The sequence below is a fragment of the Streptomyces sp. NPDC058812 genome, from assembly GCF_042744565.1.
GTDB lineage: Bacteria > Actinomycetota > Actinomycetes > Streptomycetales > Streptomycetaceae > Streptomyces > Streptomyces thinghirensis.
Map to the genome: position 1 here is coordinate 1 of NZ_JBHYOB010000023.1, position 54912 is coordinate 54912.

Annotated in this window: 53 protein-coding genes and 1 tRNA gene (1 of these 54 only partly in view); 26 read left to right on the forward strand and 28 right to left on the reverse strand. The window is 72.5% G+C overall.

The features are described from left to right. Positions 1 to 143 precede the first annotated feature (143 nt). Both chpH and ACFW48_RS33295 read right to left on the reverse strand, forming a co-directional pair. Positions 144 to 377 carry a chaplin ChpH gene (chpH, locus tag ACFW48_RS33290; RefSeq protein WP_386321504.1) on the reverse strand — a complete coding sequence of 78 codons (234 nt, stop codon included), beginning with the start codon at positions 375 to 377 and terminating at the stop codon, positions 144 to 146. Positions 378 to 597: 220 nt separating this feature from the next. Further along, positions 598 to 1923 carry a M20/M25/M40 family metallo-hydrolase gene (locus ACFW48_RS33295; protein ID WP_386321507.1) on the reverse strand — a complete coding sequence of 442 codons (1326 nt, stop codon included), beginning with the start codon at positions 1921 to 1923 and terminating at the stop codon, positions 598 to 600. 173 nt (positions 1924 to 2096) lie between these two features. Between ACFW48_RS33295 and ACFW48_RS33300 the strand changes: the two genes are divergently transcribed. Both ACFW48_RS33300 and ACFW48_RS33305 read left to right on the forward strand, forming a co-directional pair. Next, a tRNA-Leu gene (locus tag ACFW48_RS33300) sits at positions 2097 to 2184 on the forward strand. A gap of 62 nt (positions 2185 to 2246) precedes the next feature. Then, positions 2247 to 2630 carry a YchJ family protein gene (locus ACFW48_RS33305; RefSeq protein ID WP_386321510.1) on the forward strand — a complete coding sequence of 128 codons (384 nt, stop codon included), beginning with the start codon at positions 2247 to 2249 and terminating at the stop codon, positions 2628 to 2630. Positions 2631 to 2671: 41 nt separating this feature from the next. Here ACFW48_RS33305 and ACFW48_RS33310 read toward each other — a convergent pair whose 3' ends face one another. Then, the gene (locus tag ACFW48_RS33310) at positions 2672 to 3373 is read right to left on the reverse strand and encodes a FadR/GntR family transcriptional regulator (RefSeq protein ID WP_386321512.1); all 702 of its coding nucleotides are present in this window, start codon (positions 3371 to 3373) and stop codon (positions 2672 to 2674) included. Positions 3374 to 3510: 137 nt separating this feature from the next. On the opposite strand from ACFW48_RS33310, the gene ACFW48_RS33315 reads away from it, so the two are divergent. The 5 genes from ACFW48_RS33315 (at position 3511) to ACFW48_RS33335 (ending at position 8292) form a co-directional block, all read left to right on the forward strand. Next, a complete protein-coding gene (locus tag ACFW48_RS33315; RefSeq protein ID WP_386321515.1) occupies positions 3511 to 4038 on the forward strand; it encodes a gluconokinase in 528 nt (175 codons plus the stop codon). 89 nt (positions 4039 to 4127) lie between these two features. Next, entirely contained in the window at positions 4128 to 5525 is a 1398-nt protein-coding gene (locus ACFW48_RS33320; RefSeq protein WP_386321518.1) for a GntP family permease, read from the forward strand. Between the two features lie 33 nt (positions 5526 to 5558). After that, on the forward strand, positions 5559 to 6320 hold the full coding sequence (locus ACFW48_RS33325) for an SDR family oxidoreductase (RefSeq protein WP_386321521.1): 762 nt from the start codon (positions 5559 to 5561) through the stop codon (positions 6318 to 6320). A gap of 59 nt (positions 6321 to 6379) precedes the next feature. Then, entirely contained in the window at positions 6380 to 7432 is a 1053-nt protein-coding gene (locus ACFW48_RS33330; RefSeq protein ID WP_386321749.1) for an L-idonate 5-dehydrogenase, read from the forward strand. A gap of 413 nt (positions 7433 to 7845) precedes the next feature. Next, on the forward strand, positions 7846 to 8292 hold the full coding sequence (locus ACFW48_RS33335) for a hypothetical protein (RefSeq protein ID WP_386321524.1): 447 nt from the start codon (positions 7846 to 7848) through the stop codon (positions 8290 to 8292). 3 nt (positions 8293 to 8295) lie between these two features. On the opposite strand, the gene ACFW48_RS33340 is transcribed toward ACFW48_RS33335, so the two are convergent. Together ACFW48_RS33340 and ACFW48_RS33345 are read right to left on the reverse strand one after the other, a co-directional pair. Further along, positions 8296 to 9834, reverse strand: a complete 1539-nt coding sequence (locus ACFW48_RS33340; protein WP_386321527.1) for an APC family permease — start codon at positions 9832 to 9834, stop codon at positions 8296 to 8298. A 33-nt stretch (positions 9835 to 9867) separates the two neighbouring features. Further along, on the reverse strand, positions 9868 to 10818 hold the full coding sequence (locus ACFW48_RS33345) for a hypothetical protein (protein WP_386321530.1): 951 nt from the start codon (positions 10816 to 10818) through the stop codon (positions 9868 to 9870). 228 nt (positions 10819 to 11046) lie between these two features. On the opposite strand from ACFW48_RS33345, the gene ACFW48_RS33350 reads away from it, so the two are divergent. From ACFW48_RS33350 to ACFW48_RS33360, 3 genes are all read left to right on the forward strand, one after another. Continuing rightward, positions 11047 to 11556 carry an NUDIX hydrolase gene (locus ACFW48_RS33350; protein WP_386321533.1) on the forward strand — a complete coding sequence of 170 codons (510 nt, stop codon included), beginning with the start codon at positions 11047 to 11049 and terminating at the stop codon, positions 11554 to 11556. Positions 11557 to 11812: 256 nt separating this feature from the next. After that, positions 11813 to 12205, forward strand: a complete 393-nt coding sequence (locus ACFW48_RS33355; RefSeq protein ID WP_386321535.1) for a YidH family protein — start codon at positions 11813 to 11815, stop codon at positions 12203 to 12205. A gap of 2 nt (positions 12206 to 12207) precedes the next feature. Further along, positions 12208 to 12546, forward strand: coding sequence for a DUF202 domain-containing protein (locus ACFW48_RS33360; protein ID WP_386321538.1), 339 nt, complete (start codon positions 12208 to 12210; stop codon positions 12544 to 12546). 24 nt (positions 12547 to 12570) lie between these two features. On the opposite strand, the gene ACFW48_RS33365 is transcribed toward ACFW48_RS33360, so the two are convergent. Next, entirely contained in the window at positions 12571 to 13503 is a 933-nt protein-coding gene (locus tag ACFW48_RS33365) for an NADP-dependent oxidoreductase (RefSeq protein ID WP_386321541.1), read from the reverse strand. Between the two features lie 73 nt (positions 13504 to 13576). On the opposite strand from ACFW48_RS33365, the gene ACFW48_RS33370 reads away from it, so the two are divergent. The 3 genes from ACFW48_RS33370 (at position 13577) to ACFW48_RS33380 (ending at position 16343) form a co-directional block, all read left to right on the forward strand. Continuing rightward, complete coding sequence (locus ACFW48_RS33370; RefSeq protein WP_386321543.1) at positions 13577 to 13879, forward strand: hypothetical protein; 303 nt, start codon at positions 13577 to 13579, stop codon at positions 13877 to 13879. A 217-nt stretch (positions 13880 to 14096) separates the two neighbouring features. Then, on the forward strand, positions 14097 to 15122 hold the full coding sequence (locus tag ACFW48_RS33375) for a phosphotransferase family protein (RefSeq protein WP_386321545.1): 1026 nt from the start codon (positions 14097 to 14099) through the stop codon (positions 15120 to 15122). A 6-nt stretch (positions 15123 to 15128) separates the two neighbouring features. Next, a complete protein-coding gene (locus tag ACFW48_RS33380; protein ID WP_386321548.1) occupies positions 15129 to 16343 on the forward strand; it encodes an acyl-CoA dehydrogenase family protein in 1215 nt (404 codons plus the stop codon). Between the two features lie 37 nt (positions 16344 to 16380). On the opposite strand, the gene ACFW48_RS33385 is transcribed toward ACFW48_RS33380, so the two are convergent. Genes ACFW48_RS33385 through ACFW48_RS33395 form a run of 3 tightly spaced genes read right to left on the reverse strand, consistent with a single transcriptional unit; the run spans position 16381 to position 19454 of the window. Next, on the reverse strand, positions 16381 to 16974 hold the full coding sequence (locus tag ACFW48_RS33385) for a TetR/AcrR family transcriptional regulator (protein WP_375909461.1): 594 nt from the start codon (positions 16972 to 16974) through the stop codon (positions 16381 to 16383). Positions 16975 to 16995: 21 nt separating this feature from the next. Beyond that, positions 16996 to 18687 carry a class I adenylate-forming enzyme family protein gene (locus ACFW48_RS33390; protein ID WP_386321550.1) on the reverse strand — a complete coding sequence of 564 codons (1692 nt, stop codon included), beginning with the start codon at positions 18685 to 18687 and terminating at the stop codon, positions 16996 to 16998. Continuing rightward, positions 18684 to 19454, reverse strand: coding sequence for an SDR family oxidoreductase (locus tag ACFW48_RS33395; protein ID WP_386321552.1), 771 nt, complete (start codon positions 19452 to 19454; stop codon positions 18684 to 18686). The genes ACFW48_RS33390 and ACFW48_RS33395 overlap by 4 nt, the downstream gene beginning before the upstream one ends. A gap of 174 nt (positions 19455 to 19628) precedes the next feature. On the opposite strand from ACFW48_RS33395, the gene ACFW48_RS33400 reads away from it, so the two are divergent. Continuing rightward, positions 19629 to 20885, forward strand: a complete 1257-nt coding sequence (locus tag ACFW48_RS33400; RefSeq protein WP_386321555.1) for an exo-beta-N-acetylmuramidase NamZ domain-containing protein — start codon at positions 19629 to 19631, stop codon at positions 20883 to 20885. 16 nt (positions 20886 to 20901) lie between these two features. Here ACFW48_RS33400 and ACFW48_RS33405 read toward each other — a convergent pair whose 3' ends face one another. Continuing rightward, the gene (locus tag ACFW48_RS33405) at positions 20902 to 23733 is read right to left on the reverse strand and encodes a penicillin acylase family protein (RefSeq protein WP_386321557.1); all 2832 of its coding nucleotides are present in this window, start codon (positions 23731 to 23733) and stop codon (positions 20902 to 20904) included. A 222-nt stretch (positions 23734 to 23955) separates the two neighbouring features. On the opposite strand from ACFW48_RS33405, the gene ACFW48_RS33410 reads away from it, so the two are divergent. Continuing rightward, entirely contained in the window at positions 23956 to 24558 is a 603-nt protein-coding gene (locus tag ACFW48_RS33410; RefSeq protein WP_386321560.1) for a hypothetical protein, read from the forward strand. A 280-nt stretch (positions 24559 to 24838) separates the two neighbouring features. Then, positions 24839 to 25576, forward strand: coding sequence for a 3-keto-5-aminohexanoate cleavage protein (locus ACFW48_RS33415; RefSeq protein ID WP_386321562.1), 738 nt, complete (start codon positions 24839 to 24841; stop codon positions 25574 to 25576). A gap of 23 nt (positions 25577 to 25599) precedes the next feature. Here the strand turns inward: ACFW48_RS33415 and soxR are convergent, their stop codons facing one another. Then, positions 25600 to 26127 carry a redox-sensitive transcriptional activator SoxR gene (gene soxR, locus ACFW48_RS33420; RefSeq protein WP_386321565.1) on the reverse strand — a complete coding sequence of 176 codons (528 nt, stop codon included), beginning with the start codon at positions 26125 to 26127 and terminating at the stop codon, positions 25600 to 25602. A gap of 130 nt (positions 26128 to 26257) precedes the next feature. Between soxR and ACFW48_RS33425 the strand changes: the two genes are divergently transcribed. Then, a complete protein-coding gene (locus ACFW48_RS33425) occupies positions 26258 to 26719 on the forward strand; it encodes a MaoC family dehydratase (RefSeq protein ID WP_386321568.1) in 462 nt (153 codons plus the stop codon). On the opposite strand, the gene ACFW48_RS33430 is transcribed toward ACFW48_RS33425, so the two are convergent. From ACFW48_RS33430 to ACFW48_RS33440, 3 genes are all read right to left on the reverse strand, one after another. After that, entirely contained in the window at positions 26710 to 27354 is a 645-nt protein-coding gene (locus tag ACFW48_RS33430; RefSeq protein ID WP_386321571.1) for a TetR family transcriptional regulator, read from the reverse strand. The two genes, ACFW48_RS33425 and ACFW48_RS33430, sit on opposite strands and share 10 nt — an antisense overlap. Positions 27355 to 27439: 85 nt before the next feature. Then, on the reverse strand, positions 27440 to 27730 hold the full coding sequence (locus ACFW48_RS33435) for a YiaA/YiaB family inner membrane protein (protein ID WP_386321574.1): 291 nt from the start codon (positions 27728 to 27730) through the stop codon (positions 27440 to 27442). 61 nt (positions 27731 to 27791) lie between these two features. Further along, positions 27792 to 28943 carry an acyl-CoA dehydrogenase family protein gene (locus tag ACFW48_RS33440; protein ID WP_386321577.1) on the reverse strand — a complete coding sequence of 384 codons (1152 nt, stop codon included), beginning with the start codon at positions 28941 to 28943 and terminating at the stop codon, positions 27792 to 27794. Positions 28944 to 29032: 89 nt separating this feature from the next. Between ACFW48_RS33440 and ACFW48_RS33445 the strand changes: the two genes are divergently transcribed. The 3 genes from ACFW48_RS33445 to ACFW48_RS33455 all read left to right on the forward strand — a co-directional run bounded on the left by ACFW48_RS33445 (position 29033) and on the right by ACFW48_RS33455 (position 31457). After that, positions 29033 to 29674 (forward strand): TetR/AcrR family transcriptional regulator, encoded by a 642-nt coding sequence (locus tag ACFW48_RS33445; protein ID WP_386321580.1) that lies wholly within the window; start codon positions 29033 to 29035, stop codon positions 29672 to 29674. A gap of 46 nt (positions 29675 to 29720) precedes the next feature. Continuing rightward, a complete protein-coding gene (locus ACFW48_RS33450) occupies positions 29721 to 30434 on the forward strand; it encodes an ArsR/SmtB family transcription factor (RefSeq protein ID WP_386321583.1) in 714 nt (237 codons plus the stop codon). Between the two features lie 63 nt (positions 30435 to 30497). Then, on the forward strand, positions 30498 to 31457 hold the full coding sequence (locus tag ACFW48_RS33455; protein ID WP_386321586.1) for a DMT family transporter: 960 nt from the start codon (positions 30498 to 30500) through the stop codon (positions 31455 to 31457). Here the strand turns inward: ACFW48_RS33455 and ACFW48_RS33460 are convergent. From ACFW48_RS33460 to ACFW48_RS33500, 9 genes are all read right to left on the reverse strand, one after another. Beyond that, a complete protein-coding gene (locus ACFW48_RS33460; RefSeq protein WP_386321589.1) occupies positions 31449 to 32774 on the reverse strand; it encodes an MFS transporter in 1326 nt (441 codons plus the stop codon). The genes ACFW48_RS33455 and ACFW48_RS33460 overlap by 9 nt on opposite strands. Before the next feature lie 264 nt (positions 32775 to 33038). Then, positions 33039 to 34136 (reverse strand): Zn-dependent alcohol dehydrogenase, encoded by a 1098-nt coding sequence (locus ACFW48_RS33465; RefSeq protein WP_386321592.1) that lies wholly within the window; start codon positions 34134 to 34136, stop codon positions 33039 to 33041. 20 nt (positions 34137 to 34156) lie between these two features. After that, entirely contained in the window at positions 34157 to 35545 is a 1389-nt protein-coding gene (locus ACFW48_RS33470; protein ID WP_386321595.1) for an aldehyde dehydrogenase family protein, read from the reverse strand. A gap of 123 nt (positions 35546 to 35668) precedes the next feature. Further along, positions 35669 to 37015, reverse strand: coding sequence for an ABC transporter ATP-binding protein (locus tag ACFW48_RS33475; RefSeq protein WP_386321597.1), 1347 nt, complete (start codon positions 37013 to 37015; stop codon positions 35669 to 35671). A gap of 688 nt (positions 37016 to 37703) precedes the next feature. Then, positions 37704 to 38951 carry an MFS transporter gene (locus ACFW48_RS33480; protein ID WP_386321600.1) on the reverse strand — a complete coding sequence of 416 codons (1248 nt, stop codon included), beginning with the start codon at positions 38949 to 38951 and terminating at the stop codon, positions 37704 to 37706. A gap of 69 nt (positions 38952 to 39020) precedes the next feature. Further along, positions 39021 to 40490 (reverse strand): CitMHS family transporter, encoded by a 1470-nt coding sequence (locus ACFW48_RS33485; RefSeq protein WP_386321603.1) that lies wholly within the window; start codon positions 40488 to 40490, stop codon positions 39021 to 39023. 140 nt (positions 40491 to 40630) lie between these two features. Beyond that, positions 40631 to 42874: a molybdopterin oxidoreductase family protein gene (locus ACFW48_RS33490; RefSeq protein ID WP_386321606.1), complete on the reverse strand. Its 2244-nt coding sequence runs from the start codon at positions 42872 to 42874 to the stop codon at positions 40631 to 40633. 127 nt (positions 42875 to 43001) lie between these two features. After that, positions 43002 to 43619, reverse strand: a complete 618-nt coding sequence (locus tag ACFW48_RS33495) for a TetR family transcriptional regulator (RefSeq protein WP_386321607.1) — start codon at positions 43617 to 43619, stop codon at positions 43002 to 43004. Positions 43620 to 43688: 69 nt separating this feature from the next. Continuing rightward, entirely contained in the window at positions 43689 to 44258 is a 570-nt protein-coding gene (locus ACFW48_RS33500; protein ID WP_386321610.1) for a hypothetical protein, read from the reverse strand. A 180-nt stretch (positions 44259 to 44438) separates the two neighbouring features. Between ACFW48_RS33500 and hmgA the strand changes: the two genes are divergently transcribed. The 3 genes from hmgA to ACFW48_RS33515 are packed head-to-tail and all read left to right on the forward strand — an operon-like array spanning position 44439 to position 47747. Next, positions 44439 to 45788 (forward strand): homogentisate 1,2-dioxygenase, encoded by a 1350-nt coding sequence (hmgA, locus tag ACFW48_RS33505; protein ID WP_386321612.1) that lies wholly within the window; start codon positions 44439 to 44441, stop codon positions 45786 to 45788. A 26-nt stretch (positions 45789 to 45814) separates the two neighbouring features. Beyond that, positions 45815 to 46564, forward strand: coding sequence for a GntR family transcriptional regulator (locus tag ACFW48_RS33510; RefSeq protein WP_386321615.1), 750 nt, complete (start codon positions 45815 to 45817; stop codon positions 46562 to 46564). A 22-nt stretch (positions 46565 to 46586) separates the two neighbouring features. Then, a complete protein-coding gene (locus tag ACFW48_RS33515) occupies positions 46587 to 47747 on the forward strand; it encodes a type ISP restriction/modification enzyme (RefSeq protein WP_386321618.1) in 1161 nt (386 codons plus the stop codon). 29 nt (positions 47748 to 47776) lie between these two features. Here the strand turns inward: ACFW48_RS33515 and ACFW48_RS33520 are convergent, their stop codons facing one another. Then, positions 47777 to 48481: a TetR/AcrR family transcriptional regulator C-terminal domain-containing protein gene (locus tag ACFW48_RS33520; RefSeq protein ID WP_386321620.1), complete on the reverse strand. Its 705-nt coding sequence runs from the start codon at positions 48479 to 48481 to the stop codon at positions 47777 to 47779. A 63-nt stretch (positions 48482 to 48544) separates the two neighbouring features. Here ACFW48_RS33520 and ACFW48_RS33525 point away from each other — a divergent pair, with 63 nt between their 5' ends. Beyond that, positions 48545 to 49492 carry an ATP-binding cassette domain-containing protein gene (locus ACFW48_RS33525; protein ID WP_386321623.1) on the forward strand — a complete coding sequence of 316 codons (948 nt, stop codon included), beginning with the start codon at positions 48545 to 48547 and terminating at the stop codon, positions 49490 to 49492. Further along, the gene (locus ACFW48_RS33530; RefSeq protein ID WP_386321626.1) at positions 49489 to 50283 is read left to right on the forward strand and encodes an ABC transporter permease; all 795 of its coding nucleotides are present in this window, start codon (positions 49489 to 49491) and stop codon (positions 50281 to 50283) included. Before ACFW48_RS33525 ends, ACFW48_RS33530 begins: the two co-directional genes overlap by 4 nt. A 197-nt stretch (positions 50284 to 50480) precedes the next feature. Here the strand turns inward: ACFW48_RS33530 and ACFW48_RS33535 are convergent, their stop codons facing one another. The 3 genes from ACFW48_RS33535 to ACFW48_RS33545 form a co-directional block, all read right to left on the reverse strand. Further along, positions 50481 to 50750: a hypothetical protein gene (locus ACFW48_RS33535; RefSeq protein WP_055416136.1), complete on the reverse strand. Its 270-nt coding sequence runs from the start codon at positions 50748 to 50750 to the stop codon at positions 50481 to 50483. Positions 50751 to 50865: 115 nt separating this feature from the next. Continuing rightward, complete coding sequence (locus ACFW48_RS33540) at positions 50866 to 51684, reverse strand: anti-sigma factor domain-containing protein (protein ID WP_386321629.1); 819 nt, start codon at positions 51682 to 51684, stop codon at positions 50866 to 50868. Beyond that, positions 51681 to 52223 carry a sigma-70 family RNA polymerase sigma factor gene (locus tag ACFW48_RS33545; protein WP_386321632.1) on the reverse strand — a complete coding sequence of 181 codons (543 nt, stop codon included), beginning with the start codon at positions 52221 to 52223 and terminating at the stop codon, positions 51681 to 51683. The genes ACFW48_RS33540 and ACFW48_RS33545 overlap by 4 nt, the downstream gene beginning before the upstream one ends. A 458-nt stretch (positions 52224 to 52681) precedes the next feature. Between ACFW48_RS33545 and ACFW48_RS33550 the strand changes: the two genes are divergently transcribed. Next, complete coding sequence (locus ACFW48_RS33550) at positions 52682 to 54367, forward strand: serine/threonine-protein kinase (protein ID WP_386321637.1); 1686 nt, start codon at positions 52682 to 52684, stop codon at positions 54365 to 54367. Here ACFW48_RS33550 and ACFW48_RS33555 read toward each other — a convergent pair. Further along, on the reverse strand, positions 54337 to 54912 hold the 3' portion of the coding sequence (locus ACFW48_RS33555; protein ID WP_386321639.1) for an SGNH/GDSL hydrolase family protein. 231 nt of this gene lie beyond the right edge of the window; 576 of the gene's 807 nt are visible here — the last part of the coding sequence; its start codon lies beyond the right edge, outside the window — the gene reads right to left on this strand; the stop codon is at positions 54337 to 54339. The two genes, ACFW48_RS33550 and ACFW48_RS33555, sit on opposite strands and share 31 nt — an antisense overlap.

Sequence of the window (54912 nt, forward strand, 5' to 3'; positions counted from 1 at the left end):
CTGTATACAAACATTTACTGGTTGGGGGCTCGGGGATTTTGTTTATACCCCCCTGCCCGCCCCCCACCGCCCGCCCCCCCGGGCGGGGGGCCCCCCCCCCCGGGGGCCGGCGGACTCAGACCCTCACGGGGCGAGGCACAACGTCACTTGTTGATGCAGACGTTGCCGAAGGCGGGGTTCAGCAGACCGATCACGGAGACCGTGTTGCCGCAGACGTTCACCGGGACGTGCACGGGCACCTGAGTGACGTTGCCGGAAAGGACGCCGGGCGAGTGCACGGCGGCACCCTGGGCACCGGAGTCGGCGACGGCCATGCCCGCGCCCGCGAGAATCAGACCACCGGTGGCTGCCGCGGCGGCGACGACCTTCTTGAGCATTATTCCTCCTAGTTGGCAAACGCGATCCCAGCTTGCTGATCGCATTACCTGTAACGAGGAGGGAGTAATGAGGCTACGAGCTTATGAGCGCATTCACTCTTCCCGGTCGCCTCCCGCACAGGCGGCCGAATACCGTCGCGTGCGGGAGTCACGTTTCAGCGGGCGAATCCGGACGCGTCGGCGAATCAGAACCGCCGACGAATCAGGACGCGTCCATGAATCAGGACGCGTCGATGAAGCGGTCGAGCACCCGCACGCCGAACTGCAGCCCCTCCACCGGCACCCGCTCGTCCACCCCGTGGAACATGCCCGCGAAGTCCAGCTCCGGCGGCAGCTTGAGCGGCGCGAAGCCGAAGCAGCGGATGCCGAGGTCGTCGAAGGACTTGGCGTCGGTGCCGCCGGAGAGCATGTAGGGCACCGCCCGCGCGATCGGGTCCTCGGCGCGCAGGGCGGTCTGCATGGCGTCGACGAGCCGGCCGTCGAAGTCGGTCTCCAGCGCCTTGTCGGCGTGCACGTCCTCGCGCCGCACCCGCGGGCCGAGGATGCGGTCGAGGTCGGCGAGGAACTCCTCCTCGTAACCGGGCAGGAAGCGTCCGTCGACGTGCGCGGTGGCCTGGCCGGGGATGACGTTGACCTTGTAGCCGGCGCCGAGCTGGGTGGGCGCCGCCGAGTTGCGCAGGGTCGTGCCGATCATCCGGGCGATGCCGCCGAGCTTGGCGAGGGTCTCCTCCATGTTCTCGGGGTCGAGTTCGGTGCCGAGCGCGTCGGACAGCTCGTCCAGGAAGGCCCGTACGGTCTTGGTGACCCTGACCGGCCACTTGTGCCGGCCGAGCCGGGCCACGGCCTCGCACAGCTCGGTGATCGCGTTGTCGTCGTTGGTCATCGAGCCGTGCCCGGCCGTGCCGTCGACGGTGAGCCGCATCCAGTGCATGCCCTTCTCGGCGGTCTCGACGAGGTAGAGCCGCAGCTTCTCGTTGACCGTGAAGGAGAACCCGCCGACCTCGCCGATCGCCTCGCTGACGCCCTCGAACAGCCCGGGATGCTCGCGCACCAGGTGCTTGGCGCCGTACGTCCCGCCGGCCTCCTCGTCCGCGAGGAACGCCAGCACGATGTCGCGCGGGGGCTTGCGCCCGGTGCGCAGCCGGTCGCGGACGACCGCGAGGGTCATCGCGTCCATGTCCTTCATGTCGACCGCGCCACGCCCCCACACGCACCCGTCCGCGATCTCACCGGAGAAGGGGTGGTGGGTCCAGTCGTCCGCGTTGGCCGGGACCACGTCGGTGTGGCCGTGGATGAGGAGCGCGGGCCGGGACGGGTCCTCGCCCTCGATCCGGGCCACCGTGGAGGCGCGTCCGGGGTGGGACTCGAAGATCTGCGGTTCGAGCCCCACCTCGGCGAGCTTCTCGGCGACGTACTCGGCCGCCTTGCGCTCGCCCGGACCCGAGTGGTCGCCGTAGTTGCTGGTGTCGATCCGGATCAGCTCGCGGCAGAGGTCGACTACCTCGTCCTCGCCGGTGACGCTCCTGGCCGTGCCCGAGTCGCTCACGTGGTTCCTCCCGCTGTCACTGCTGACGTCACTGCTGATGTCACTGCTGGTGGGTCCCTCTCATCCTCCCCCTCCGGCCGTCCGCGCCCAAGGAGGGGGTGATCGGCCACCCCGGAAAGCCTGGTAATGTTTACGTCGTCGCCGCGGGCAACACCCCGCACGACAGACACCTTGTCCGGGTGGCGGAATGGCAGACGCGCTAGCTTGAGGTGCTAGTGCCCTTTATCGGGCGTGGGGGTTCAAGTCCCCCCTCGGACACCAGTCGAGACCCCTGTTGCGGCAGGGGTCTTGTGCTTTTCGGTACGTGTCCCGCACCAGGCACAATGGCCGCCATGACCACGCCTTCCTGCCCGTGCGGGCTGCCCGAGCCGTACGAGAAGTGCTGCGGCCGCTTCCACGCGGGAGCCGCCTCCGCGCCGACCGCCGAGGCCCTGATGCGTTCGCGCTACAGCGCCTTCGTACGCCTGGACGCGGGCTACCTGCTGCGGACGTGGCACCCGAGGACGCGTCCCGGACACCTCGACCTCGACCCGGGGACGCGGTGGACCGGTCTGGAGATCCTGGGCACGACCGACGGGTCCGCCTTCCACTCCACCGGGTCCGTGACCTTCCGGGCGTCCTACCGCGGCGGCTCGCTGCACGAGCGGAGCCGGTTCGAGCGCGTCGACGGGGCGTGGGCGTACGTCGACGGGGAGTTCCTGGCCTAGATCCGCCCGGCGAGGTTCAGGGCGCATCCGCCCGGCGAGGTTCAGGGCGCCAGGATGTCCAGTTCCTGAAGCGCCCCGACCGTGATCTCCCGGGTCAGCCGCTCGGCGCGCTCGGCGTCGCGTGCCCGCACCGCCTCGGCGACCTGGACGTGCAGGGTGACGGCGGCCGGGTCGGGGTCCTCGAACATCACGTCGTGGTGGGTGCGGCCGGCCAGGACCTCGGCCACGACGCCGCCGAGGCGGGCGAACATCTCGTTGCCGGAGGCGGTCAGGATGACGCGGTGGAAGGCCACGTCGTGGAAGAGGTACTGCTCCAGTTTGTGGCCGCGTGAGTTGGCGACCATGCCGAGCGCGCACTCGGTCAGCTCGACGCACTGCTCGGACGTGGCGTGCCGTGCCGCCAGGCCCGCCGCCACCGGTTCGACGGCCGACCGCAGCACGGTCAAGGAACGCAACTGGCGGGGGCGTTCGGAGCCGGCCAGGCGCCAGCGGATGACCTGCGGGTCGTAGACGTTCCACTCGCACTCGGGCAGGACGGTGACGCCCACGCGGCGGCGTGACTCGACCAGGTGCATGGACTCCAGCACCCGGACGGCCTCCCGCATGACGGAGCGCGACACCTCGAAACGCTGCGCCAGTTCGTCCGTGCGCAGAACGCTGCCCGCAGGGTACTCGCCCGCTGTGATCGCGGGGCCGAGGGTGTCCAGTACGCGGCCGTGCAGCCCCCGGCCCGGTGTGCTCATGCACTCAGCGTACGGGGCAGGTCACGGGGACAAAAAGTCAGACTTATATGTCACAGGCTCTTGAATTCGTCGTACCTAATGAGTTTCAGTTACGTCGACATCACGTGTCGACGAAGACAGCAGACAGCGAGAGTGCGATGCAGCGACTGCACACCCCCCATGTCGTCGTGGTCATGGGCGTAGCGGGCACCGGGAAGACCACCATCGGCCCCCTGCTCGCGGCCCGGCTCGGCGTTCCCTACGCCGAGGGCGACGACTTCCACCCGCCGGCCAACATCGCCAAGATGACGGCCGGCACCCCGCTCACCGACGAGGACCGCTGGCCCTGGCTGGACGCCATCGGCGGCTGGGCGCACGGGCGGGCGGGGCTCGGCGGGGTGGTGAGCAGTTCGGCGCTGAAGCGGTCGTACCGCGACCGGCTGCGGGCCGGCGCTCCCGGTGTCGTCTTCGTGCACCTCACGGGCAGCCGCGAGCTGATCGAGGACCGGATGTCGCACCGGCAGGGGCACTTCATGCCGACGGCCCTGCTCGACTCCCAGTTCGCCACGCTCCAGCCCCTGGAGCCGGACGAGGCGGGAGTCGCCGTGGACGTCGCCGGCAGCCCGGAGGAGATCGCCGAACGGGCGATGAACGCCCTGAAGGACCTCCCCGAGCCGGTCCAGTAACGCCCCACACCCTCCCCCGGGGTCGTGCCGCCAGCCGCGGGCACGACCCCGACCTTCCCCCGAATCCCCATCACCGCAAGGGAACCACCGTGACCAGACTCAGCGTCGAGATGCTGGCAGCGGACACCGTCGAGCCGATCACCTCGGCCGGCCACGCCCAGCTGGGCATCGCCGTGCTCCTGGGCATCGCCGTCATCGTCCTGCTGATCACCAAGTTCAAGCTGCATGCCTTCCTGTCGCTGACCATCGGGTCACTGGCGCTCGGCGCGTTCGCCGGGGCGCCGCTGGACAAGGTCATCACCAGCTTCACCGCCGGGCTCGGCTCCACCGTCGCGGGTGTCGGCGTCCTGATCGCCCTCGGCGCGATCCTCGGCAAGATGCTCGCCGACTCCGGTGGCGCCGACCAGATCGTGGACACCATCCTCACCAAGGCGAGCCCGCGTTCGATGCCGTGGACGATGGTGCTGATCGCGTCCGTCATCGGGCTGCCGCTGTTCTTCGAGGTCGGCATCGTCCTGCTGATCCCGGTCGTCCTGATGGTCGCCAAGCGCGGCAACTACTCCCTGATGCGCATCGGCATCCCGGCGCTGGCCGGTCTGTCCGTGATGCACGGTCTGGTTCCGCCGCACCCCGGCCCGCTGGTCGCGATCGACGCGCTCGGTGCCAACCTCGGTGTCACGCTCGCGCTGGGTGTCCTGATCGCCATCCCGACGGTGATCATCGCCGGTCCGCTGTTCTCGAAGTACGCGGCCCGCTGGGTGGACGTCCCGGCCCCCGACCGCATGATCCCGCAGCGCGCCTCGGAGGAGCTGGAGAAGCGCCCCGGCTTCGGCGCCACCCTGGCCACGATCCTGCTGCCGGTCGTGCTGATGCTGGCCAAGGCGCTCGTCGACATCATCGTCGACGACCCGGAGAACCTGGTGCAGCGCACCTTCGACGTGATCGGCAACCCGCTGATCGCCCTGCTCGCCTCCGTGATCGTCGGCATCTTCACGCTGCTGCGTCCGGCCGGTTTCGGCAAGGAACGCCTCTCGGGCCTGGTCGAGAAGGGGCTCGCGCCCATCGCGGGCATCCTGCTGATCGTCGGTGCGGGCGGCGGCTTCAAGCAGACGCTGATCGACTCCGGCGTGGGCCGGATGATCCTGGAGATCTCCGAGGACTGGTCGATCCCGGCCCTGCTGCTGGCCTGGCTGATCGCGGTGGCGATCCGGCTGGCGACCGGTTCGGCGACCGTGGCGACCGTCTCGGCGGCCGGTCTGGTCGCGCCGCTGGCGGCCGACATGTCGACGACGCACGCGGCCCTGCTGGTCCTGGCCATCGGCGCCGGTTCGCTCTTCTTCAGCCACGTCAACGACGCCGGTTTCTGGCTGGTGAAGGAGTACTTCGGCCTGAACGTCGGCCAGACCATCAAGACCTGGTCCGTCATGGAGACGATCATCTCGGTGGTCGCGGGCGCTCTCGTCCTGCTCCTGTCACTGGTCATATAGCCGCAGGACGCAACGTCATTCAGGAGTACGACGATGACGGCTCACCCCCTCTTCGACATCGGCGGGCGCACCGCCCTGGTGACCGGTTCCAGCCGGGGCATCGGGCTGGCCCTCGCCCGGGGCCTGGCGGAGGCCGGCTGCCGGGTGGTCCTCAACGGACGCGCCGCCGACCGCCTCACCAAGGCCGCCGCGGACCTTCCCGGCGACGTCCGCACGGCCGTGTTCGACGTGACCGACGGTCCGTCCGTGGCGGCCGGGATCGCGGAGGTCGAGGAGCGGGTGGGCCCGCTCGACATCCTGGTCAACAACGCCGGCATACAACTTCGGGCTCCCCTGCTGGAGTTCGCCGACGCCGACTGGCACCGCATCCTGGACACCAATCTCACCAGCGCCTTCCTGGTGGGCCGGGAGGCGGCGCGCCGGATGACGGCACGCGGCCACGGCAAGATCGTCAACATCTGCTCGCTGCAGAGCGAGGTGGTCCGTCCGGGCATCGCGCCCTACGCGGCCACCAAGGGCGCGCTGAAGATGCTCACCAAGGGCATGTGCGCGGACTGGGGCCCGTACGGCGTCCAGGTCAACGGTCTCGGTCCCGGCTACATCGAGACCGAACTGACCCGGCCCCTCGTCGAGGACGAGGAGTTCAGCGGCTGGGTCCGCCGGCGCACTCCGGCCGGCCGCTGGGGCCGTACGGAGGACCTGGTGGGCGGGCTGCTGTTCCTCGCCTCGCCCGCCGCGGACTTCGTCGGCGGACAGATCCTGTACGTCGACGGCGGCATGACGAGCGTCCTGTGAACCCCGCACGCGACCCGCTCGCGCCACTCGCCCCACTCGCCCCCGAGGAGGCGGCTCAGATGCTCGGCTGTGTCATCCACGGCGCCGGCGATCTGCGCGTCGAGGAACTGCCGGTCCCCCGCCCCGGCCCCGGCGAGGCGCTGGTCGCCGTCCGCTACGGCGGCGTGTGCGGCTCCGACCTGCACTACTGGCGGCACGGCGGTGTCGGCGACTTCCGCCTGAAGGAGCCGATGCTGCTCGGGCACGAGGTGGTCGGAACGGTGGTGGCGTACGGCTCCCCGGACACGGGCACGGACACGCCGGGCCCGGCCGCCGGTACGGCCGTCGCCGTGCACCCGGCGACCCCGTGCGGGGTGTGCCCGGAGTGCGCGGACGGGCGGCGCAACGTCTGCCGGGACACCCGCTACCTGGGCAGCGCTGCCCGCTTCCCGCACGTCCAGGGCGGCTTCGCGGCGCGGATCGTCGTTCCCGCCGAGCAGCTGCGCCCCCTGCCCGCCGGCCTCGACCCGCGCCGTGCCGCCCTCGCGGAGCCCCTCTCCGTCGCCCTGCACGCCGTACGCCGGGCCGGGGACCTGACCGGGCGGCACCTGCTGGTCACCGGGGCCGGTCCGGTCGGCTGCCTGGTGGTCGCGGCGGCCAAGGCGGCGGGCGCGGCCCACGTGACGGTGACGGACCTGCTGCCCGCCGCCCTGGAGTACGCGCGTGCCGCCGGCGCCGACACCCTCGTACGGGCCGACGCCCCCGACGACGCCGGGTGGCCGGCCGAGGTGGACACGGCGATCGAGGCCTCGGGGGTGGCCGCGGGGCTGGACGCCTGCCTGCGGCTGGTCCGGCGCGGCGGTGTCGTCGTGCAGCTCGGCATGCTGCCGCCGGGGCAGAGCCCCTTCGCCGGCAACCTGGTGGTGAGCCGGGAGATCGAGCTGCGCGGGGCGTTCCGCTTCGACGGCGAGTTCGACGAGGCGCTGGAACTGCTCGCCGCCGAGCCCGCGTTCGACGCGCTGGTCAGCACGGTGGTGCCGGTACGGGACGCGGAGTCGGCGTTCGTGCTGGCCGCGGACCGGAGCCGGTCCTGCAAGGTGCTGCTGGACTTCGGCGCGGTCTCCGCCTCCTGAGCCACTCTCCCGGTACTTCCCCGGCCGCCAGGACGGTGGCGGTGGTCGCGGCCTCCTGCGTCGCCGGTGAAGCAGGGCCACCCAATGGCGGCCGGAACGTGAGCGTGGCGGGCGGGCTGTCGAACGGCAGCCCGGTCGGTACGCCGCGCAGAGCGGCCGGACCATCCGAGCCCGCCCCCTCCTGGCGGCCCGACGGCAGCGGCGGCCCGGTGGCCGCACCGGTACCCGACCGTCCGTCGCACGCCCCCGCCGACCCGACGCCCCCCGCTCGAACCGGCCGGCGAAGGACGACGGCGCACCGCCTCCCACCGCCCCCGCCTGGCTCCCGCCCGGCCCCGTCTCCTCCGACACGGACGGGACGCCGTACCGGACCCGGCCGGCCTCTACGACCGGCTCCGCACGCCCGCCACCGGGTGCGCGGACGTCCTGCGCACGATCCCGTCCGTGCCCCCGACCGACGACTGTCGGTTGCTGCGCGGTCTGGCGAGCGGCTGCCCGGCGGTGCGGGCCGGGGCGGCAGCTGGGAGACGGCGGCCCGTGACCACGCGGAGCCGGCGGGACGCCCGGACGGCTGCAAGGGGCGGGCCGCCTACGCCGTACTCACCGGCCTGCTGGAGTTCCACGAACAGCATCCCGGCACCACGGTGCGGCTCGGGAGCGCACCGGACGGCGCCCCGGCGTGCGGGTACGGGATCGCCGCGGTGGACGCGGGGACCGACGGAACCGCCTGGCCCGGCGAGGTGATCCGGATCGAGCTGCGCGGCACGTACCTCGACCACGCCGAGCTGCTCCGCGACGGCGGCGTGTCCGTCGACGGGGTGAGCGTGCCGGGCCCGCTCACGCCGTCGGCGTCCCCGTGAGGGTCAGGAGGACGCCGCCTTGTCCAGCTGGAACGCCTCGTTGCCCTGGCCGATGCGGGCGTGCCGCTCGGGTGCGCGGGAACGCAGGACCAGGCCCTGCACGAGGCCCGCGATCACGGCCAGGCCGATGATGCCGGGCAGTATCCAGCTCAGGGAGGAGTCGGGGCCCGCGCCGACGAGGACGTCGAAGTCCTTGACCGTGTAACCGGCGATCACCACGAGGGCCACGCCCGCGACGGTGGAGGTCGCCAGCCGCACGCCCTGGGTGCCGGCTGCGCCACGGCGGACGAAGAAGGTGACGACGGAGAACGAGGCCGCGGCCATCAGCACGATCACGCCGAGGGCGCCGATGTTGCCGCCCCAGGTGAACAGGTGCAGCACGGGCTGGGTCGGGTCGCCGTTCGGCTTGTCGTCGGCGATCGCGAAGCCGATGACCACGACCGCGGACACGGCGGTCTGGAGCAGCGAGCCGGTGCCCGGGGCGCCGCTGGAGCCGCTGGTCCGCCCGAAGGCGGCGGGCAGCAGCCCCTCCCGCCCCATGGCGAAGGCGTACCGGGCGACGACGTTGTGGAAGCTGAGCAGGGCGGCGAACATGCCGGTCACGAAGAGCACGTGCAGGACGTCGGTGAAGGTGCCGCCCAGCCGGTCCTCGGTGAGGAAGAACAGGAGCCCGGCGCTCTGCTCCTGCGCGGTGCCGACGATCTTGTCGGGCCCGGTGGCGACGGTCAGGGCCCAGCTGCTGAGCGCGAAGAAGACCGCGACCCCGCCCACCGCGAGGAACATGACACGCGGCACGAGCACGTGCGGCCGGCTGGTCTCCTCGGCGTACACGGGAGCCTGCTCGAACCCGAGGAAGGCGGCGATGCAGAAGCACAGCGCGGTCCCCACACCCGCTCCCGTCAGGGTGTCGGGGTTGAAGGCGTGCAGCGACAGCCCCTGCGCCCCCGGATCGGCGACGGCGGCGATGTCGAACACGACGACCAGCACGACCTCGATGAGCAGCAGAACACCCAGCACGCGCGCGTTGACGTCGATCTTCAGCCAGCCCAGCGTGCCGACCGCGAGCACGGCCAGCAGCGCCGGTACCCACCAGGCGACCTCCAGGTCGGCGTAGGTGGCCAGGAGCCCGGAGACCTCGAAGCCGAAGATGCCGTAGATGCCGACCTGGAGGGCGTTGTAGGCGACCAGCGCGACCATGGCGGCGCTCGCGCCGGCGGTGCCGCCGAGTCCGCGGGAGATGTACGCGTAGAAGGCCCCCGCGTTGTGGACGTGCCGGCTCATCTCGGCGTACCCGATGCTGAACAGGATCAGCACCACGCCCAGCAGCACGAAGAGCAGCGGCTGCCCGACGATGCCCATCACCGCGAACGTGGTGGGCATGACCCCGGCGACCACCATCAGCGGGGCGGTGGCGGCCAGCACGGAAAGAAGCAGACCCCCCGTACCGAGCCGGTCCGCGCGCAGCGCCCGCTCCTGCCCCTTGAAGGTGCTGATGGCGCCACCGCTCGCGGATCTGCTCGTGCTCGAACTGCCCGTGGTCATCGGAGGACGTCCTTCTTTCGTGTGCGTTGGAGGTCAGGCCGTGCCGAGCGCACTCGCGCGGGCGGCTCGGAAGGCGGGGTACGGGTCGCGGTCCGGGTACGCCCACGGGGCGGGCGTGACGTGTTCGCCGATGCGGTGGAAGAGGGCGGCGGCCTCGGCGCCGCGGCCCTCGCAGGTTTTGGCGTGGGCGAGGAAGTTGAGGTCGATCAGCCGGCGCGGGTGGCCGTCCTGCTCCCACTCCAGCCACCAGTCGAAGGCCGCCTTCATCACCAGCCGGGCGCGGCGGCCGACCCAGTGGCCACAGGCGTTCGGGTCGGCGGACTCATGACCGGCGGCGGCGAGCACGCGGTAGCGCTCGGCGTGCGCGACGACCGGGAGGATGGCCAGCGGGGAGTCGGCGGGGGCCTGCTCGGCGGCCCAGTTGGCGAAGTCGTACACCTCGTGCAGCGGGTCGGCACCGCCGTCGCCGCCGCGTTCGGCGAGCCGGGCCACCATCAGGTGATGGGCGTGGTGGTGATCGGCGTACCGCGCCCGCACCGCCTCGAAGACCCGGATGACCTCGTCCACCGCGCCGAGCGAACGCTCCAGCATGAGCAGCCCGAGCCACGGCGTCGGATCGTTCGGGACGAGCGCGGCCGCGTCCCGGCACGCCTCCCGGACCCGGGCGGGCTTCTCCTTGCCGCGCAGGGCGCGGTGGACCAGCGCGAGGGCGAGCAGTATCGAGGCGTCGGCGGAATCGGGCTCGGCCAACAGCCACTCGCGGGCCCAGGGCGCGCTGTAGGGCTCCTTGGCGAGCACGGTCACCCGGTGCCCGCGGCGGTCCCAGTCGTCGCCCGTGTGGACCAGCAGGGAGCGGGCGGACTGCCATCGCCCCTGGGCCAACGCGGCACGGGCGGAGACGAGTTCGGCGTCGTCGAGGGCGTCGTCGAAGGCCTGGGCCGCGCGTTTGCGGCCGCGGCCGAGGGGAGGCGGAGGTGGGGACACCGCGGGAAACTTCCTCACGCGACGCGGTAGGTCGTCGTAGCCGGTTTGCCATGAACTGATCACGCACAGCAAAGCGGCAGCCAACACTTTCCGTCAAGGCCCGACAGCTCGTTACACGCGTCAACTGGCGTGACACCAAAGGAACTTGTCCCGTACCGCCACACCCTCCCCCTCCCTATTTCCTCGGCGACCGGCTGCCGAGCGCACGGCCGCTGCTTGGATGGACGGATGAGCGCTGCTGACGAGATCCTCGACATCGTCGACGAGAACGACCGCGTCACCGGGCAGGCCCGGCGGGGCGACGCGTACGCCCAGGGGCTGCGTCACCGCTGCGTGTTCGTGTTCGCCCGCAATCCGGACGGACGCGTCTTCGTTCACCGCCGCACGGCGACGAAGCTGGTGTTTCCCTCCCGGTACGACATGTTCGTCGGCGGGGTGGTGGGCGCGGGCGAGTCCTACGACGACGCGGCGCTGCGGGAGGCGGAGGAAGAGCTGGGAGTGACGCAGCTGCCACGCCCGGAGTACCTCTTCAAGTTCCTGTACGACGACGGCGCCGGGCGGACCTGGTGGTCGGCGGTGTACGAGGTGCGCTGCGAGGGACCGGTTTCTCCGCAGGTGGAGGAGGTGGCCTGGCACGGGTTCCTCACGGAGGCGGAGGTGGAACGGCGCCTCGGGGAGTGGGAGTGGGTGCCGGACGGGTTGGACGCGTATGCGCGGCTGCGGGCTTGGCGGGGGTAACGGTGCGGGGCCGGGAGAGGTCGCGCGGGACGGAGAGCCGCGTACGGCGCGAAGGGCCGTGTCGGGGGGTGTCCGCCCGCAGCGGTTGGCGCGTCAACGCCGGCACTTCCGTGGCCGACCGATTCCGCGCCGTTCCGAGGACGGACACCCCCCGGCACGGCCCGACCCACAACAAAACAGAACGCGCTACCCGCACCCCCGCAAAACCCGCGCAGGCCGCCGCAGGCATTCCGTGACCGCCCGATAGGGTCCCCGCGTGATCGAATTCGTGCGGAACGCCCGGCTCTGGTTCGCACCCGAGGAGACCCGGCAGGAGGGCAGCACCCCCGACTACCGGTTCTCGCTGGCGAACGAGCGCACCTTCCTCGCCTGGCTGCGCACCGCCCTCGCCCTGGTCGGCGGCGGGTTCGCGGTGGACCAGTTCCTGCCCGACCTGCGCTGGGGCTGGCGGGTGGGCCTCGCGCTCGCGCTGCTCGCGGCCGGCGCGCTGTGCTCGCTGCGCGCGGTGAACCACTGGGTACGCTGCGAACGTGCCATGCGCCGCGGCGAGGACCTCCCCGTCTCCCGCTTCCCGGCCCTGCTCAGCCTGGTCGTCACCGTGGTCGCCGTGGCGATGGTCCTCGTGGTCCTCGTCGGCTGGGAGGGCTGAGCGTGAGCACCGACGCACCCGCTCCCGCCCCTGACCCCGCCCGCGACCCCGGGCTCCAGCCCGAGCGCACCCGGCTCGCCTGGCGCCGCACGACCCTGTCCGGCACCGTCGTAGCCGTACTCGCCGCGAAGACCGCGCTGCACGGCGGCGCGACCCCCGCCACGGTCGTCGCCGCCGCCCTGTGCTGCGCTCTCTGGCTGGCCTTCCTGCGCATCGCCCACGGCCGCATCCGCACCCTCGCCTCGACGAACAGACCCCGCGCCCTGACTCCTCCGTACGCCACGGCGGCCACTCTGTGCACGGTGGCGCTGGCGGTGTGCGGCGCGTTCCTCGTCCTCTAGCCCGCCGGGGGACACCCCGCCCCGTTACTCCCGGCCCACCGTCACCACGATCTTCCCCCGAGTCCGCCCCTCCTGGTTCAACCGGTGCGCGTCCGCCGCCCGCTCCAACGGGAACGCCTCCGACACGTGCACACTCACGGTCCCCTGCTCCGCCAGCTCACTCAACCGCAGCAGGTCCTCGGCGTCGGGGCGCACGAAGGAATACCGCCCGCCGTAGTCGACGACGTCCGCGTCGGCGATCGACACGAGGCGGCCCTCGGTGGCCAGCAGGTTCGCCGAGATCTTCAGCGTCTCGCCGCCGACCGTGTCGAACACCGCGTCCACGCCCTCGGGCGCCAGCCCCCGCACCCGTTCGGCCAGCCCCTCCCCGTACCTCACCGGCTCCCCGCCCAGCCCCCGCACGAAGTCGTGGTTGCGCTCGCTCGCCGTACCGATGACCCGCGCCCCCAGATGGCGTCCCAGCTGCACGGCGATCGAGCCGACCCCGCCCGCGGCCGCGTGCACGAGGACGGTCTCGCCCCGCTTCACCTCCAGCGCCTTCACCAGCACCTGGTACGCGGTCAGCCCGGTCAGCGGCAGTCCGGCCGCCTCCTCGTAGGAGAGGTTGCGCGGCTTGCGCGCGAGGGTGCGTACGGGCGCCGCCACGTACTCGGCGAAGGTCCCCCGGGAAAGGAAGTCCTCACGGACGTAGCCGATGACCTCGTCCCCTACGGCGAACTCCGTGACGGAGGCCCCGGGCTGCACGACGACCCCCGAGACGTCCCACCCGGGAATCACGGGGAAGACGGGCTGGAGGATGGCGTCGAGATGGCCGTCGCGGCACTTCCAGTCGACGGGATTGACGGCGGCGGCCCGCACCTTCACGAGCACCGAGTCGGGCCCGACCCGCGGATCCGGGACGTCCCCGTACTCCAGGGTCTCGGGCCCGCCGTACCGTGCGTAACTGATCGCCTTCATGGCTCCGACCCTCCCGGGTACCCGAACGCCACGCAAGCTGAATGTCCAGATATACACCGATAAGGTGAGCGCCATGACCACTCTCCACCAGGAACACCCCGCCCAAGACCACGCCCATGACCACGGCCCGCACTGCGGCCACGCGGAGGTGCCCCACGGCGACCACGTCGACTACGCGCACGACGGGCACCTGCACCGGCAGCACGGCGGCCACTGGGACGAGTGCGAGCCCTCCGGGCACACCACGCACGAGAGTCACGACCACCGGCACGGCGAAGGCTGCGGACACACGGGCGTCCGCCACGGCGACCACGTCGACTACCTGCACGACGGCCACCGCCACGCCGCCCACGACGGCCACTGGGACGACCACTGACAAACGGCACCCCCCAGCCCCCGCCCCCACCCCCGCCCCACCCCCCCCACTCCCACCAGACCCACACATCACGACCCCACCCGACAGCTCCCCGCACTCCGCGCGGGGGGCTGTCGTCCTATCGTGGCGCCGATCACGTTCCGCTCCCCTACTGGACGGCATACCGACCGGTCGGCATCATGAGTCGGGTACTGTTCACCTGCCCGTAGGAGCGACGATGAGCCCCGACCACCCGCCCGGACTCGATCTCGACCGGTTGCGCGGCCTGCTCGACCGCGAGCGGCCCGGCCTGGTGACCGGCCCGCTGTCCGGCCGGCTGATCGAGGGCGGACGGTCGAACCTCACCTACGCGGTCTCGGACGGTACCGCGCGCTGGGTCGTACGACGACCCCCGCTCGGCCATGTCCTGGCCACCGCGCACGACATGAAGCGCGAGCACCGTGTCATCAGCGCCCTGCACCCGACGGACGTACCGGTGCCGCGCCCGGTCCTCCTCTGCGAGGACGACGAGGTCATCGGGTCGCCCTTCTACGTCATGGAGTTCGTCGAGGGCACCCCGTACCGCACCGCCGACCAGCTCGCCCCGCTCGGCCCCGAGCGCACCCGGGCCGCCGTGCTGAACCTGGTCGACACGCTCGTCGAGCTGCACGCGGTGGACCCCGCCGCCGTGGGCCTGGGCGACTTCGGCCGCCCCGAGGGCTTCCTGGACCGCCAGCTGCGCCGCTGGGCCAAGCAACTGGACGCCTCCCGCAACCGCGACCTGGCCGGCATCGACGAGCTGCACGCCACCCTCGGCCGGGAACTGCCCCGCTCCCCCGCCCCGACCGTCGTGCACGGCGACTACCGCCTGGACAACGTCCTGATCGGCGGTGACCGGGACGAGATCAACGCGATCCTCGACTGGGAGATGTCCACCCTCGGCGACCCGCTCACCGACCTCGGCCTGCTGGTGATGTACAGCATGCCGCTCGGCATGCCCGACTCCCCCGTCTCCACCACCGCCCAGGCCCCCGGCCACCCCGCCCCCGCCGAGCTGATCGAGCGGTACGCCGCGCGCTCGGGGCGCGACGTGTCCGCCGTCGCCTGGTACACGGCGTTCGCCTGGTTCAAGCTCGCCGTGATCCTGGAGGGCATCCACTACCGCTACACGCTGGGCCAGACCGTCGGCCGCGGCTTCGACCGCATCGGCGACCTCGTCCCCGTCTTCATCGAGCACGGCCTGACCACCCTTCAGGAAGGCTGATCCGTCATGGACTTCGCGTTCGACGCACGCACCGAGGAACTCCGCGCCAAGCTGCTCGCCTTCATGGACGAGTACGTCCACCCGGCCGAGCAGGTCGCCCACGAGCAGCGAGCCCGGCTCGCCTCCCCCTGGGACACCCCGCGGGTGGTGGAGGACCTGAAGGCCGAGGCCCGCCGCCAGGGCCTGTGGAACCTCTTCCTGCCCGACGCCGAGCACGGCGCGGGCCTCACCAACCTCCAGTACGCGCCGCTCGCCGAGATCACCGGCCGCAGCCCGCAGCTGGCCCCGACGGCGACGAACTGCGCGGCGCCGGACACCGGGAACATGGAGGTGCTGGCCCAGTTCGCCGACGAGGCGCAGAAGAAGCAGTGGCTCCAGCCGCTGCTCGCCGGTGAGATCCGCTCGGCGTTCGCGATGACCGAGCCGGACGTGGCCTCCTCCGACGCCACGAACATCACCACGCACATCGAGCGCGACGGCGACGAGTACGTCATCACCGGCCGCAAGTGGTACATCTCCGGGGCGATGAACCCGGACTGCCGGATCTTCATCGTGATGGGCAAGACCGACCCGGACGGGGAGGACATCCGACGCCAGCAGTCCATGGTGCTGGTCCCCCGCGACACGCCGGGCGTCACCGTCGACCGGGCCATGCAGGTCTTCGGCTACGAGGACCACTACCACGGCGGCCACGCCGAGGTGACCTTCGACCACGCGCGCGTGCCGGTGTCGAACCTGATCGGCGAGGAGGGCGGCGGCTTCGCCATCGCCCAGGCCCGCCTGGGTCCGGGCCGTATCCACCACTGCATGCGGCTGATCGGCATGGCCGAGCGGGCCATCGAGCTGATGTGCCGCCGCGCGGTGTCCCGCGACGCCTTCGGCAAGTCGCTGGCCCAGCAGGGCGTGGTGCACAACTGGATCGCGGACGCGCGCGTCACCGTCGAGCAGCTGCGGCTCCTCGTCCTCAAGACCGCCTGGCTGATGGACACCGTCGGCAACCGGGGCGCCCATACCGAGATCCAGGCCATCAAGATCGCCACGCCCCGCGCGGTGGTCGACATCATCGACCGGGCGATCCAGCTGCACGGCGCGGGCGGGGTGAGCCAGGACTTTCCGCTGGCCGAGCTGTACGCGGGCGCCCGGACGCTGATGATCGCCGACGGGCCGGACGAGGTCCACCAGCGCTCGCTGGCACGCCGGGAGATCAAGAAGTACCTGTGAACGAAGCGGCGCCCCCCGCGGCCCGGGGGGCGCCGTCTCACGGGCGCAGTGCCCGCAGCAGCAGGTCGGCCAGGTGGTCGGCGACCTCCTGCGGGCTGAGCGGGCCGTCGGGGCGGTACCAGGTGGACAGGTGGTGGACGGAGCCGAAGTGGTAGTCCACCACCAGGTCGGCCGGGGACTCCTTGGTGAAGACGCCGGCCTGCTGGCCCTCCTCGATGAGCGCGCGGAAGCGTTCGTGGTAGCGCCGGCGCTCCGCGCGCACCTGCTTGTTCTTCTCCGGGCTCAGCTGGTGCATGGAGCGGAAGAAGATCGACGCGTCGTCGAGGTTGTCGATGGTCGTGACGACGACGTCGGCCGCCGCGTCCCGCACCCGCTTCTCGACCGGCTCGTCGGAGTCCGCGAAGGCGTCCAGGCGCTCCTGCTGGAGGCGCAGCACGCGCGCGTACACCTCGTGCAGGAGGTCGTCCTTGGAGCCGAAGTAGTGGTACAGCGCTCCCTTGGTGACGCCGGCCGCCTCCACGATCTCCTGTACCGAGGTGCGGTCGTAGCCCTGCTCCGCGAAGAGCCGGGTGGCGGCGGCCAGGAGCCGCTGCGGCACCGGAGTGCCGTCCCCGTCCGTGGTCCTGGGCACTGCCGTCACCTGCCTTTCCTTTCAGCGGCCGTTCAGTGGCCGTTCCTGTTCGTCCTGTTGCGTACGGGAACGCAGTTCCCGACGGAGGATCTTCCCACTCGCCGTCTTCGGCAGGTCGGGCAGGATCTCCACCTGGCGCGGGTACTTGTACGCGGCCAGTCTCTCCTCGCAGTACGCGGCGAGTGCGTCCGGAGCCGTCTCGGCACCCGGACGGAGGCTGATGTACGCCTTGACGGTCTCTCCGCGGTACCCGTCGGGCACGCCGACGACGGCGGCCTCGCGCACCGCCGGGTGGGTGTAGAGCACGTCCTCGACCTCGCGCGGCCAGACCTTGAAGCCCGAGGCGTTGATCATGTCCTTCTTGCGGTCGACGACGTAGAGCCACCCCTGGGCGTCCATGAAGCCGATGTCGCCGGTGCGCAGCTCGCCGCCGGGGAAGGTCTCGGCGGTGGCGTCGGGGCGCCGCCAGTATCCGGGGACGACCTGCGGACCGCTGACGACGATCTCGCCCTGCTCTCCGAAGGGCACCTCCGCGCCCTGCTCATCGACGATCCGGACGATGCCCTCGGGGCCGGGCACGCCGACGGCGAGCGTCCCGGAGACCGGGTCGACGGGCGCCTCCAGGTGCGGCGGTACGGAGGCGCAGGGTGCGGTGCACTCGGTCAGCCCGTAGCCGTTGCGGATGTACGGCCCGAAGCCCGCGCGGAACTTCTCCACCAGGGCGGGCGGCAGCGGCGCGCCACCGGAGGAGATGTTCGCGAAGGACGCGAAGTGCTCGCGGGTGACGGACGGGTGGGCGGCCAGCGCCATGAAGGCGGTGGACGGGCCGACCGTGTAGTGCGGCCGGTGCTCGGCGAAGGCGTCCAGCACCACGCCCGCCTCGAAGCGGTACGCCAGGACGAGCGTGCCCACGCTGTTCAGGCAGGCCCCGAACTCGCAGACCATGCCGGTGATGTGGAACAGCGGCGCCAGCGCGAAGTAGACGGGTGCCTCGGGCAGACCGAGCCCGGTGCGCTGCCGCTCCGCGTTGTACATGATGTTGCGGTGCGTGTTGGTGGCGCCCTTGGGCGTGCCGCTGGTGCCCGAGGTGTAGCTGATGAGCGCGGTGTCGTCCGGTCCCGGGTCGCGGCCCTCGGGTGCCTTGTGACCGGCGCCTGCCACTTCCGCGAGGTCGTCGGCGTCGGTGGTGCCGGGCAGCCGCTCGAAGGTCAGCACGCGCGCGTCCTGGCGGGTCTGGAAGTCCAACTCGCACCCCGTGAGCACGATCCGCACCGGCGAGTCGGCCGCCGTCTCGCGCAGGTACGACTCCCAGGCCCGGTCGGAGCAGATCAGGGCGGCCACCTCGCCGTCCCGCAGGACGTGGCCGACCTCCCCCGCCTTGTACATGGGGTTGACGGGCACGACGACCGCGCCCGCCTTCCAGGCGCCGAGGACGGCGAGCACGAAGTGCGGGGAGTTCTGCAGCAGGACCGCGACCCGCTCGCCGCGCTCCAGGCCGCGCGCGGCGAGGTGCCCGGCGACGGAGTCGCTCAGCTCGTCCACCTCGCGGTAGGTGAGGCGGCCGTCGAAGTAGGCGAGGAAGGCGCGGTCGGGGGCTTCGGCGGCGGCCCGGCGCAGGGCGTGCACCAGGGAGGCGTCCGGGTCGAGCGGGGCCTTCTGGGCGTCGGTCAGCAGGTCCAGCCAGGGCTTGGCCGCGTAACGGGAGCCGGTCATCGGGCCGTCGCCTCCTCCCACTGCCGCTGGAGCCGGTTCATGCCGTGCAGCCAGCGGTCGGGCTCGGCGGCGCGGGCCTGGTAGTACTCGGCGGCCTCGGGGTGCGGCAGGATCAGGAAGCGGTCCTCGTCGATGCCCTTGAAGAGGGCGTCCGCGACGTCCTCCGGCTCGATCGCGGTGGGCTGGAGCACCAGTTGCCCCGCGCTGCCGCTCGCGGTGAGCATGTCGGTGCGCACGCCCTGCGGGCAGATGGCGTGCACCTTGACCCCGCGGTGGCGGTAGGTGAGGGACAGCCACTCGGCGAAGGCGTACGCGCCGTGCTTGGTGACGCTGTAGGGCGCGGCGCCGATCATGGTGAGCAGTCCGGCGGCCGAGACGGTGGAGACGAAACGGCCGCTGCCGCGCTCCAGCCAGTCGGGGATCAGTTCGTGGGCCGCCCGCACGTGTGCCATGACGTTGACGTCCCAGGCGAGCGCCCAGACGGCCTCCTCGGCCGCCTCGGAACCCCCGCAGCCGACGCCCGCGTTGGCGCAGTACACGTCGACCGTGCCGCCCAGCGCCTCGCGCGCCTCGGTGACGATCGCGGAGGCGTCGCCCGGGACCGCGATGCCGCCGATCTCGTCGGCGACGGCCTTGGCCCGGTCGGCGTCCAGATCATTGACGACGACCCGGGCGCCCTCGGCGGCGAAGCGGCGGGCCAGCGCGGCGCCGATGCCGCCTCCCGCTCCGGTGACGACGACTCCGGCATCCTGCACGGCTTCCACCATCGGTCTCCTTCGACACGGCTGCGACACCACATGCGGGCTCTGCTGCAATGCCAGACTAACCAGTCGGTATGTGCGACGGAAGAGGCGAACCGCGGTCTACTCCATTCCGTGCGGTACGCGGCGCGGGTTAGCGTGCGTGCGCATGACACCCGCCGCGATCACGGAGGTCACCGCATGACGCTGTCCAGACGGACCCTGCTCGCCACGACGGCCGCGGTGGCGGCCACCGCCACGGCCGCCACGACCGGCACGGCACAGGCGGCACCCGGAGGCCACGGCGGCCGCCGGGTGCGCACCGGCTTCGAGCGCCTCGCCGACGACGGCTACGCCCTCCTGGACGGACAGAAGGTCGGCGTCGTCACCAACCCGACCGGCATCACCCGGGACGTACGCCACATCGTCGACGTCATGCACGCCGACGACCGCGTGGACCTGACCGCCGTGTTCGGCCCCGAGCACGGCTTCCGCGGCACCGCGCAGGCGGGCGGCTCCGAGGGCCGCTACGACGACCCCGCGACCGGTCTGCCCGTCTACGACACGTACCTGAAGAGCGGGCAGCCGCTCGCGGACATCTTCACGGCGTCCGGCGTGGACACCGTCGTCTTCGACATCCAGGACGTCGGCGCGCGCTTCTACACGTACATCTGGACGCTGTTCGACTGCATGGAGTCGGCCCGGCTCGCGGGCAAGCGGTTCGTGGTCCTGGACCGGCCGAACCCGGTGACCGGGCGGGCGGCCCTGGGCCCGATCCTGCACAAGGAGTTCGCGACCTTCGTCGGCCGGCAGCCGATCGCCCAGGCGCACGGCATGACGGTCGCCGAGCTGGCGCGGCTGTTCAACGGCGAGTTCCTGACGTCGCCGGTGCCGCTGGAGACCGTGCCGATGTCGGGCTGGAAGCGCTCGGAGTTCTTCGACGCCTCCGGGCTGCCCTGGGTGCCGCCGAGCCCCAACATGCCGACGCCGGAGTGCGCCCTCGTCTACTCGGGCACGTGCCTGTTCGAGGGCACGAACCTGTCGGAGGGGCGCGGCACCACCCGCCCGTTCGAGCTGATCGGGGCCGAGGGCATCGACGGGAGCTGGGCCGCCGCCGCGAACGCGCTCGACCTGCCCGGCGTGCGCTTCAGGGAGGCGTACTTCGCGCCCACCTTCTCCAAGTTCCAGGGGAAGACCGTCGGCGGCGTGCAGCTCCATGTGCACGACCGGGCCGCCTTCGACCCGGTACGCACCGGGATCGCCCTCCTGGTGACCGCCAAACAGACCTGGGACGGCTTCGCCTGGCGGTCGGACAACTGGATCGACAAGCTCACCGGCTCCACGCAGGTGCGCACGATGATCGACGCGGGCGCGGACACCGACGAGGTGGTGGGCGGCTGGGAGAGGGAACTGGCGGCGTTCCGCGGGACGCGCCGCCAGTACCTCCTCTACAGGTGACCGTCGGACCGGCCGGTCACCGGTGGGACGTGAACTCCACGACCTGCTGGTAGGTCGGCCGGTTCTGCCAGCCGATGCCGCCGTGCTTGATGCCGCCCAGGGTGCGGTGGATCACCGAGTCGGCGCACCACTGGTCGCCCGGCGAGCAGTTGTCGTCGCCGGGATAGACCTGGGCGGCCGTCCGGCCCGCCGCCTCCTTCAGGGTCGAGACCAGGGTGTCCCGGCAGGCGGCGAGGTCGCCGTCGCCGCAGTACGCGCGCGCGAGCGGCCCTTCGACGGGTTCACCGAGCACGGACCGGATGTCCTTGTCGACATAACTCCACCAGCCGTACTGGAAGGCGCTGCCGGCGTGGGCGCCGGTCGGGCCGTGCGCGGCGGACGGGGACTCGTCGACGGGCAGGTTGCGGGTGAAGGCGGTGTACAGGTCGCTGCCGAGGCCCGGTTCGAACTCGGCCCTCACCAGCAGCGGCCACCAGGCGTCCAGGGTGCGGATCGCGTCGGCGTGGGCGTACTTCTTCGAGCCGGCCGACGTCTCCGTGCGCAGGGCGCCCGCCGCGTGCCACGCCTTGAGCCGGTCCACGGCCTCCTTGGCCACGGGGTCGGTCACCGGCGCGGAGCCGATCACCTTCAGCAGGCCGGGCAGTACGTCCTCGGCCCGCAGGTCGGCGAGGCCCGCCTCGGCCATGGCCTTCACCAGTGCGGCGCGGGTCACGCCGCCGTCGGCGACCAGCTTCCTCACCCGGTCGTCGAGGAGGTTGCCGCGGTGGACGGAGCCGTTGCCCCAGGGTGCGGTGGAGTAGTCCCTGGCCTGCTTGTTGTTCCAGGAGACGTAGTAGTCCTGGTCGAGGGACTGGGGGTGGGCGGACGCCGGTGTGTACTCGGCCGTGTTGGCGGCCGGGTCCCAGTCCTGCCACTCGTACGCCGCTCGCGCCCAGACCGGGAAGTCGGCGTCGACGCCGTTCGCCCGTACCGGGTTGTCGCCGCTGTTGTAGTACGCGGTGTGCTCGGAGTCGGCGTAGAACCAGTTGAAGGTGTAGTTGATGTGCTGGACGGCGCTCTCGAAGCGCTCGGGGCTGTTCAGGTACTCCGGGTCGTTCAGCATCTGGAAGCCGATGATCGAGTCGGCCTCGTGCATGAATGAGGAGCGCAGAGTGGTGTAGGCGACCTTCTTGCCGCCGACCGTGGCGCGGTACTCGACCGGGCCGTACTTGGTGCGCCAGACCCGCATCGTGTAGGAGCCGGCCGCGGTGGAGTCGGCGACGGTCGGCTTCCAGGCGTTCTTCCGCTCGATCTTCTCCATCGGCGTGCAGGTGCCGCGGTAGAGGTAGTGGTAGTCGTCCTGGCACAGCTCGATGGCGTAGGTGTCGATGATGTCCTGGCCGGAGGTGGTCGCGCTCCACGCGTAGTCCTGGCCGCGGCCGAGTTCGACGTACATGCTCAGGCCCGCGAAGGAGGCGCCGCGGGCGCTGATGCCCGGGCCCTGGATCTCCTGGAGCATGAGGAGCTGCGGCGCGAAGTAGCCGGTCTGCGGACCGAAGACGGCGATCGGGTGGCCGCTCGCGGTGTGCTCGCCGCTGACGACGAGGGCGTTGGACATACCGCGCCGGGCCGAGGTCACGGCCGCGTCCGCCGCCGTGGCGGAGGCGCCGGTCGCGCTCGACGCGGCGGCGCTGCCCGTACGGTCGTACACCAGCGGCTCCGCCTGGACCGAGCCGGCGTCGGGCAGGGCACGACCCTGGGGGTCGTCCGGTTTGGGCAGGTACGGGAAGCTGCCCGCTTGCTGGGTGAGGACCGCCTCGGGGTCGTTGCGCTGGCGGAAGGACTCCCAGACCTCGGTGCCCTCGGCCACGCCGTACTTCTCCTGGGCGGCGAGCAGCGAGAGCGCGTTGGTGACCTCGCCGCCGCCGCCCGCGCCGAAGAGGGAGCCGATGACGGAGGCCAGCGCTATCAGGTCGGTGCGCTTGAAGTGCTCGATGGTGCCCGCGTTGGTGATGGCGTTCTTGTGGCCGGTCAGGACGTACTCGCCGGGAAAGTAGCGGCCCTTGTCGGAGGCGTCGATGTAGGCGTTGACGCCGGCGACGTAGGCGTCCACGTCGGCCAGGGCCAGCTCGCCGCGCTCGCCGGCCTTGGCGGCGGCGCTCTCGATCTGGGCGGCGAGGTCGGCCTCGGTGTACGGGGCGCTGCGCCAGAACTGCTGCTCCAGTCCCTGATTGGCGGGGGCGCCGCCGGCGAAGGGGGTCAACTGCCCTCGTCCGACATGCCGGAAGAGGTCCATCAGCCACAGCCGGTCCTGGGCCGCCGCGTAGCCGGCGCCGAACTCGGTGCCGTAGCGGGTGGTGCCGGTGATGTGCGGCACACCGGTCTTCTTGTCGCGGACGATGGTCACGTCGCCGCGGCCGGCCGGGCGGACGGTGGAGGCGACCTGGTCGTCGGGGACGCCGAAGGAGGCGTCGTTGAAGAAGGTGTTGATCTTGTCGTTGGTGAGGCCGGAGTAGCCGGTGGCGAGACCGGCGTAGGGCCCGAGCTGGTCCTCGGCGTGGGCGGGCTGGGTGCCGAAGGCCTGGTTGAGGAGGATCTGGGCCAGGGTGGCGTTGCCGTTCTGTCCGGGCGGCAGGATGTCGGAACACTGGCCGCCGCAGTGGTCGTTGGCCGCCGTTCTCGAGGTCTTTTCGGCTGTCGCCGGTGCGGTCTTCTCCGAGGTGGGAGCCGTTCCGGCGGCCATCGCGGGGGAAAGCGGCGACAAAAGGCCGGCCAAGAGGGCGCATACGAACGCGCCCTTCAGGAACCCGTGGAAGCCGCGGGGAGTTCTCAGTCTGTCGAGGGCGTTGCGTGGGGTGCGCCGTGGCATGGCAGCTCCTCCCGACGTGGGGTGGGCCGGACGTTACCGCCGGTATCCCCGAGTTGGAAGATGAACAGGCGTCACTTTTTTTGAGCGGGTGGACCGGCTTATGAGGGGCATCGGAAATCGGATGGAGCCGAATCGCGTGTCGATACGTCTATTCGGCGACGTCCGTACGACGACGCCGAAGTGACCGAAGTACAGGTGCAGGTGTGACGGAGGTGCAGGGCGATGGCCGGTTTCCGGAGTCTGGCGAGACAGGTCCGCGATCCACGGTGCGACCTGGCGCTACGGCGCTATTCGCTGCGCAAGTGCCTTGAGCGGTTCGCCCCTTATGGGCACAGGGCGACCTGGGACCATCTGTGCTCCCGGGCCGGGTTCGGTCCCGAGGACCGCTCCCCCGACCCAGCGCGGCTCGTGGCCGCACTGGAGGAGCTGGAGGAGGCGCGTTCGGTGTGGCTGGCCTACGAGGTCGGGTTCGCCGAGCGGCGCAGGAAGGAGAAGCACGACGGGCTGCGCAGGCCGGGCAGCGTGGACGACTGGCACCGGCTGACCTGGGGCGGTTTCGGGGTCGCCTGGTGCGACGACCCCCGCGTCCATCCCCACGGGCCGCTGGCGGAGGTGCTGCGCGGTCTGATCTCCGCGCTGGAGCGTGAACCGGGGTCCGTGTGCCCGGTGTGCGACGGGGAGCGCCTCGTCTGGAAGTACGACCTGGACCACGAACCCTCGACGGGCCCGGTCTGCACGGACTGCGGGATCCTCGTCCCGCGGCCCGTCCTCACCCCCGACGCGCTGGCGGACGCCCGGCGGGGTCGGTTGCTGATGTCGGCGTAGGGGGTGCCGTGCGGATCAGGCCGGCTCCTGGCGACGGTGTCTTGCGACTGACGCGAGCGGGGTCTGGTGCGTGCGGCCGCGAGGCGGAGGAGGGCGGCAGGGCAGAGCCCTGGCACCCGACAACGCCGCAGACGCGCGTGCCAGACCCCGCGACCCCGGCAGGATCCGAACGACGTCCCCTGACCGACCGCGGAGGTGTGCCGGGGATGCCGCACCTCCGACGGCCCGTACGGTCTCGCGGCCCGCGGGTGTTGTCAGTGGCGCCCCGCACCATGGGGGAATGGTGCAGGTGTGTGTGAACGGAGCCCGAGGGAGCGAAGACGGCACGGCGGTGCCGCTGTCGCCGGAGGCGATCGCCGATTCCGTGGCCGCGGCGGCGGCCGCCGGAGCCACGGATGTCCATGTCCATCCCAAGACACCGTGCGGACAGGACACGTTGTCGCCCCGCGTGCTCGCGGCCACGCTGGAGGCGATACGCGCACGGGTGCCGGCGTCGGTGCCGGTCGGCGTGACGACGGGCGCCTGGGCCGAGCCCGATCCCGCCGCCCGGGCGGCCCAGGTACGGAGCTGGACGACCCTGCCCGACCACGCCTCGGTCAACTGGCACGAGCCGGGCGCCGAGGAGGTCGCCGCCGCCTTGATCGAGCGCGGGGTGGGTGTGGAGGCCGGCATCTGGTCGGGCACGGACGGCGCGGCCCTGTTCCTGCGCTCACCGCTCGGGCCGAAGGTGCTGCGGGTCCTGGCGGAGGTCACGGACACCGACCCGGCGACCGCGGAGGACTCCGCGCTCGCCCTGCTGACCGAACTCGGCACGGCCCGCGGCCGCCCCGTCCTGCTGCACGGCGAGGACGCCGGTGCCTGGCCGGTCCTGCGCCTGGCCGGGCGGCTGGGCCTCCCGGTCCGCATCGGCCTGGAGGACACCCTGTTCCTACCGGACGGCCGCCGGGCCGCGTCCAACGCCGAGCTGGTCACCGCGGGGCTGGCCGAGTGGGTCGCGGCACGACAGGGCGGAGTCTGACGCGGGGTCGGGTCGCCGGATCGTCAGTCGCAGCACTCCACTTCCGGTCCGCGGCCACGGCTCGTGGCCGCGGCCTTGCGACGGGTCGTGGAGTCGCGGCGCTCCACCAGCAGGCGAGAGCCGGTGAGGCGCTCGCCGAAGACGTCGTCGGGGTTGGACAGGACACAGGTGTCCAGGGACAGGCAGCCGCAGCCGATGCAGTCGGTGAGGTGGTCGCGCAGCCGGTTCAGCTGCTTGATCCGCTCGTCCAGTTCGGAGCGCCAGGCCTCGGAGAGCCGGGCCCAGTCGTCCTCGGTGGGCGTGCGCCCCTCCGGCAGCTCGGCGAGCGCCTCGCGGATCGTGGCGAGCGGGATGCCGACACGCTGCGCCGCGCGTACGAAGGCGACCCGGCGCAGCGCGTCGCGGCTGTAGCGGCGCTGGTTGCCCGAGGTGCGGCGACTGCTGATCAGCCCTTTGGACTCGTAGAAGTGCAGGGCGGAGACGGCGGCGCCGCTGCGCGCGGCGAGCTGGCCGACCGTGAGCTCGTGGATCTTCTCGGGAATCTGAGGCACTCCTCGAACCCTACCGACCCCGTCACCCGTGCGGCGCCCTCCGGCCCGTTGACATGAGCTTCGCGCGCGACCATGCTAAGCAGTTGCTTAGAGTCGCGTGAGTAGGTCGAGCGAGCAGAGAGGCCGGGACATGGCAGAGCCGAGGATCTTCACATCCGCCGACGAGGTGAAGGCGGCGGTGGGCGAGCAACTGGGGTACACCGACTGGCTGGACGTCGACCAGAAGCGGATCGACCTGTTCGCCGAGGCGACCGGCGACCATCAGTGGATCCACGTGGACCCGGAGAAGGCGGCCGCGGGCCCGTTCGGCACCACCATCGCGCACGGCTATCTGACCCTGTCGCTGCTCCCGCTCTTCGGACCGCAGCTGATCGCGGTCGAGGGCGTGAAGATGGGCGTCAACTACGGCACCAACAAGGTCCGCTTCCCCTCCCCCGTCCCGGTCGGCTCGCGGCTGCGCGCCACGGCGACGATCACCGGCGTCGAGGACGTCAAGGGAGGGATCCAGGTGGCCCTCGCCTTCACCGTGGAACGCGAGGGCGGCGACAAGCCGGTGTGCGTCGCCGAGTCGGTCTCGCGCTACTACCTCTGAGCGGCGCCGGACTGTTCGGCTCCCACCATCCGCAGCACGAGGTCGGCGTAGAGCGCGCCGACCTCGTCGGGCGTCCGGGGGCCGTTCACGTTGAACCAGCGGGCCACGTCGATGCAGAGCGACAGCACGGCGAGCGTCGTGCCCTTCACGTCCGGCACGTCGAACTCGCCCGACGCCACACCGTCGTCGATGATGCCGCGCACCGCGGCATCGCACTGCCGGCGCAGCGTGAGGATCTCGTCGCGGGCCTCGGGGCCGAGCGCGTCCAGCTCGTACTGCACCACCCGCGCGGTCGTGCGCCGCCCGGCGTGCCAGCGCACGAAGGAGCTGACGGCGTCGGCGAGCCGCTCTGCGGCACTGCCCTCACCCCGGGCCGCGGCCCGCAGGATGGCGACCGCCCGGTCGTGGCCGATCCGGCTGATGCGGTGGAGCAGCTCTTCCTTGGTCTTGTAGTGGATGTAGAGCGCGGCCGGGCTCATGCCGGCGCGCCCGGCGATGTCGCGGGTCGTGGTCGCGTGGTACCCGCGCTCGGCGAAGGCCTCCACCGCGGCGACCAGGAGCCGCCGGGCCGCGTCCGGGGTGACCTCTGCCCACGGCTCGATGTCGCCGCCCGTCGTCTCGGCCGCCGTACTCATCGCTTGTTCGCCCCTCTCGGTGACAGGAGCACCACCATACCGCCGAAGCTGAGCGATCGCTTAGTGCGGCCGTCGGGCGGACACGTCACCCGAGCTTCTCGAAGGGGTCGTGCTCGGCGAGGAGCTTGTCCAGCCGGGCCTGGTCGACGCGACTCACGATCTGCCCGGCCTCCTGGCGATCGCGGATGATCTTGGCCAGCGTGAAGGCCGAGGTGACGAGGTACAGGACGGCGACGGCGAGGAAGGCACGTACCCAGGCGTCGGCCTGGAGGTTGTAGATGCCGACGGCGGTGGCGATCATCGCCACCGCGAACGAAGCCACGGCCTGTCCGTAGAAGGCTGCCGTGTTCTGCTGCTTGACCGGTGTGTCACTCATGGGGAAAAGGATCGGCGGATGTGGCCCGGGCCACATCCGCCGTCGTACTCAGTCCAGATACTCAGAAGGCCGAAACCCCGGTCAGCGCGCGCCCGATGACCAGCTTCTGGATCTGACTGGTGCCCTCGTAGAGGGTCATCACGCGCGCGTCGCGCAGCAGCTTGCCGGCCGGGTACTCGTCGATGTAGCCGTAGCCGCCGAAGACCTGGAGGGCGTTGTTCGCGGCGCGGACGGCCGCCTCCGAGGCGAACAGCTTGGCCTTGGAGGACTCGACGGTGAAGGGCTGCCCGCGGTCGATCAGGTCGGCCACCCGCCAGGTCAGCAGCCGGGCCGCGTCCACGTCGAGGGCGATGTCGCTGATCAGCTCCTGCACCAGCTGGTGGTGGGCGATGGTCTTCCCGAACTGCTCGCGCTCGCCCGCGTACTTCACGGCGGCGTCCAGTGCGGCCTGGGCTATGCCGACGCAGCCGGCCGCGACCGACATCCGCCCCTTGGCGAGGGCCGACATGGCGACGGAGAAGCCCTTGCCCTCGGGGGCCAGCATGGCGGAGGCGGGGACGCGGACGTCCTCCAGAACCACCTCGGCGGTGGCCTGGCCGCGCAGCCCGAGCTTGCCGTGGATGGTGCGGCGGCTGAGCCCGGGCGTGTCGGTGGGCACGAGGAAGGCGGAGACGCCCTTGTGGCCGGGGGCGTCCGTGGAGCGGGCGAAGAGCAGCACGACATCCGCCCAGGTGCCGTTGGTGATGAACATCTTCGTGCCGTTGATGACGTAGTCGTCGCCGTCGCGGACCGCGCGGGTGGAGAGGTTCCCGGCGTCCGACCCCGTGCCGGGCTCCGTGAGGCCGAAGCAGCCGACGTACTCGCCGGAGGTGAGCCCCGGCAGCCAGCGCCGCTTCTGCTCCTCGTCGCCCCAGGCGGCGATCGTCTTGGCGACCAGGCCGAGGGAGACGGACACGATCCCGCGCACGGAGCTGTCGCCACGGCCCAGTTCCTCCGTCACCAGGCAGTACGCGAGGTGGTCGCCGCCGGAGCCGCCGTACTCCTCGTCGACGGTCAGCCCGAGGAAGCCGACCTCGCCGAGCTTCTGCACGATGGACCGGTCCACCTCCTCGGCACGGTCCCAGGCGACGACGTGCGGGGCGATCTCGCGCTCCACGAAGTCCCGCGCGAGCTGCCGTACGGCGCTCTGCTCCTCGCTGAGCCCCAGGTTCATGCCGAGTCACCCCAAAGAAGACGGACCTTGAAAGCCGGACTTTTAAATTAGCACTGCTAGTTTATAGCCGCAGCCCTACTATGTGCGCCATGGCCCGACCGCGCAAGCCCCTGCTCAGCACCGACCGGATCGTCGAGACGGCCCGCGCGCTGGTGGACGCGGAGGGCCTCGCGGCCGTCTCCACGCGCCGGCTCGCCGCGGAGCTGGGAGTCAGCGGGCCCTCGCTCTACAACCACTTCCGCACCAAGGACGAGATCCTGGAGGCGGTCGCCGACTCGGTGAGCGCGCAGGTCGACCTGTCGATGTTCGAGGACGGCCGGGAGTGGCGGACGGCGCTGCACGACTGGGCCGTCTCCTACCGGGCGGCGCTGCGCGACCACCCCAACGTCGTCCCCGTTCTGGCCCACGGCCCCGGCCGCCGCCCGGCCGCGCTGCATCTCGCGGACGCCGTCTACGGCGCGATGGTCGCGGCGGGCTGGCCCCCGGCCCAGGCCACGTCCATCGGCGCGCTGATGCGGTACTTCATCATGGGCTCGGCGCTGGGTTCCTTCGCCGGCGGCTTCGTGGACGACGCCGGCGCCTACGATCCCGCCGACTACCCGCACCTCCAGCAGGCGCACCTCCTGGCCGAGCAGCAGGAGAAGATCGACGAGCGGGCCTTCGAGACCGGGCTGACGGCGCTGCTGGACGGGCTGGCGCAGCAGTACGCGCAGGTGGCGCGGGGCGCCTGAGACACTTCGGTGCCCACCGAACCGTGCGTCACGCATCCTGGGACGCATGACCGACAAGGACGCCGAAGCGCCCGGGCTCGCGCGGCTGGCCGGGCTGATGGCCGACGAGACCAGGGCCGCCTGCCTGCTGGCGCTGCTCGACGGGCGGGCGTGGACCGCCGGTGAGCTGGCCCGGCACGCGGGGGTCGCCGCTTCGACGCTGAGCGAGCACCTCGGCAAGCTCGTCGCGGGCGGGCTGCTCGCCGAGGAGCGGCAGGGGCGGCACCGGTACGTGCGGCTGGCCGACGAGCGGGTCGCGCAGCTGGTGGAGGACCTGGCCGCGCAGGTCGCCCCGGCAGCCGCGGCACGGCGTCCGCGCACCCTGCGGGCGGCCGGCGCCGGGTCGGCGATGGCCCGGGGGCGTACCTGCTACGACCACCTCGCCGGGCGGCTCGGCATCACGGTCACCGACGCGCTGACCGGGCGCGGCCTGCTGCGCCAGGACACCGGCTTCGCACTCACGGACGCGGGGCTCGGCTGGTTCGAGACCGCCGGCATCCCCCTGACGCCCAGCGGCCGCCGGCCGCTGGCCCGGGCCTGCCTCGACTGGACCGAACGCCGTCCGCACCTCGCGGGCGTCGCGGGCGCGGCCCTGTGCCGGCACGCCCTGGACACGGGCTGGTGCGTACGCATCGGCTCGGAGCGCGCGGTGAAGGTGACGCCGGCGGGCGAGGAGGCGCTGTCCGAGCTGCTGGGCATCGACCCGGCGGGGCTGCGCTGAGCACCGGTTCCCGGTCCGAAATCCGCCAGCGGGAACAATGTCCCGCTGCTTAGCCTCTGGAGCATGATGAGCACCGCCCGTCCCGCCCCCTTTCGCCGTCCGGAAGTCCTCGCGGCAGGCGCCGCCACGGTCACCGTCGTCCTGTGGGCCTCCGCCTTCGTGTCGATCCGCAGCGCGGGCGAGGCCTACTCGCCGGGCGCGCTGGCACTCGGGCGGCTGCTGTCGGGCGCGCTGACGCTCGGCGTGATCTGTCTGCTGCGCCGGGAGGGACTGCCCGCGCGGCCCGCCTGGCGGGGCATCGCGATATCGGGGCTGCTGTGGTTCGGCTTCTACATGGTCGTCCTGAACTGGGGCGAGCAGCAGGTGGACGCCGGCACGGCCGCCCTCGTGGTGAACGTCGGCCCGATCCTCATCGCGCTGCTCGGCGCCCGCCTGCTCGGGGACGCGCTGCCGCCGCGGCTGCTGGCGGGGATGGCGGTGTCGTTCGCGGGTGCGGTGACCGTGGGCCTGTCGATGTCCGGCGAGGGCGGTTCCTCGCTGTTCGGGGTGGTGCTGTGCCTGCTGGCCGCCGTGGCGTACGCGGGCGGGGTGGTCGCCCAGAAGCCCGCGCTGGGGCACGCGAGCGCGCTCCAGGTGACGACCTTCGGGTGCCTGGTCGGGGCGGTCCTCTGCCTGCCGTTCACGGGGCAGCTGGTGACCGAGGCGGCCGACGCGCCCGTCTCCGCGACGCTCAACATGCTGTACCTGGGCGTGTTCCCGACCGCGCTGGCGTTCACGACGTGGGCGTACGCGCTGGCCCGTACGACCGCGGGCCGTATGGGCGCGACCACGTACGCCGTGCCCGCGCTCGTCGTCCTGATGTCGTGGCTGGCGCTGGGCGAGGTGCCGGGGCTGCTCACCCTGGCGGGCGGCGCGCTGTGCCTGGCGGGCGTGGCGGTGTCGCGGTCCCGGAAGCGGGCGCGGGCCGCGGCCCCGGACGAAGTCACGGAGTCGCGGCCCGAGAACGCCTCGCGGTCAGCGTGAACGCGCCCTGTCGGACAGCACCTTGATGGACACCAGGGCTATCACCGAGAGACCGATGATGTAGCCGGAGACGGCCATCGAGGTGCCCGTCGCCTCCAGGAGCAGCACCATGACGAAGGGCGCGAGCCCGCCCCCGCCGACGGCCGCGATCTGGTAGCCGAGCGAGGCGCCGGTGTAGCGCATCTCCGGCGTGAACAGCTCGGCGAACAGGGCGGCCTGGGGGCCGTACATGATGCTGAGGAAGCAGCTGGCGACGAAGGTGCCGACCGCCAGCCACACCAGTGAGCCGGTGTCGATGAGCAGGAACAGCGGGACGGCCCACACCGCGATGCCGACCGCGCCGACGGTGTAGACCCGGATGCGGCCGAACCTGTCGGACAGGGCGGCGGCGGCCGGGATCAGCACGAGCTGGGTGAGGCTGACGCAGAGCGAGACGGCGAGCACCGCGCCGTGCTCCATGTCCAGTTCGCGGGTGGTGTAGTCGAGGACGCCGGTGATGAGGATGTAGAACGTCGCGGTGTTCACGGCGAAGGAGCCGCCGGCCAGCAGCACGGTGCCGAGGTGATCGCGCATGATCGTGCGCAGCGGTGAGGACTGCTCGCCCTGCTCCTTCTCGGCCAGCGCCCGCTCGGCCTCCCGGAACTCGGGGGTCTCCTCGACGCGGGTGTGGATGTACCAGGCGAGTCCGAGGACGAGCAGGCCGACCACGAACGGCACCCGCCAGCCCCAGGCCTCGAAGGCCGACTCGGAGGTGAACGCACCGGCCAGCAGGAAGACGGTGTTGGCGGTGACCACGCCGATGGGGACACCGAGCTGGACGACGCTGCCGTAGATGCCGCGCTTGCCCTCGGGGGCGTACTCGGTGGCCAGCAGCATCGCGCCGCCCCACTGGGCGCCCACGGCGATGCCCTGGACAATGCGCAGCAGGACCAGCAGGATCGGGGCGGCCACGCCGATGGTCTCGTACGTGGGCAGCAGGCCGATGCCCGTGGTGGCCACGCCCATCAGGGTGAGCGCGAGGACCAGCATCGGCTTGCGGCCCTTCTTGTCGCCGAGCTGGCCGGCGACGATGCCGCCGATGGGCCGGGCGAGGAACCCGACGGCGAAGGTGGCGAAGGCGGCCAGGACCCCGGCGGTGGGGCTGCCGGCCGGGAAGTACAGGTCGCCGAGGACGAGGGCGGCGGCGATGCCGAAGACGAAGTAGTCGTACCACTCGACGGCCGACGCGAGGGCGGCGGCGGTGGCGACGCGTCGGCGGTTGGGGGCGGTGGGCGGGGCGGTGGCGGGGAGGCGCTGAGCGGAGGGGGTGGTGTCCATACGTGCACGCTCCGGGTGGTACGGGGGACGTCGGGGACGTGTGGGACGTTCCCGGGAACGTACTGACCGGACGGTATGTGGTCAACGGTCGTGCGGGATGTTTATCGAACGGCAAGCGTGACGACGTGGGTCGGGAGCGCGGCGGCGCGAACGGCACGCGGGCACGCGGGCACGCGGGCCGGGGCGGCCCCGGCGCCCTCGTGCCCCACGTGCCTGCGTTGCCTGCGATGCCTGCGATGCCTGCGATGCCTGCGATGCCTGCGGCTAGAACACCACCAGCGCCCGCCCGCCCTTGCCCGCCAGCATGTTCTCGAAGGCCGCCGGGATGCCGTCCAGGGCGATCCGCTCCGTGACCAGGGAGCCCAGGTCCAGGCGTCCGGCGCGAACGTGTTCGGCCAGCACCGGGAGGTCCCGGGCGGGGTCGGCGTTGCCGTAGACGCAGCCGGAGAGGGTGCGGCCCCAGTGGAAGATCTCCAGGGCGTTGAAGGTGACCTGCTGGTCCTTGCCGCCGATGCCGACGACCGTGGTGCGGCCGCCGCGCCGGGTGGACTCCCAGGCGGTGCGGATGGTGACCGCGCGGCCGACGCACTCGACGGCGACGTCGACGCCCTGCTTGCCGGTGAGGGCGCGGACCTCGCGGGCGGTGGTGTCGGAGGCGACGAGGTAGTCGGTGGCACCGGCGGCGCGGGCCAGCTCCTCCTTCTCCGGGGAGACGTCGACGGCGACGATCTTCGAGGCGCCCGCGATCCGGGCCGCCTGGAGGGTGGCCAGGCCCACTCCCCCGACGCCGAACACGGCGACCGTCTCGCCCTCGCGGACCTTCGCCGAGTGGTGGACGGCACCGTAGCCGGTGAGGACGGCGCAGCCGAGCAGGGCGGCGTCGGTGAGCGGGATGCCGTCCGGGACGGGCAGGACGCAGTCGGCGCTCACGACCGTCTCCTCGGCGAACGCGGCGACGTTCAGGCCGGGGTGCAGGTCGGCGCCGTCGTCGGCACGGCGGGCGTGCACGTTGGCGGCACCGGCCAGGGCGTTCGCGCACAGCCAGACCTCGCCGAGCGAGCAGGCGTGGCAGGCACCGCAGGACGGGGCCCAGTTGAGGACCACGTCGTCGCCGGGCGCGACGCGGGTGACACCCTCGCCGACGGCGAGGACCGTGCCGGCGCCCTCGTGGCCGAGGACGGCGGGGAGCGGCACACGCATGGTGCCGTTGGACAGGGACAGGTCGGAGTGGCAGACCCCGGCGGCGGCGAGCTTCACCCGGACCTGCCCCGGACCGGGCTCGGGCAGCTCGATCCCGGTGACCTCCAGCGGGACGCCTACGGCGGGTACGACGGCGGCACGGACAGCGGTACGGACGGCCATGACGTGGACTGCTCCCTGGCTCAGAACTGGAGGGACTTGGTCTGGAGGTACTCGGACAGGCCGTGCGGCCCCAGTTCGCGGCCCACGCCGGACTGCTTGTAGCCGCCGAAGGGCGCCAGCGGGTTGAACCGGCCGCCGTTGATGTCGACCTGGCCGGTGTCCATCCGGCGGGCGAAGGCGACGGCCTCCGCCTCGTCACCGGCCCAGACGGCGCCGGCGAGGCCGTAGACGGTGCCGTTGGCGATCCGGAGGGCGTCCTCCTCGTCCTCGTAGCGGAGGATGGACAGGACCGGCCCGAAGATCTCCTCCTGGGCGATGGTCATGTCCTCGCTCACGTCGGCGAAGACGGTCGGGCTGACGAAGTAGCCCTGCTCGCGCGGGGCTTCGGGGCCGCCCGCGACGACGCGCGCGCCCTCGGCGACGCCCTTCTCGATGTAACCGCGCACCCGCTCCTGCTGCTTGGCGTTCACGACCGGGCCGATCCGGTCGCCGTACTTCGCGGCGGCCTCGGCGGCCAGTGCCACGGCCTCGTCGTACCGGTCGGCGTGCACGAGCATGCGGGTCCAGGCGCTGCACGTCTGGCCGGAGTTGGACATGACGTTGGCGACGCCGACGTTCACGGCCTTGGCGAGGTCGGCGCTCGGGAGGATGACATTGGCGGACTTGCCGCCGAGTTCGAGGGCGACCTGCTTGACGGCGGCGCCGGCGAGGGCGCCGATCCGCCGGCCCACGGCCGTGGAGCCGGTGAAGGAGACCAGGTCGACGCCGGGGTGTTCGGCGAGGGCCTGCCCGGCGACCGGGCCGAGGCCGGTGACCAGGTTGAAGACGCCCGCCGGGACGCCGGCCTCGTGCACCGCCTCCGCGAAGAGCTGGGCGGTGAGCGGGGTGTCCTCGGCGGGCTTCAGCACGATGGTGCAGCCGGCCGCGAGCGCCGGGGCGACCTTGGCGACGATCTGGTGGAGCGGGTAGTTCCACGGGGTGATGGCCCCGACCACGCCGATCGGCTCGTGGTGGACGACGGAGTTGCCGATCTTCTCCTCGAAGGCGTACGTCGCCGCCAGCTCGGCGTAGGAGCCCGCGACCGCGATCGGGGCGGCGGCGTGCACGGCCTGGGAGAACTTCAGCGGCGACCCCAGCTCGGCGGTGACCGTCTCGGCGACCTCGTCCTTGCGTGCCACCAGTACGTCCCGCAGGGCGGCCAGGCGGGCGGCCCGCTCGGCGGGCGGGGTGGCGGCCCAGGCCGGCAGGGCGGCGCGGGCGGCCCGTACGGCGGTGTCGACGTCCAGGGCGGTGCCGGCGGGTACCTTGCCGATCACCTGCTCGTCGGCCGGGTTCACGACCTCGATCGCGTCCCGGCCGTCGGCGGGCCGCCAGGCTCCGTCGATGTACATGCCGTCATGTGCCTTCATCGCGTTCCTTCCGGGCGGGCCTCGTCGTCCGCGCCCCAAACTAGCGCCGATAGTTTTATGGCACCAGGGGCGGCCACCATGGTGGCGCGGCTCACCCTCCCGGCGGCCCCGGTCCCGACGGGCTCACTCCTCCAGGTCCGGCAGCCGCGCCGGGGCGGGGCAGATCCGTTCGCCGTGCTGGTCGAAGACGAACAGATGGGCCAGGTCGACGAGGAGGGGGACCTGCATGCCGTGGCGCAGGTCGATGTCGGGGGTGGTCCGGACGATCAGGTCACCGGGGAGGCGGCCGTCGGGGGCGGCGACCGCGGGTCCGGCGCCCCCTGCGTCCTCGGGGTCGTCCATGACCACCACCGGTCCGGCGCGCAGGGCGCCCGCCCGCTCCCTCAGCCGGTCCAGGACCGTGCCGTCGCGGCGGCGGCGCCTGGCGGGGCGGGTGGCGGGGCGCGGCGCCTCCAGATCCGGTACGACGGCCGGCCGCGAGCCGGTGTTGAAATGGACGAGGACCTCGTGCCCCTGGAACTCGACGTGCTCCACCAGGCCGGTGAGCAGCACCTCGCCGGGGCGGGCGGAGGCGGGTTTCGCGATCCGTACGGCCTCCGAGCGCAGGCCGACGATGACCTCGCGGCCCTGCTGCACGCGGAGCAACTGGTGGTCCAGGGAGAGCGGTTCGGGCAGGCGCAGGAACTGCTTGCCCAGGCTGATGGTCATCGCGCCGTCGAGCGGCGCGCGGACCAGGCCGCGCAGGAGGTTGATGCGCGGGGTGCCGATGAAGGCGGCGACGAAGACGTTGCGCGGCAGGGCGTACACGGCGCGCGGGCTGTCCACCTGCTGGAGCACGCCGCCGCGCAGGACGGCGACACGGTCGCCGAGGGACATGGCCTCGGACTGGTCGTGAGTGACGTAGACCGTGGTGACGCCCAGCTCCCGGGTCAGTTTGGTGATCTCGGCGCGCAGGTGGTTGCGGAGCTTGGCGTCGAGATTGGACAGCGGCTCGTCCATCAGGAAGGCGCTGGGGTGGCGGGCGATGGCCCGTCCCATGGCGACGCGCTGGCGTTCGCCGCCGGAGAGCTGGGCGGGGAAGCGGTCGAGGAGGTCCTCGATGCCCAGCATGCGGGCGGTGGCGTCCACGCGGGGACCGGGGTCGGTCTGGGGGGCCTCGACGCGCAGCGGGAAGCCGATGTTCCCGCGGGTGGTCATGTTCGGGTACAGGGCGAAGTTCTGGAAGACCATCGCCATGCTCCGCGCGGCGGGGAGCAGGTCGTTGGCGTACGCGCCGTCCAGCAGCAGCCGCCCGTCGGTGATCTCCTCCAGGCCGGCGATCATGCGCAGCACGGTGGACTTGCCGCAGCCGGAGGGGCCGAGCAGGACGAGGAACTCGCCGGGCGCGATGTCCAGCGACAGCCGGTCCACCACGCGGACGCCTCGCGCGTAGGTCTTGCTCACGTCGTGCAGGGAGATGGCGCGTGTCATGGGAGGTGCCCCCGGGGGCTCACTGAGCGCTGGTGCTCCGCGGTCGGACGCCCTCGTGCGGGTCGTACGGGGCGTTTGAGTCACGGAAGTTAACGGAATGTGCGCGGCCGGGGGAAGACGCTGGACCGTATCTCGGTGCCACCGTCCATCTGGTGAGAAAGCGGACGGCCGAATTCAGGGACGGGGCGTCTCAGGCGGCGGACCGGGTGTCTGCGGCGCGGTCCGGCGGACGAGTGGGTGGGAAGTGCGTGCGGGCGCCGCGGGGGAGGCGGGCGGGATGCGGCGGACGGGGCCCTGGCCGCCCTAGCGGGCCGACCGGCGCAGCGGGCGGCGGCGGGGCGTGTCGTCGGGGGCGTCGTCGGCGGGCGGGATGTCCGGTGGGCGGCCGGTCCGCGACCGATCCGCGGCCGGTCCGGTGGGCGGCCGATCCGCGGCCGGTCCGGTGGGCGGCCGATCCGCGACCGATCCGGTGGACGGCCGGTCCGCGGCCGATCCGGTGGACGGCCGGTCCGCGACCGATCCGCGGCCGATCCGGTGGACGGCCGGTCCCCGGCCGGTCCGGTGGACGGGGAGCCGGCCGGGGCGCCCGCGACAGGTCCGCGCGCGTGAGGCAGTACGAAGCGCGTGCGGGCGCCGGAAGCACGCGGCGGGGCGGGCAGGCCTCGCGGCGGACGGGGCCCTGGCCGCCCTAGCGGGCCGACCGGCGCAGCGGGCGGCGGCGGGGCGTGTCGTCGGGGGCGTCCTCGGTGGGCGGGTGGTTCGCGCGAGGTTCGGTGGACGGGGCGCGCAGGGCGATGCCCGAGGACAGGAGCAGCAGGGCGCCGAGCATCACGAACGGCGCGGCCACGCCCGCGACGCCGGCGATGAGGCCCGCCGCGGCGGGGGCGGCTACCTGGCCGAGGCGGTTGCCGGTCAGGCGCAGGGCGAGGGCGGTGGAGCGGGCTCCATCGGGAGCCGCCTGGACCACGGTCGTCATGGACAGCGGCTGGCCGACGCCGAGGCAGAAGCCGAGGACGGCCAGCATCAGCGCGAGCGCCCACACCGGCACCGGCAGCGCGACACCGGCGCACAGCAGGGCGGCCAGCAGACACGTGACCGTGAGCAGCGCGGTGCGGCCGAGCAGCCGCAGCAGGGGCGTCAGTACCAGCCGGCAGGCGATGGTGGCCGCCGCGCGGAGGCTGAGCAGTACGCCGATCACGGCCGGGGAGATGCCCCGGTGCTCGCCGACCACCGGCAGGTAGGCGGTGAGGATGTCGGTGGCGGACAGTACGGACAGGCTGATCAGGATGCCCGCGGGCACGCCCCGGGCGCGCAGGATGCTCCCCACGGGCACGCGCGCGCCCGCCTCCGTACGGGACTTGGCGGCCCCCGGGTGCTCTATGCGCCACAGCGACGTGAACGCGACCGCCGCGCCCGCGCCCGCCACCACCAGGGCCAGGGCGCTGCTGCCGGCCATGTCGTGGCCGCCGATCAGCGCGCCCGCCGCGATGGGCCCGACGAGTTGGCCGAGCGAGGCGCCGATGGTGAAGTGGCCGAAGTTGCGGTCCTGTTCGTGCGGCGCGGACTGGCGGGCGACCAGCGACTGGGCGCCGATGACGAAGCAGAGGTGGCCGAGGCCCATGACGCCGCTCCACAGGGCCATCGCCCACAGGGAGCCCGCGATGCCGCTCAGCGCGCAGCCGCCGGCGATGAGCACCACGCCGACGGGGAGCAAGGGCGCGCAACGACCGTGGTCGGTGCGGCGGCCGAGCGGGACGGCGGCGAACAGCGGCAGCAGCGCGTACACGCCGGCGATGACGCCGACCGCCTGTTCGTCCGCGCCCAGCGCGAGGGCCCGGTAGGAGACGGCGGGCCGGGCCATCGACACCGCCCCCTGCGCGAAGCCGAAGGCGATGACGAGGCGGAGCAGCCAGCCGCGGTTTCCACCGGGCGCCATGATCGTGTCCTTCCCGCAGACCCGAACCGCCGGCTCCCTGAACGAATCCCCGGGGAGCCGGGCCCATCATCAGATGATGCCGAAGAGGATGCCCGCCGCGAGAATGACGAGGCTCGTCAGGACCGCCCACTTCACCACGAACCGCGTGTGGTCGCCGAACTCGACCTTGGCCATGCCGACCAGGACGTAGACGGCCGGGACGAGCGGGCTGGACATGTGCAGCGGCTGGCCGACGATCGAGGCGCGGGCGATCTCCAGCGTCGACACGCCGTGCGCCTGACCGGCCTCGGCGAGCACCGGCAGGACGCCGAAGTAGAAGCCGTCGTTCGACATGAAGTAGGTCAGCGGCAGGCTCAGCAGACCGGTGACCAGGCCCATGTGCGGGCCCATTCCGTCGGGGATGGTGTCCACCAGCCAGTTGGCCATGTGGTCGACCATGCCGGTGCCGGTGAGGACGCCGGTGAAGACGGCGGCGGCGAAGACCATGCCGGAGACGTTGAGGACGTTGTCGGCGTGGGCCGCGATCCGGGCCTTCTGGTCGGGGATGTGCGGGAAGTTGACGGTGAGCGCGAGCGCGGCGCCGAGCAGGAAGAGCACCGGGATCGGCAGCACCTCCATGATCATGGCGCTGAGCAGCGCGACCGTGAGCAGCGCGTTGAACCAGTACAGCTTGGGGCGCAGGGTGGGCCGGTTCGGGTCGAGGCCCTTGAAGTCGTCGTCGGAGGCGTCGGAGTCGTCGGACCCCTGGGACTCGCCCTCCCTGGCGGCGGCACCCGATCCGCCGGAGCCCGCGGCGGACGCGGACGACGCCTTGCCGGCACCGGCACCGGCACCGGCACCGGCACCGGAGGCCGTGCCCGAACCCGCGCCGACCAGCACCGTCTCGCTCTCCGGCTCCCGCACCAGCGCCTCGTCCAGCGTCAGCGCGCCCAGCCGCCTGCGCTCGCGCAGACCCAGCACGTACGACAGGGTGATGACCGCGAGCAGTCCGACGGCCAGGGCCGGGATCATCGGGACGAAGATGTCGGTGGCGTCGACCTTCAGGGCGGTGGCGGCGCGGGCGGTGGGGCCGCCCCAGGGCAGGGTGTTCATCACACCGTTGGCCATCGCGGCGACGCCGGTCATCACGACCAGGCTCATCTTCAGGCGCTTGTACAGCGGGTACATCGCCGAGACCGTGATCATGAAGGTGGTGGAGCCGTCGCCGTCCAACGAGACGATGGCGGCGAGCAGGGCCGTACCGACGACGATCCGCATCGGGTCGGCCTTGCAGAACTTCAGGATGGCCCGGACGATCGGGTCGAAGAGCCCGACGTCGATCATCACCCCGAAATAGACGATCGCGAACATGAGCATCGCCGCGGTGGGGGCGAGGCTGGACACGCCGTCGATGACGTAGTCACCGAGGTGGGCGCCCTTGCCGACGAACACGCAGAACAGCGCGGGGATCAGCACGAGCGCCGCGATCGGCGACATCTTCTTCATCATGATCAGGACCAGGAAGGTCGCGATCATGGCGAAGCCGAGGATGGTCAGCATGAGTGAGTACCTAACGTTCGCCCTTGAACATCCCACCGGGGCAGGCGGTGCGAGCGACGTTAGGTGCCGCAAAGCAGCGTTAACAAGACGTTGACATGCGAGCAATAAGCGCAAAACTCCAGGTCACAGCTGTACGCCGGTCAGGACCTGGGCGCGGGAGTGATCGCGACGGGTATGCCGTTGAGGACCGCGTTGCCCGAGAGCGGGTCGAGCAGGGTGCCGTCGAGGAGCTGGTTGACGTTGGCACCGGGCTCGGTGGCGGCGTGGGTCAGACGGGTACCGGGGCGGTCGTGGCCCCAGCCGTGCGGAAGGCTAACCACGCCCCGCCGCACCGCGTCGGTGACCTCCGCGGGGGCGGTCACCTCTCCCCCGGCGCCCGTCACGCGCACGGGCTCTCCGCTGCGCACGCCGAGCCGTTCGGCGTCGTCGGGGTGGAGGTGCAGGGTGCAGCGGTTGGAGCCGCCGGTGAGCGCCGGGATGTTGTGCATCCAGCTGTTGTTGGACCTCAAATGGCGCCGGCCGACGAGGACGAGCCCGTCGGGCCGCTCGGTCAGGGCCTGCCGCAGACGCGGCAGATCGTCGGCGATCGGCCCCGCCAGCAGCTCCACCTTGCCGCTGCGGGTCTTCAGCGGCTGCGGCAGCCGCGGACGCAGCGGGCCGAGGTCGACGCCGTGCGGGTGCGCGAGCAGCCGCTGAAGGGACAGCCCGTCGGGCCGTACGCCGAAGCCGTCGCCGTAGGGGCCGAGGCGCAGCATCATGTCGAGCCGCCGCTCGGGGCCGTTCTCGCCGGTGAGCTGGGCGGTCAGCTCGCCCGGATCGCGTCCGTGCACGGGTGAGTGCGGCTCCCGTACGGCCTTGCCGAGGGTCTGTTCGATCACCATGGCGTCGACGGCGGCCGGGTCGGCGCCGTGCCTGCCGGTGGCGGCCAGGGTCAGCCGGGCCAGGATCTCGGTCTCGGCCATGCGGCCGGGTTCCAGCGGGACGGCGGGGCGGGTGTAGCGGACCTGGTTGCGCACGGCGAGGGTGTTGAGGGCGAAGTCGTGGTGCGGGCTCTGCGCCGGCGGGGGCGGCGGCAGGACGACGTGGGCGTGGCGCGAGGTCTCGTTGAGGTAGGGGTCGACGCTCACCATGAAGTCGAGCGAGGCCAGCGCCTTGTCGAGCCGGTCGCCGTCGGGTGCGGACAGCACGGGGTTGGCGGCGATGGTGACCAGCGCGCGGACCGGCTCGCCCGCCTCGACGGCGGTGGCGGTGTCGATCTCCTCGGCGAGGGCGGACAGGGGCAGTTCGCCCTTGGCCTCGGGGTGCCGACTCACCCGCGAGTGCCAGCGGCCGAGCGCGAACCCGTGGCCGGGTCCGGCGGGGCGGGGCGTCCTGTCGGTGGCGGCCTGTGGGAAGAGGGCGCCACCGGGCCGGTCGAGGTTGCCGGTGAGGATGTTGAGGACGTCCACGAGCCAGCTGGCGAGCGTGCCGTGCGGGACGGTGCAGCTGCCGATGCGGCCGTAGACGGCGGCGGTGGGGGCGGCGGCGAGTTCGCGGGCGAGGGCGCGCGTCACGTCGGCGTCCACGTCGCAGGCGGCGGCGACGGACTCGGGGGTGAAGTCGCGTACGGCGTCCCTGACTTCGGTGGCCCCGACCACGTGCGGGGCCAGTTCGCCGAGGTCCACCAGGCCCTCTTCGAACAGTACGTGGGCCATCGCGGCGAGGAGCAGGGCGTCGGTGCCGGGGCGGATCGCCACGTGCCGGTCGGCGAGTCTGGCGGTGCGGGTGCGGCGCGGGTCGATGACGGTGAGGGTGCCGCCGCGGGCCCTGAGCGCCTTGAGGCGGCCGGGGAAGTCGGGAGCCGTGCACAGACTGCCGTTGGACTCCAGCGGGTTGGCGCCGATGAGGAGCAGGTGGTCGGTGCGGTCGAGGTCGGGCACCGGGATGGCGCCCGCGTCGCCGAAGAGCAGCCCGCTGGAGACGTGCTTGGGCATCTGGTCGACCGTCGACGCGGTGAAGAGGCTGCGGGTGCCGAGGGCGCCGATCAGGACGGTCGGGTAGAGGGCGCCGGCCATGGTGTGCACGTTGGGGTTGCCGAGGACGACGCCGACGGAGTTCGGCCCGTACCGCTCGACGACGGGCCGGACACCGGCGGCGACCGCGTCGAACGCCTCCTCCCAGGTGGCCTCGCGCAGCTCGCCGTCCCTGCGCACCAGGGGGGCGCGCAGCCGGTCGGGGTCGGAGTCGACGGCCCCGAAGGAGGCGCCCTTGGGGCAGATGAACCCGCGGCTGAAGACATCGTCGCGGTCCCCTCGGGCCGCGGTGACCGTGGTGCCGTCGATGGTGAGCGCCAGGCCGCAGGTGGCCTCGCACAGGGGGCAGATACGCAGGGCGGTGCGGGACACGGGTCCTCCCGTAGGGCGGCGGCGGCGACGCTCTCTCGCGGCGAGCATACCGACCGGTAGGCATGTTGGGGAGTCCTGGCAGATAATCCCGGCAAGCCCCGCCGGAGGATCGTGGGGCACCCGCCCGTCAGTCGAGCACCCGCCCCAGATACGCCCGCAGCAGTTCCCGGGCCTCCTCGATGATCTTCTCGTCCCCGCCCGGCGCGACCCGGAAGGCGAGCTGCACGAGGGTGTCGGCCGTCTCCACGGCGACGAGGAAGACGCGGCGCAGATCGTCGTCGGGGCGGCGGCCCAGGTAGCCGGAGAGCAGTTCGGTGAGCCGGTCGGCGACCCGGTGGTTGGGGACGGCGTGGCGGCCGCCGACCGGTATCTGGTTGCCGAAGTCGATCAGGGAGAAGCCGGGTGCGGTCCGCTTCATCGCCAGGTACTCGTCGAGCACCGCGTCCAGCGCCCCGCGCCAGCCGCCGTCGCCCGTCTCCGTCAGCCGTTCGGTCACGCGCTCCGCGTAGCGCTCCAGGTTGCGCTGGGCCAGCGCGTCGGCCATCTGCCGCTTGTTGCCGAAGAAGCGGTACACGGAGCCGATGGGGACGTCCGCGCGCAGCGCCACGGCCCGGGTGCTCAGGGCGTCGTAGCCGACCTCGTCGAGGAGGTCCGCGCAGGCGTCGAGGATCCGGGTGAGCCGTTCGGCGCTGCGCCGCTGCACGGGGGCACGGCGGAGCGAGGTCGCATGGGACACGGTCTTCATGATGCCCTTCCGCCGCGGTCCGGTGAACTGTGACCTTCAGTACGGCGGTGGCCACCGGATCCGCTCACCTCACCGGGCCGCCGTACGCGCGGGAAGCGCCTGGCCCTCGATCTCGTCCGGCTCCGTCGCCTCCGTCGGCTCCGCCCCCGACGCCGTGATGTCCGCCGTGCTCTCGACGGGTTCGCCGTCGACGGCCCAGACGGTGCCGTCGTCGGCGTACAGGCGGACCGTGAGCTGGTGGGTGCCGCGGGGCACGAGATCGGCGGCGAGGCGGTACTCCGGTCCGCGCAGGCGGGTGAGGAGGTCGCCGTCGAGGAAGAGGTGGGCGACGCCGCGGCCGGCCACCGCCTTCGCCTCCGTCCCGGCCGGCGAGAACCTGAAGCCGCGGACGGCCAGGCGTACGTCCCAGCTGTCGTCGGTCTCGGGCTGCACCTCGACACCGACCTCGGGAGCGTGCTCGCCGTCCACCTCCCGGTAGCGCCGGCCCTCCTCGTCGGTGGCGTCGAGCAGCCTGCCCACCGGCGCGGCCGAATCCCGCGCGTCCGGTTCGCCCGTATCACCGGAGCCGCAGCCGACGGGTCCGGTCAGCAGCAGGACACAGACCGCGAGCACGGCGAGCACTCCCCGCATCCACGACATGACGGGAGACTAGAACACCGGTCCGACAGTCCGGATCCCCCGGGGGTCTGGTTCCGGTCATCCTCCCCAGGGACGACCCGCGTGGACCAGAACCCCGTACGACCTCTTGCGCACGGGAAACCGCAATCCTACGGTGTCCCATAGGAATCGGGTGGGAATCGGATTGCGAGGGAGCGATCAATGAGCGGGGACGCGCGGAAGACCGCGGAGGGGCTGGCCTACCTGTCCGGTTTCGGCAACGAGCACAGCTCGCAGGCCGTGCCCGGCGCCCTGCCCGAGGGCCGGAACTCGCCGCAGCGGGCGCCGCTGGGACTGTACGCGGAGCAACTGAGCGGCACGGCGTTCACGGAGCCGAGGGCGGACAACCGGCGTTCGTGGCTGTACCGGATCCGCCCGTCGGCCGCGCACCCGGCGTTCACCCGCACGGGCAACGGCGCGATCCGCACGGCGCCCTTCACCCAGGCCGTGCCGGACCCGAACCGGCTGCGGTGGAACCCGCTGCCGGAGCCGGAGGCGGGGACCGACTTCCTGGCGGGCCTGTGGACGCTGGGCGGCAACGGCGACGTCGCCCAACGCACCGGCATGGCCGTGCACCTGTACCACGCCACGGCCTCCATGGAGCGCGTCTTCAGCGACGCCGACGGCGAACTGCTGATCGTCCCGGAGCGCGGCGGCCTGCTGCTGCGCACCGAGTTCGGACTGCTGCACGCCGAGCCGGGCCAGGTGGCGCTGATCCCGCGCGGGGTCCGCTTCCGCGTGGAACTGCTCGACACCGCATCGAACGGCGGGCAGAGCCCGACCGCCCGCGGCTACGTCTGCGAGAACTACGGCGCCCCCTTCCGACTCCCCGACCTCGGCCCGATCGGCGCCAACGGCCTGGCGAACGTGCGGGACTTCATGGCGCCGGTCGCCGCCTACGAGGATGTCGAGGGTCCGGTGGAGGTGGTCAACAAGTTCTGCGGCAACCTCTGGACCGCGACCTACGACCACTCCCCGCTCGACGTGGTCGCCTGGCACGGCAACCATGTCCCGTACGTCTACGACCTGCGCCGTTTCAACGTCATCGGCACCATCTCGTACGACCACCCGGACCCGTCGATCTTCACGGTGCTGACCTCCCCGTCGGACACCCCCGGCCTCGCGGGCGTCGACTTCGTGGTCTTCGCGCCGCGCTGGCTGGTGGGCGAGGACACCTTCCGGCCGCCGTACTTCCACCGGAACGTGATGAGCGAGTACATGGGCCTGATCGAGGGCGCCTACGACGCCAAGACTGCCGGTCCAGGGGGCTTCGTGCCGGGCGGCGGCTCGCTGCACAACATGATGTCGGCGCACGGTCCGGACCGGGAGACCTTCGACCGGGCGAGCGCGGCCGAGCTGAAGCCGCAGCGGATCGACGACGGGCTGGCGTTCATGTTCGAGACGCGGTGGCCGGTGACCCTCACGCCCCACGCGACCCGCGCCGAGCACCTGCAACCCCGTTACGACGACGTCTGGCAGGGCCTGGAGCGTCACTTCCGCCCCTTGCACTGAGGATTCCCTACCGGTACGGATGGCCCGTGACCTCCTTCGCCCCGGACTCCATCGTCCTGAACCGCAAGCTGCCGCTCTGGTACCAGGTGTCGCAGTCGCTGCGCGCCTCGATACTCGGCCGCTCGCCCCGGGACCCGCTGCGCCTGCCCACAGAGGAGCAGTTGGCCGGTCACTACGGGGTGAGCGTGCTGACCATGCGGCAGGCGCTGAAGGAGCTGGAGGACGAGGGGCTGATCACGCGTCACCGCCGGCGCGGCACGTTCATCGAGCCCGACGCCCGGCGGGGCGCCCCGGTGCGGCTGCTGGGCTCGGTCGACGCGATCGTGGCCCAGCAGTCCGGCATGCAGGCCGAGCTGCTGGGCCACGGCACCGGGCCCGTGCCGCCCGAACTCGCCGAGTTCTTCCCGGACCTGGCGGAGACGGCGACGTACCACCGGCTGCGCTGCGACGAGAAGACGGGTGAGCCCACCAACCACGCCCACAACTACGTCCGTCCCGAAGTCGCCGCCCGCATCGACGTGGACGACCTGGCCCGCTGGCCGATGACCAAGGTGCTGCGGGACGTGGTGGGCATGGACATCAGCCGGATCACGGACACCGTGGAGGCCCGGCTCGCGGACCCGGAGACGGCGCGGCTGCTCGAAGTCCCGCTGCTCAGCCCGATCCTGCACTACACGGGCGTCACGTACGACACGGCGGGGCGGGTGCTGGACGTGGCGGTCATCCACTACCGGGGGGACCGTTTCTCCTTCACGGTCACCCTGGATGCCACGTGAGGCCCGGGCACCCCGTCGTACGATGCCCAGCGTGACGCACGACGACGCTCCGCCGCTGGCGGACCTCATGCCGTGGTCCGTCGCACCGCCGCGGCTCGGCCGGGGGTGGCCGACGGCACCCGACGCGACGTCCCTCAAAGCCCGCTGGGACGCCCTGATGAAGGCCGAGGGGCCCGACCGTGAGGGCCTGTTCGAGCCGACGCGCTCGCGGACCGCGCACACGGCGGTCGGACAGCTGCCGGGCGGGGCCGGCGGCACCGAGAAGCTCGCGCGGGCCTCGGGGCCGTGTCCGGAGCCGGTCCGTGTGCTGCGCGCGCCCTTCGACGAGCAGTGGCTCATTCCCGACCACCGGCTGATCGACGCGGCCCGTCCGGAGCTGTGGCGGGTGGCGGACGAGCGACAGGTCTTCGTCGTGGAGGCGCCCGACGCCGCCGGCCTTCCCCTGCTCGTCGCGTCCTCGCGGCTGCCGCTGCTCGGCGGAGCCCGGGTGCGCCCGCTGTACCGGCGTCCCGCTGGGGCGGAGCCGAACCTGGCCCCCGGTCTCCTCGACCACCTGGCCGCCCGGCTCGGCCGGCGTCCCGCGCCGGGGGACGTACTGGCCTGGGCGGTGGCGACCGTGCGGGAGGGCTCCCTGGTCCCGCTCACCGCGGACGCCGCGCTGTGGGAGCGCGGGGTCGACCTGGGCCGGCGCGCCCTGTGGCTGATGCGCCGCGACGGGGAGCGCCCCAAGCTGCCCGGCGGCCGTCGCCCGTACGTCCGCGCGCCGCTGCCCGCGCGCCCGCTGACCCTGCGCTACGACCGGGACGAGGAGGCCCTGTACCTGGACGAGGGCCGGGTCTCCCCCGTGCCGCCCGATGCCTGGGACTTCGAGGTGGGCGGGGTGCGGGTGCTGGAGCAGTGGTTCGCGGCCCGTACCGCCGAGGGCGCGCCGGGCACGCTGGCGGCGATCCGCCCGGCCACCTGGCCGCAGACCTGGACGTCCGAGCTGCTGGAACTGATCACGGTCCTCGCCCTGCTCGCCGAACTGCGGCCGCGGTGCCGGGAACTGACCGTGACGGACGGGATCACGTCGGCCGAGCTGCGCGAGGCGGGCGTCCTGCCGGCGCCCCCGGCGGCCCGCCGGCCGGCCTCCGTCCTGGACGGCCGGGAGGAGGGGCCGGAGGGGCAACTGGCGCTGCTGTAGGCCCGCCTGGCCCGGGGCCGGTTCCCCGCTCAGGCGAACCCGTCCAGCACCCGCGTCAGGGCCCGCTCGAAGACCGCCTCCAGGTCGATCGGGCCGGCGTCCTCGGCGAAGGACGCCGCCAGCCGCGGATAGGCACCGCTCGCGACCTGCCGGCCCAGGTAGGCGACGCGCATGGCGTTCTCCTGCTCCTCGGACCAGGGCAGTGAGCGGGTGCGCTCGACGGTGGAGATCTCGTTGGCGACGTAGGTCGTCACGACGCCGTTCACCATGGCGACCAGCTCCATCTTCGTGCCGTAGGGCGCGTCGAAGGGGTCGAGGCAGGCCAGGCAGTGCTCCAGGTAGCGCAGCGCGTTGGGGCTGAAGCCGTAGACCGGGGACATCAGGCGGGGCAGCCAGGTGTGGCGGTGCATCAGCGTCCGGGTCTGGCGGGCCACCCGGATCATGTCCGCGCGCCAGTCGCCGCTCGGCTCCCACAGCTCGTGCTCGGCGCTGACGGCGTCCATCATCAGCTCGTACAGGTCCTCCTTGCGGGGGACGTAGTTGTAGAGCGACATGGTGCCGCAGCCCAGCTCGCCGGCCACGCGGCGCATGGAGACCGCGTCCAGTCCCTCGGCGTCGGCGATCCGCACCGCGGCGGCGGCGATGTCGGCGCGCGTGTACGCCGGTCTCGGCCCCCGGCCGGTGCGCTCGGGGCGCGCCCAGATCACTTCGGGTACGGCCGCTCGGCCCGCCATGGTGCATCACCTCGACCACCATCCTAGTTACGTACAGCGTACGTAGTGCACTATGGTCGACCCATGACTACTACGTACGCTGTACTTAGTGAAGGGCTGGAGAAGCGCTTCGGTGACGTGCACGCACTCCGGGGGCTGGATCTGGCGGTGGCCGAGGGCACGGTGTGCGGGCTGCTCGGGCCGAACGGGGCGGGCAAGACCACGGCGGTGCGCCTGCTGACCACCCTGTGGCGGCCGGACGCGGGTTCGGCGCGCGTCGCCGGGCACGACCTGGTCCGCGAGGCCGCCGCCGTCCGTCGCCGGATCGGTGTGACGGGGCAGTACGCGTCGGTGGACGGGGACCTCACCGGACGCCAGAACCTGCGGCTGTTCGCCCGGCTGCATCGGGTGCGGGACGCCTCGGCGCGGGCCGACGAGCTGCTCGACCGCTTCGCGCTGACCGACGCCGCCGACCGGCCCGCGTCCACCCTGTCGGGCGGCATGCGGCGGCGTCTCGACCTGGCCGCGAGCCTGGTCCGGCGCCCCGAGGTGCTGTTCCTGGACGAGCCGACGACGGGTCTCGACCCGGCCAGCCGCAACCAGATCTGGGACGCCGTGCGCGCCCTGAAGGAGGAGGGCACGACCGTGCTGCTCACCACGCAGTACCTGGAGGAGGCCGACCGCCTCGCCGACGACATCGCCCTGGTGGACCGGGGCCGGGTCGCGCACACGGGGTCGCCGGCCGAACTCAAGGCGCTGGTGGGGGCGTACGCGGAGGCCGTCGTCGCGGACACGGACGCCATGGCGCGGGCGGCGGCGGTCCTGGACCGGCTCACCGGCGCACAGCCGGCGCTGAACCACGACCGGCGCACCGTCGGCGCGGTCAGCACCGATCCGACGCTGACCCTGCCGCGCCTGGTGCGCGAACTCGACGCGGCGGGCGTGCCCCTGGTGGACGCGAGCCTGCGTCCCCCGACCCTCGACGACGTCTTCCTCCGCCTCACCGGCGACAACAAGGAGCTTGTGGCATGAGCACGGTGGCCCACGACCTGGCGTACGACGGCACGGCGATGCTGAGCCGGCAACTGCGGCGGCTGCGGAACAATCCGGGGCTGCTGATCCTCACCCAGACGATGCCGGTCATGATGCTGCTGTTCTTCGGCTACGTCTTCGGCAGCGCACTGGCGATGCCGGGCGAGGAGTACCGGTCCTTCCTGGTGCCGGGCCTGCTGGTCGCGACGGCAGCGAACGGCATCATGACGGGCATGTTCCAGGCCGCCCAGGACACGCACCGGGGCGTGACGGACCGCCTGCGGACGCTGCCGGTGAGCCGGGCGGCGGTGCCGCTCGGGCAGTCGGTCGCGGACATGCTCGTCACGGCCGCCGGGACGGTGCCCTTCCTGCTGGTCGGGCTCGCGGTGGGCTGGCGGGTGGAGGGCGGTGTGCTCGGCGCGGTGGGCGCCGTGGGGCTGTTGCTGCTGTTCCGGTTCGCGACGACGTGGGTCGGGATCTTCCTGGGGCTGCTCACCCGGAACGAGGAGGCCGCCGGTCAACTGGGCGGCGCGACCTTCATCCTGCCGCTGCTGTCCAACGCGTACATCCCGACCGAGGGACTGCCGGGCTGGCTGCGCACGGTCGCCGAGTGGAATCCGGTCAGCGCGGTGACCACGGCGCTGCGCGATCTCTTCGGCAACGCGCCCGTGCCGGAGGGGGCCGCCTGGCCGGTGGCGCATCCCGTCGCCGGGTCGCTGGCCTGGTGCGCGGTGCTGCTGGCGGTGTTCGTCCCGCTCGCCGTACGCCGGTACGCGCGCGGGGAGGGCTGAGCGGGCCGACGGGCGTCACCGCCGGGGCGGGAGTCGGCGGGACGGACGTACGGGAGGGACGGGCGTACGAACGGGTACGGGGCGTACGGAGGATTACCCGCGCTCGGGAGCACACCGGGGCGCCGCTGCGTGCCGTGGGGACGACGGACGAGTGCGCGGCGCCGCGCCGGGTCGGTGTGATCGCCGGCGCGCGGGCCTCAGTTGCCGCCGAACAGCGAGCGGCGCAGTCGGCGCAACGGCGCGAACAGCGAGACCCGGCGCACCCGGGCGCCCCTGCTGCTGCGCTTGTGCGCGGGCTCACGCGCGGTCAGCTCACGCATCAGCGACGTCGCCTCCACCGTCTCCCGTTGCGGGAGGGCAGGCCCTCCGAGCACCGCGAGATGGCGGTCGAGACGCGAGCTGGTCGCGCTGCTTCCGCACGTGATCGCAGGGACCCTTGCCCTGCTGCGCACTGTTATCTGTTCCATGTCACTCCCCACCCGTACGAGTCCACCCGGCCCGGGCAGAGTAACCCTATCGCCCCGGTACGGCATGCGTGTATCGCGGTCACAGGATTCACCTTCCCCGTAAGGGGGTTGACGATTACTCTCCGAATCCAACAGGTTCCAGGGTGAGTTGGACAACCGGCCTGCTCGTCGGGCGGGCCGAGCCCCCGTCGGGCTCGATCGTCACGGCCAGTGAGGTGGCGGCCCGGTTCAGGCCGGAGGCGATCAGGGGCGTGTCGCCGTCGAGGAGCCCGAGGGAGCGCGGTACTGCGCCGGGGCGCATGAGCCAGAGTTGGCGCACGCGGTCGCCGGACGGCTCGCCGTACCCGCTCAGGGTGACGACCGCGCGCCCCTCGGAAGCGGAGGCGACCACTCCGATACTGCGGCCCCGGTCGTCCTCGCCGCTCGTCGCGCGGGCGTCCGGCGCGGCCAGAACGTGGGCGATCTCACGCGCCCGGTCCCGCGCGGTGTCCAGTTCGCCCTGGGTCCGGTTCGCCTGGACGGCGAAGAGCGAGGCGACCACGAGCGCCGCGGCGGCCGTCGCCGTGGCGAAGGGCACGAGCAGGGGGCGCGGCCGGGACGCGCGGGAGCGCTCCGGCGGCGGCTGGACGCCCCACACGTGCGGCGGCAGCCGGCGCACGGGCCCACGCCCGGGCGCCGGCGCGGGCTCCTGCGCGGTGGTGCGTACGGCGGCCAGGACCCGGTCGCGCAGGGCGGCCGGTGCCGGGGCGGCCGTGGGCCAGGCCAGCCGGACGGCGTCCTCGGACAGGGCCCGCACCTCGGCGGCGCAGCGCTCGCACCCCTCCAGGTGCCGTTCGAAGCGGACCCGTTCGGCGCCTTCGAGGGCGTCCAGGGCGTACGGGGCGGCGAGCGAGTGGAGGTCGCCGCGGCGCGGCAGCCGGCCGAAGAGGCTCACGCGACACCTCCCAGGCAGTCGCGCAGGCGGTTGAGTCCGTCTCTCATCCGTGTCTTCACCGTGCCGAGCGGGAGGGAGAGGCGCTCGGCCACCTCCCGGTAGGTGTAGCCGTCGTAGTAGGCGAGGGTGACCGACTGGCGCTGGAGTGCGGTCAGGCGGTCCAGGCAGCGGCGCACCCATTCGCGTTCGAGGCCCGCCTCGACCTCCTCCGAGACCTGGTCGAAGGCGGGGTGGTGGGCGCGGCGGGCCTCGCGCTGCTCGCGTTCGCCGGCCGCGCGGGCGCTGCGCACCCGGTCGACGGCGCGGCGGTGGGCGACGGTGAGGATCCAGGACAGGGCGCTGCCGCGGCGCGGGTCGAACCGCGCGGCGGACCGCCAGAGTTCGAGCAGCACCTCCTGCGCCACCTCCTCCGACTGGGCGGGGTCGCGCACCACGCGCCGTACGAGTCCGAACACCGGTCCGGAGACCAGCCCGTACAGCTCCTCGAAGGCCTTCTGGTCGCCGTCCGCCACGAGCATCAGCAGCTCGTCCGCCTCCACCCGGTCCCCCTCTCCCCGCGGGCCGCGCCCGGCCCGTCCGCGTCACCGCCGGGCGCGCGGCGTGCACGCCCCCGCAGGAGTTACGGATCGGCGGGCGGAAAACGCGGGTCGGCCGGGCACGTCTTGGCCGCGGGACCGGATTCCGGGTTCTTCACAGGGTCTTCCGGGCCCTGCCCCGGCTCTGAGCAGACCCCCGAGACCCCCCGGTACTCACACACGCACGCCAGAACGCAGTCGCACTCAGTCAGATCCCACCAGGCCTCGACCTCGTTGCCGTGGCCCGCGTACGGCGTCGGGCCGCTCCACCCGGGTCGGCGTTCGTGGTGGTGGTCCTCGGGGCCGGTTTGGTGTTCAGGGGGCCGCATCCGCCCTCGGCTGAGCTACTTTTGGGAGGAATGCGGGAGTGATTCGGGCCCGTTCCCGGGAAATGTCCGCGCGAGACCTCACAGGGGGCGCCGGTGTCCGGAGAACCCGGCGGTGAGCGCGTGATCGACGACCGCTACCGCCTCCTGTCCCCCCTCGGCGAGGGCGGCATGGGCACGGTGTGGCGCGCCCGCGACGAGGTGCTGCACCGCGAGGTCGCCGTCAAGGAGGTGCGCGCGCCCGCCGGGTTACCGGAGACCGATGTGCGGCGGATGTACGCGCGGCTGGAGCGCGAGGCGTGGGCGGCCGCCAGGGGCGCCCACCACAACGTGGTCACGGTGTACGACGTGGCCACCGACGGCGGCCGGCCCTGGATCGTGATGGAACTGGTCCGCGGACTGTCACTGTCCGACCAATTGGCGGCCGAGGGGCCGCTGGAGCCGCGGCGGGCCGCGCGGATCGGTGCCGAGGTGCTGGCCGCGCTGCGGGCCGCGCACGGGGCGGGGGTGCTGCACCGGGACGTGAAACCGGCCAACGTGCTGCTGGCGAACGACGGCCGGGTGGTGCTCACCGACTTCGGGATCGCCATGGTCGAGGGCAGCTCGGCGCTGACCATGACCGGCGAGGTCATCGGATCGCCCGAGTTCCTCGCTCCGGAACGGGCGCTGGGCCGCACGCCCGGTCCCGAGTCCGACCTCTGGTCGCTGGGCGTGCTGCTCTACGCGGCGGTCGAGGGCGCCTCGCCCTTCCGTCAGGACACCCCGCTGAGCACCCTGCGGGCGATCGTCGACGAGGAGTTGCCGCCGCCGCGCCGGGCCGGTGCGCTCGGGCCCGTCATCGAGGGCCTGCTGCGCAAGGACCCGGCGGAACGGCTCCCGGCCGAGCGTGCCGAGCGGGAGCTGCGGATCCTGGGCGCCGGGGGAACCGCGCCGCCCGCGGACACGGTGCCGGCCGGCCCGTACGCCCCGACCGTCGCGGCCCGTCCGGAACCGGTCCCGCCGACTCCGCCGATGCCGATGCCGATGCCTGGGCCGGTGCCGGCGACTGCGACGGCCGCCCGGTCCGCACCCACCTCGCCCGAGGGCCGGGACCGGCGCGCGCGGGCGGTACTGGTCCTGGGGCTGGTGGTGCTCGCGCTCGCACTGGCCGGACTGACGTACGCACTGCTGAACCGCTCGGACGGCGGTGGCGGTACGGAAGGTCCGGGCGGGAGCCAGGGCCCTGGGGCGAATTCGGCCGCGCCGAGCCGGACGGAGTCGAGTCAGGAGCCGAGCCCGTCGGCCTCTTCCGGCAGCAACAGTCCGGAGAGCAGTCCCGCACCGCAGTCGGTGAAGGTCTCCGTGGCGGGCTCGCACACCGAGTACTCGGGGACCTGCCCTCCGCCGCACGACCGGGCGCCCGCCTTCACGGCGACGTTCACGGTGGGGCGGCTGCCCGCGCAGATCGGCTACCGCTGGGTGACGGAGGACGGGTCGGTCTCCGACCCGGGGTGGAAGACGTTGTCCTTCCCCGCGGGAGGTGACCGCTCGCGGCAGGACACGGTGGTCGTGACGGCGAACGACGACAGCGGCACGTTCGAGAGTGCCGTCCGCGTGGAGGTGCGGTCTCCGGTGGAGGCCACGTCGAACTCGGTGGCGTTCTCCGTGACCTGTGGGACGGGGACGGGAACGGGGACGGAGACAGCGCCGGAGGGGGAGACCCCGACGGGCGGGGCCTCCCCTTCCTCTTCTCCTTCTCCTTCCGCCTCCGGTCAGGCGGCGCCGTTGAGGACCGGCAGGTAGCCGCCGGACTGGCCGGCCGCGGTCGGGTGGTACGACTCGCCGATGTTGAGCCAGTTCACGCTGTGCAGCCAGGAGTTGCCGGAGCAGATCTCGTGGCCGGTGAAGGTGGGACGTACGTCGCCGAAGGTGAAGCCGTGGTCGGCGGCGCGCTTGGCGATGGCGGTGTTGAGGTGGTCGGAGGCGTCGTTGATCGCTTTCCGCTTGGTCTCGGAGAGACCGATGCAGGAGGTGCCGAGCTGGTAGAAGCGCGGGTAGCCGAGGACGACGACGTGGGCGCCCGGCGCCTTGTTGCGGATGGCCGAGTAGACGCTGTCGAGGTTGCCGGGCAGCGTCGAGTCGACGTACGCCTTCGCGGTGGCGATCCGCGACAGGCAGGCGCTGTCGGACTGGAGCACACACGTCGTCATGGCGTCGGCGAAACCGGCGTCGTTGCCGCCGACGCTGACCGAGACCAGGCCGGTGGCGGAGCCGAGCGGGCCGAGCTGTCCGGCGAGAACATCACCCGTACGGGCGCCGGCGCAGGCGGTGAAGTCGAACGACGAGGG

Excerpts from the sequence above, each read along its gene's own strand:
- ACFW48_RS33395 (WP_386321552.1), bottom strand. The coding sequence starts at position 19,454 with ATGGTGGAAGCCGTGCAGGATGCCGGAGTCGTCGTCACCGGAGCGGGA.
- ACFW48_RS33350 (WP_386321533.1), top strand. The coding sequence starts at position 11,047 with ATGAGCGCTGCTGACGAGATCCTCGACATCGTCGACGAGAACGACCGC.
- ACFW48_RS33460 (WP_386321589.1), bottom strand. The coding sequence starts at position 32,774 with ATGGACACCACCCCCTCCGCTCAGCGCCTCCCCGCCACCGCCCCGCCC.
- ACFW48_RS33470 (WP_386321595.1), bottom strand. The coding sequence starts at position 35,545 with ATGAAGGCACATGACGGCATGTACATCGACGGAGCCTGGCGGCCCGCC.
- ACFW48_RS33440 (WP_386321577.1), bottom strand. The coding sequence starts at position 28,943 with ATGAACCTGGGGCTCAGCGAGGAGCAGAGCGCCGTACGGCAGCTCGCG.
- ACFW48_RS33400 (WP_386321555.1), top strand. The coding sequence starts at position 19,629 with ATGACGCTGTCCAGACGGACCCTGCTCGCCACGACGGCCGCGGTGGCG.
- ACFW48_RS33475 (WP_386321597.1), bottom strand. The coding sequence starts at position 37,015 with ATGACACGCGCCATCTCCCTGCACGACGTGAGCAAGACCTACGCGCGA.
- ACFW48_RS33340 (WP_386321527.1), bottom strand. The coding sequence starts at position 9,834 with ATGACCACGGGCAGTTCGAGCACGAGCAGATCCGCGAGCGGTGGCGCC.
- ACFW48_RS33480 (WP_386321600.1), bottom strand. The coding sequence starts at position 38,951 with ATGGCGCCCGGTGGAAACCGCGGCTGGCTGCTCCGCCTCGTCATCGCC.
- ACFW48_RS33330 (WP_386321749.1), top strand. The coding sequence starts at position 6,380 with ATGCTCGGCTGTGTCATCCACGGCGCCGGCGATCTGCGCGTCGAGGAA.
- ACFW48_RS33450 (WP_386321583.1), top strand. The coding sequence starts at position 29,721 with ATGACCGACAAGGACGCCGAAGCGCCCGGGCTCGCGCGGCTGGCCGGG.
- ACFW48_RS33375 (WP_386321545.1), top strand. The coding sequence starts at position 14,097 with ATGAGCCCCGACCACCCGCCCGGACTCGATCTCGACCGGTTGCGCGGC.
- ACFW48_RS33515 (WP_386321618.1), top strand. The coding sequence starts at position 46,587 with ATGCCCAGCGTGACGCACGACGACGCTCCGCCGCTGGCGGACCTCATG.
- ACFW48_RS33390 (WP_386321550.1), bottom strand. The coding sequence starts at position 18,687 with ATGACCGGCTCCCGTTACGCGGCCAAGCCCTGGCTGGACCTGCTGACC.
- ACFW48_RS33415 (WP_386321562.1), top strand. The coding sequence starts at position 24,839 with ATGGTGCAGGTGTGTGTGAACGGAGCCCGAGGGAGCGAAGACGGCACG.
- hmgA (WP_386321612.1), top strand. The coding sequence starts at position 44,439 with ATGAGCGGGGACGCGCGGAAGACCGCGGAGGGGCTGGCCTACCTGTCC.
- ACFW48_RS33455 (WP_386321586.1), top strand. The coding sequence starts at position 30,498 with ATGATGAGCACCGCCCGTCCCGCCCCCTTTCGCCGTCCGGAAGTCCTC.
- ACFW48_RS33485 (WP_386321603.1), bottom strand. The coding sequence starts at position 40,490 with ATGCTGACCATCCTCGGCTTCGCCATGATCGCGACCTTCCTGGTCCTG.
- ACFW48_RS33410 (WP_386321560.1), top strand. The coding sequence starts at position 23,956 with ATGGCCGGTTTCCGGAGTCTGGCGAGACAGGTCCGCGATCCACGGTGC.
- ACFW48_RS33380 (WP_386321548.1), top strand. The coding sequence starts at position 15,129 with ATGGACTTCGCGTTCGACGCACGCACCGAGGAACTCCGCGCCAAGCTG.
- ACFW48_RS33305 (WP_386321510.1), top strand. The coding sequence starts at position 2,247 with ATGGCCGCCATGACCACGCCTTCCTGCCCGTGCGGGCTGCCCGAGCCG.
- ACFW48_RS33435 (WP_386321574.1), bottom strand. The coding sequence starts at position 27,730 with ATGAGTGACACACCGGTCAAGCAGCAGAACACGGCAGCCTTCTACGGA.
- chpH (WP_386321504.1), bottom strand. The coding sequence starts at position 377 with ATGCTCAAGAAGGTCGTCGCCGCCGCGGCAGCCACCGGTGGTCTGATT.
- ACFW48_RS33325 (WP_386321521.1), top strand. The coding sequence starts at position 5,559 with ATGACGGCTCACCCCCTCTTCGACATCGGCGGGCGCACCGCCCTGGTG.
- ACFW48_RS33430 (WP_386321571.1), bottom strand. The coding sequence starts at position 27,354 with ATGAGTACGGCGGCCGAGACGACGGGCGGCGACATCGAGCCGTGGGCA.
- ACFW48_RS33315 (WP_386321515.1), top strand. The coding sequence starts at position 3,511 with ATGCAGCGACTGCACACCCCCCATGTCGTCGTGGTCATGGGCGTAGCG.
- ACFW48_RS33425 (WP_386321568.1), top strand. The coding sequence starts at position 26,258 with ATGGCAGAGCCGAGGATCTTCACATCCGCCGACGAGGTGAAGGCGGCG.
- ACFW48_RS33530 (WP_386321626.1), top strand. The coding sequence starts at position 49,489 with ATGAGCACGGTGGCCCACGACCTGGCGTACGACGGCACGGCGATGCTG.
- ACFW48_RS33520 (WP_386321620.1), bottom strand. The coding sequence starts at position 48,481 with ATGGCGGGCCGAGCGGCCGTACCCGAAGTGATCTGGGCGCGCCCCGAG.
- ACFW48_RS33525 (WP_386321623.1), top strand. The coding sequence starts at position 48,545 with ATGACTACTACGTACGCTGTACTTAGTGAAGGGCTGGAGAAGCGCTTC.
- ACFW48_RS33445 (WP_386321580.1), top strand. The coding sequence starts at position 29,033 with ATGGCCCGACCGCGCAAGCCCCTGCTCAGCACCGACCGGATCGTCGAG.
- ACFW48_RS33310 (WP_386321512.1), bottom strand. The coding sequence starts at position 3,373 with ATGAGCACACCGGGCCGGGGGCTGCACGGCCGCGTACTGGACACCCTC.
- ACFW48_RS33465 (WP_386321592.1), bottom strand. The coding sequence starts at position 34,136 with ATGGCCGTCCGTACCGCTGTCCGTGCCGCCGTCGTACCCGCCGTAGGC.
- ACFW48_RS33370 (WP_386321543.1), top strand. The coding sequence starts at position 13,577 with ATGACCACTCTCCACCAGGAACACCCCGCCCAAGACCACGCCCATGAC.
- ACFW48_RS33535 (WP_055416136.1), bottom strand. The coding sequence starts at position 50,750 with ATGGAACAGATAACAGTGCGCAGCAGGGCAAGGGTCCCTGCGATCACG.
- ACFW48_RS33495 (WP_386321607.1), bottom strand. The coding sequence starts at position 43,619 with ATGAAGACCGTGTCCCATGCGACCTCGCTCCGCCGTGCCCCCGTGCAG.
- ACFW48_RS33405 (WP_386321557.1), bottom strand. The coding sequence starts at position 23,733 with ATGCCACGGCGCACCCCACGCAACGCCCTCGACAGACTGAGAACTCCC.
- ACFW48_RS33365 (WP_386321541.1), bottom strand. The coding sequence starts at position 13,503 with ATGAAGGCGATCAGTTACGCACGGTACGGCGGGCCCGAGACCCTGGAG.
- ACFW48_RS33500 (WP_386321610.1), bottom strand. The coding sequence starts at position 44,258 with ATGTCGTGGATGCGGGGAGTGCTCGCCGTGCTCGCGGTCTGTGTCCTG.